At 31.7% G+C, this 57671-nt stretch carries 56 protein-coding genes, 1 tRNA gene and 1 pseudogene (1 of these 58 running past the window's edge); 33 read left to right on the top strand and 25 right to left on the bottom strand.

Translation table 11 applies throughout. From position 1 onward, the window contains the following. From CQA57_RS05050 to groES, 5 genes and pseudogenes are all read right to left on the bottom strand, one after another. Positions 1-430 carry the beginning of a c-type cytochrome gene (locus CQA57_RS05050; protein ID WP_115579141.1) on the bottom strand. The gene continues 479 nt to the left of window position 1, outside the view, so only the first 430 of its 909 coding nucleotides appear in the window; it begins with the start codon at positions 428-430; the stop codon falls past the left edge of the window. Next, positions 427-1662, bottom strand: a complete 1236-nt coding sequence (locus CQA57_RS05045) for a cytochrome b (protein WP_115579140.1) — start codon at positions 1660-1662, stop codon at positions 427-429. Before CQA57_RS05045 ends, CQA57_RS05050 begins: the two co-directional genes overlap by 4 nt. Before the next feature lie 9 nt (positions 1663-1671). Beyond that, the gene (locus CQA57_RS05040; protein ID WP_115579139.1) at positions 1672-2172 is read right to left on the bottom strand and encodes a Rieske 2Fe-2S domain-containing protein; all 501 of its coding nucleotides are present in this window, start codon (positions 2170-2172) and stop codon (positions 1672-1674) included. Between the two features lie 218 nt (positions 2173-2390). Continuing rightward, complete coding sequence (gene groL, locus CQA57_RS05035; protein ID WP_115579138.1) at positions 2391-4034, bottom strand: chaperonin GroEL; 1644 nt, start codon at positions 4032-4034, stop codon at positions 2391-2393. Between the two features lie 33 nt (positions 4035-4067). Then, positions 4068-4337 (bottom strand): annotated as a pseudogene (groES, locus tag CQA57_RS05030) (co-chaperone GroES); the annotation flags it as partial. A 308-nt stretch (positions 4338-4645) separates the two neighbouring features. Here groES and CQA57_RS05025 point away from each other — a divergent pair. The 5 genes from CQA57_RS05025 to CQA57_RS05005 are packed head-to-tail and all read left to right on the top strand — an operon-like array spanning position 4646 to position 8787. Then, positions 4646-4978 (top strand): cupin domain-containing protein, encoded by a 333-nt coding sequence (locus CQA57_RS05025; protein WP_115579136.1) that lies wholly within the window; start codon positions 4646-4648, stop codon positions 4976-4978. 5 nt (positions 4979-4983) lie between these two features. Continuing rightward, entirely contained in the window at positions 4984-5250 is a 267-nt protein-coding gene (locus CQA57_RS05020; RefSeq protein WP_115579135.1) for a hypothetical protein, read from the top strand. A gap of 9 nt (positions 5251-5259) precedes the next feature. Beyond that, positions 5260-6657, top strand: coding sequence for an MBOAT family O-acyltransferase (locus tag CQA57_RS05015; protein ID WP_115579134.1), 1398 nt, complete (start codon positions 5260-5262; stop codon positions 6655-6657). After that, a complete protein-coding gene (locus CQA57_RS05010; RefSeq protein WP_115579133.1) occupies positions 6657-7616 on the top strand; it encodes an SGNH/GDSL hydrolase family protein in 960 nt (319 codons plus the stop codon). The genes CQA57_RS05015 and CQA57_RS05010 overlap by 1 nt, the downstream gene beginning before the upstream one ends. Further along, positions 7609-8787, top strand: coding sequence for a GDSL-type esterase/lipase family protein (locus CQA57_RS05005; protein ID WP_170126826.1), 1179 nt, complete (start codon positions 7609-7611; stop codon positions 8785-8787). Before CQA57_RS05010 ends, CQA57_RS05005 begins: the two co-directional genes overlap by 8 nt. A 9-nt stretch (positions 8788-8796) precedes the next feature. Here the strand turns inward: CQA57_RS05005 and CQA57_RS05000 are convergent. After that, positions 8797-8873, bottom strand: a tRNA-Ile gene (locus CQA57_RS05000). After that, the gene (locus CQA57_RS04995) at positions 8835-10001 is read right to left on the bottom strand and encodes an FtsW/RodA/SpoVE family cell cycle protein (protein ID WP_170126828.1); all 1167 of its coding nucleotides are present in this window, start codon (positions 9999-10001) and stop codon (positions 8835-8837) included. Before CQA57_RS04995 ends, CQA57_RS05000 begins: the two co-directional genes overlap by 39 nt. Positions 10002-10089: 88 nt before the next feature. On the opposite strand from CQA57_RS04995, the gene CQA57_RS04990 reads away from it, so the two are divergent. The 10 genes from CQA57_RS04990 (at position 10090) to CQA57_RS04945 (ending at position 19229) form a co-directional block, all read left to right on the top strand. Further along, entirely contained in the window at positions 10090-11061 is a 972-nt protein-coding gene (locus CQA57_RS04990) for an RluA family pseudouridine synthase (protein WP_407918735.1), read from the top strand. Further along, the gene (locus CQA57_RS04985; protein ID WP_115579130.1) at positions 11018-12256 is read left to right on the top strand and encodes a fibronectin type III domain-containing protein; all 1239 of its coding nucleotides are present in this window, start codon (positions 11018-11020) and stop codon (positions 12254-12256) included. Before CQA57_RS04990 ends, CQA57_RS04985 begins: the two co-directional genes overlap by 44 nt. Continuing rightward, positions 12256-13401, top strand: a complete 1146-nt coding sequence (gene trmB, locus CQA57_RS04980; protein WP_115579129.1) for a tRNA (guanosine(46)-N7)-methyltransferase TrmB — start codon at positions 12256-12258, stop codon at positions 13399-13401. Before CQA57_RS04985 ends, trmB begins: the two co-directional genes overlap by 1 nt. Then, on the top strand, positions 13398-14069 hold the full coding sequence (locus CQA57_RS04975; protein ID WP_115579128.1) for a cell division ATP-binding protein FtsE: 672 nt from the start codon (positions 13398-13400) through the stop codon (positions 14067-14069). The genes trmB and CQA57_RS04975 overlap by 4 nt, the downstream gene beginning before the upstream one ends. Beyond that, complete coding sequence (locus CQA57_RS04970; protein ID WP_115579127.1) at positions 14056-14865, top strand: FtsX-like permease family protein; 810 nt, start codon at positions 14056-14058, stop codon at positions 14863-14865. Before CQA57_RS04975 ends, CQA57_RS04970 begins: the two co-directional genes overlap by 14 nt. Next, entirely contained in the window at positions 14865-16124 is a 1260-nt protein-coding gene (locus CQA57_RS04965; RefSeq protein WP_245941861.1) for a murein hydrolase activator EnvC family protein, read from the top strand. The genes CQA57_RS04970 and CQA57_RS04965 overlap by 1 nt, the downstream gene beginning before the upstream one ends. A 66-nt stretch (positions 16125-16190) precedes the next feature. Beyond that, the gene (locus CQA57_RS04960) at positions 16191-16553 is read left to right on the top strand and encodes a FlaG family protein (RefSeq protein ID WP_115579126.1); all 363 of its coding nucleotides are present in this window, start codon (positions 16191-16193) and stop codon (positions 16551-16553) included. 29 nt (positions 16554-16582) lie between these two features. Beyond that, positions 16583-18628 (top strand): flagellar filament capping protein FliD, encoded by a 2046-nt coding sequence (fliD, locus tag CQA57_RS04955; RefSeq protein WP_115579125.1) that lies wholly within the window; start codon positions 16583-16585, stop codon positions 18626-18628. A 12-nt stretch (positions 18629-18640) separates the two neighbouring features. Further along, the gene (fliS, locus tag CQA57_RS04950; protein WP_115579124.1) at positions 18641-19024 is read left to right on the top strand and encodes a flagellar export chaperone FliS; all 384 of its coding nucleotides are present in this window, start codon (positions 18641-18643) and stop codon (positions 19022-19024) included. Then, the gene (locus CQA57_RS04945; RefSeq protein WP_115579123.1) at positions 19008-19229 is read left to right on the top strand and encodes a hypothetical protein; all 222 of its coding nucleotides are present in this window, start codon (positions 19008-19010) and stop codon (positions 19227-19229) included. Before fliS ends, CQA57_RS04945 begins: the two co-directional genes overlap by 17 nt. On the opposite strand, the gene CQA57_RS04940 is transcribed toward CQA57_RS04945, so the two are convergent. From CQA57_RS04940 to CQA57_RS04900, 9 genes are all read right to left on the bottom strand, one after another. Next, entirely contained in the window at positions 19221-19901 is a 681-nt protein-coding gene (locus CQA57_RS04940; protein ID WP_115579122.1) for a YggS family pyridoxal phosphate-dependent enzyme, read from the bottom strand. The genes CQA57_RS04945 and CQA57_RS04940 overlap by 9 nt on opposite strands. Continuing rightward, entirely contained in the window at positions 19889-21745 is a 1857-nt protein-coding gene (locus tag CQA57_RS04935; protein WP_115579121.1) for a menaquinone biosynthesis decarboxylase, read from the bottom strand. Before CQA57_RS04935 ends, CQA57_RS04940 begins: the two co-directional genes overlap by 13 nt. Further along, positions 21745-22239 carry a hypothetical protein gene (locus tag CQA57_RS04930; protein WP_115579120.1) on the bottom strand — a complete coding sequence of 165 codons (495 nt, stop codon included), beginning with the start codon at positions 22237-22239 and terminating at the stop codon, positions 21745-21747. Before CQA57_RS04930 ends, CQA57_RS04935 begins: the two co-directional genes overlap by 1 nt. Before the next feature lie 57 nt (positions 22240-22296). Next, positions 22297-23124 carry a cysteine ABC transporter substrate-binding protein gene (locus CQA57_RS04925; RefSeq protein WP_115579119.1) on the bottom strand — a complete coding sequence of 276 codons (828 nt, stop codon included), beginning with the start codon at positions 23122-23124 and terminating at the stop codon, positions 22297-22299. A gap of 62 nt (positions 23125-23186) precedes the next feature. After that, complete coding sequence (locus tag CQA57_RS04920) at positions 23187-23921, bottom strand: amino acid ABC transporter ATP-binding protein (RefSeq protein ID WP_115579118.1); 735 nt, start codon at positions 23919-23921, stop codon at positions 23187-23189. Then, entirely contained in the window at positions 23922-24587 is a 666-nt protein-coding gene (locus CQA57_RS04915; RefSeq protein WP_115579117.1) for an ABC transporter permease subunit, read from the bottom strand. It lies immediately after the preceding gene. Next, the gene (locus tag CQA57_RS04910) at positions 24587-25240 is read right to left on the bottom strand and encodes an amino acid ABC transporter permease (protein ID WP_115579145.1); all 654 of its coding nucleotides are present in this window, start codon (positions 25238-25240) and stop codon (positions 24587-24589) included. The genes CQA57_RS04915 and CQA57_RS04910 overlap by 1 nt, the downstream gene beginning before the upstream one ends. Before the next feature lie 4 nt (positions 25241-25244). Continuing rightward, complete coding sequence (gene gdhA / locus CQA57_RS04905) at positions 25245-26597, bottom strand: NADP-specific glutamate dehydrogenase (protein WP_115579116.1); 1353 nt, start codon at positions 26595-26597, stop codon at positions 25245-25247. 49 nt (positions 26598-26646) lie between these two features. Next, the gene (locus tag CQA57_RS04900) at positions 26647-27609 is read right to left on the bottom strand and encodes a hypothetical protein (RefSeq protein WP_147288349.1); all 963 of its coding nucleotides are present in this window, start codon (positions 27607-27609) and stop codon (positions 26647-26649) included. A 268-nt stretch (positions 27610-27877) separates the two neighbouring features. On the opposite strand from CQA57_RS04900, the gene der reads away from it, so the two are divergent. Genes der through CQA57_RS04885 form a run of 3 tightly spaced genes read left to right on the top strand, consistent with a single transcriptional unit; the run spans position 27878 to position 31459 of the window. Then, the gene (gene der, locus CQA57_RS04895; protein ID WP_115579114.1) at positions 27878-29239 is read left to right on the top strand and encodes a ribosome biogenesis GTPase Der; all 1362 of its coding nucleotides are present in this window, start codon (positions 27878-27880) and stop codon (positions 29237-29239) included. A 1-nt stretch (position 29240) separates the two neighbouring features. Continuing rightward, positions 29241-29735 (top strand): lipocalin family protein, encoded by a 495-nt coding sequence (locus CQA57_RS04890; protein ID WP_115579113.1) that lies wholly within the window; start codon positions 29241-29243, stop codon positions 29733-29735. A gap of 2 nt (positions 29736-29737) precedes the next feature. Continuing rightward, complete coding sequence (locus tag CQA57_RS04885) at positions 29738-31459, top strand: ATP-binding protein (protein WP_115579112.1); 1722 nt, start codon at positions 29738-29740, stop codon at positions 31457-31459. Here the strand turns inward: CQA57_RS04885 and CQA57_RS04880 are convergent. From CQA57_RS04880 to gatA, 3 genes are read right to left on the bottom strand one after another with little or no spacing between them, the layout of a single operon-like run. Further along, positions 31442-32152 (bottom strand): MnmC family methyltransferase, encoded by a 711-nt coding sequence (locus CQA57_RS04880; protein ID WP_115579111.1) that lies wholly within the window; start codon positions 32150-32152, stop codon positions 31442-31444. The two genes, CQA57_RS04885 and CQA57_RS04880, sit on opposite strands and share 18 nt — an antisense overlap. Before the next feature lie 13 nt (positions 32153-32165). After that, positions 32166-33611 carry an IMP dehydrogenase gene (gene guaB, locus CQA57_RS04875; RefSeq protein ID WP_115579110.1) on the bottom strand — a complete coding sequence of 482 codons (1446 nt, stop codon included), beginning with the start codon at positions 33609-33611 and terminating at the stop codon, positions 32166-32168. A gap of 9 nt (positions 33612-33620) precedes the next feature. After that, positions 33621-34973: an Asp-tRNA(Asn)/Glu-tRNA(Gln) amidotransferase subunit GatA gene (gene gatA, locus CQA57_RS04870; RefSeq protein WP_115579109.1), complete on the bottom strand. Its 1353-nt coding sequence runs from the start codon at positions 34971-34973 to the stop codon at positions 33621-33623. A gap of 107 nt (positions 34974-35080) precedes the next feature. On the opposite strand from gatA, the gene CQA57_RS04865 reads away from it, so the two are divergent. Further along, a complete protein-coding gene (locus tag CQA57_RS04865; RefSeq protein WP_115579108.1) occupies positions 35081-35404 on the top strand; it encodes a glycosyltransferase family 2 protein in 324 nt (107 codons plus the stop codon). A 127-nt stretch (positions 35405-35531) separates the two neighbouring features. Beyond that, positions 35532-36158 (top strand): hypothetical protein, encoded by a 627-nt coding sequence (locus CQA57_RS04860; protein ID WP_115579107.1) that lies wholly within the window; start codon positions 35532-35534, stop codon positions 36156-36158. On the opposite strand, the gene coaE is transcribed toward CQA57_RS04860, so the two are convergent. The 4 genes from coaE to CQA57_RS04840 are packed head-to-tail and all read right to left on the bottom strand — an operon-like array spanning position 36121 to position 40224. Next, the gene (coaE, locus tag CQA57_RS04855; protein WP_170126825.1) at positions 36121-36744 is read right to left on the bottom strand and encodes a dephospho-CoA kinase; all 624 of its coding nucleotides are present in this window, start codon (positions 36742-36744) and stop codon (positions 36121-36123) included. The genes CQA57_RS04860 and coaE overlap by 38 nt on opposite strands. Next, on the bottom strand, positions 36705-37985 hold the full coding sequence (locus tag CQA57_RS04850; protein WP_115579105.1) for a zinc-binding metallopeptidase family protein: 1281 nt from the start codon (positions 37983-37985) through the stop codon (positions 36705-36707). The genes coaE and CQA57_RS04850 overlap by 40 nt, the downstream gene beginning before the upstream one ends. Further along, complete coding sequence (locus tag CQA57_RS04845; protein WP_170126827.1) at positions 37982-38623, bottom strand: 3-methyladenine DNA glycosylase; 642 nt, start codon at positions 38621-38623, stop codon at positions 37982-37984. Before CQA57_RS04845 ends, CQA57_RS04850 begins: the two co-directional genes overlap by 4 nt. Before the next feature lie 38 nt (positions 38624-38661). Further along, complete coding sequence (locus CQA57_RS04840) at positions 38662-40224, bottom strand: flagellin A (protein ID WP_115579103.1); 1563 nt, start codon at positions 40222-40224, stop codon at positions 38662-38664. Positions 40225-40379: 155 nt separating this feature from the next. Here CQA57_RS04840 and CQA57_RS04835 point away from each other — a divergent pair, with 155 nt between their 5' ends. After that, entirely contained in the window at positions 40380-41165 is a 786-nt protein-coding gene (locus CQA57_RS04835) for an NAD+ synthase (protein ID WP_407918734.1), read from the top strand. Between the two features lie 2 nt (positions 41166-41167). Next, positions 41168-42064 carry a tetraacyldisaccharide 4'-kinase gene (locus CQA57_RS04830; protein WP_115579102.1) on the top strand — a complete coding sequence of 299 codons (897 nt, stop codon included), beginning with the start codon at positions 41168-41170 and terminating at the stop codon, positions 42062-42064. On the opposite strand, the gene CQA57_RS04825 is transcribed toward CQA57_RS04830, so the two are convergent. Further along, complete coding sequence (locus tag CQA57_RS04825; RefSeq protein ID WP_115579101.1) at positions 42061-42894, bottom strand: flagellar hook-basal body protein; 834 nt, start codon at positions 42892-42894, stop codon at positions 42061-42063. The genes CQA57_RS04830 and CQA57_RS04825 overlap by 4 nt on opposite strands. A gap of 140 nt (positions 42895-43034) precedes the next feature. On the opposite strand from CQA57_RS04825, the gene CQA57_RS04820 reads away from it, so the two are divergent. The 10 genes from CQA57_RS04820 to CQA57_RS04775 all read left to right on the top strand — a co-directional run bounded on the left by CQA57_RS04820 (position 43035) and on the right by CQA57_RS04775 (position 53751). Beyond that, positions 43035-44387 carry a potassium transporter TrkG gene (locus CQA57_RS04820; RefSeq protein WP_115579100.1) on the top strand — a complete coding sequence of 451 codons (1353 nt, stop codon included), beginning with the start codon at positions 43035-43037 and terminating at the stop codon, positions 44385-44387. 16 nt (positions 44388-44403) lie between these two features. Then, positions 44404-45093 (top strand): potassium channel family protein, encoded by a 690-nt coding sequence (locus CQA57_RS04815; RefSeq protein WP_115579099.1) that lies wholly within the window; start codon positions 44404-44406, stop codon positions 45091-45093. A 71-nt stretch (positions 45094-45164) separates the two neighbouring features. After that, a complete protein-coding gene (locus tag CQA57_RS04810) occupies positions 45165-45830 on the top strand; it encodes a response regulator transcription factor (protein ID WP_115579098.1) in 666 nt (221 codons plus the stop codon). Next, on the top strand, positions 45821-47041 hold the full coding sequence (locus CQA57_RS04805) for an ATP-binding protein (protein WP_115579097.1): 1221 nt from the start codon (positions 45821-45823) through the stop codon (positions 47039-47041). Before CQA57_RS04810 ends, CQA57_RS04805 begins: the two co-directional genes overlap by 10 nt. A gap of 3 nt (positions 47042-47044) precedes the next feature. Then, positions 47045-49654, top strand: a complete 2610-nt coding sequence (locus CQA57_RS04800) for an HD domain-containing phosphohydrolase (RefSeq protein ID WP_115579096.1) — start codon at positions 47045-47047, stop codon at positions 49652-49654. Positions 49655-49771: 117 nt separating this feature from the next. After that, positions 49772-50026, top strand: coding sequence for a winged helix-turn-helix domain-containing protein (locus CQA57_RS04795; RefSeq protein WP_115579095.1), 255 nt, complete (start codon positions 49772-49774; stop codon positions 50024-50026). 72 nt (positions 50027-50098) lie between these two features. Then, the gene (locus CQA57_RS04790) at positions 50099-51241 is read left to right on the top strand and encodes a bifunctional 2-C-methyl-D-erythritol 4-phosphate cytidylyltransferase/2-C-methyl-D-erythritol 2,4-cyclodiphosphate synthase (protein ID WP_170126824.1); all 1143 of its coding nucleotides are present in this window, start codon (positions 50099-50101) and stop codon (positions 51239-51241) included. Further along, a complete protein-coding gene (locus tag CQA57_RS04785; protein WP_115579093.1) occupies positions 51241-52128 on the top strand; it encodes a response regulator in 888 nt (295 codons plus the stop codon). The genes CQA57_RS04790 and CQA57_RS04785 overlap by 1 nt, the downstream gene beginning before the upstream one ends. Next, positions 52106-53278 carry a sulfate adenylyltransferase gene (locus tag CQA57_RS04780; RefSeq protein WP_245941860.1) on the top strand — a complete coding sequence of 391 codons (1173 nt, stop codon included), beginning with the start codon at positions 52106-52108 and terminating at the stop codon, positions 53276-53278. The genes CQA57_RS04785 and CQA57_RS04780 overlap by 23 nt, the downstream gene beginning before the upstream one ends. A gap of 8 nt (positions 53279-53286) precedes the next feature. After that, on the top strand, positions 53287-53751 hold the full coding sequence (locus tag CQA57_RS04775; protein WP_115579092.1) for a phosphatidylglycerophosphatase A family protein: 465 nt from the start codon (positions 53287-53289) through the stop codon (positions 53749-53751). Here the strand turns inward: CQA57_RS04775 and CQA57_RS04770 are convergent. Next, positions 53748-54536, bottom strand: coding sequence for a hypothetical protein (locus CQA57_RS04770; RefSeq protein WP_115579091.1), 789 nt, complete (start codon positions 54534-54536; stop codon positions 53748-53750). The two genes, CQA57_RS04775 and CQA57_RS04770, sit on opposite strands and share 4 nt — an antisense overlap. A gap of 105 nt (positions 54537-54641) precedes the next feature. On the opposite strand from CQA57_RS04770, the gene CQA57_RS04765 reads away from it, so the two are divergent. Continuing rightward, complete coding sequence (locus tag CQA57_RS04765; RefSeq protein WP_115579090.1) at positions 54642-57329, top strand: RecB-like helicase; 2688 nt, start codon at positions 54642-54644, stop codon at positions 57327-57329. Positions 57330-57671: the final 342 nt, after the last annotated feature.

The following is a 57671-nucleotide window of genomic DNA, read 5'->3' as shown; positions in this document are numbered from 1 at the left end:
TCTTTCCTGCATTGTTTTTCTCGCATTGCTCAGAATCCATACCCTCACAAGATACTTTAAATTTATGACTTACAAGGCTTGCTCTCACAGGATCTTGAATGAAATGCACTAAAAATTTTGCATCAAATACAGCACCAGCATTTGATAAATCTGGTGGAACCACTCCAAATGCAGAAGCTGCCGAAACATCATCCATAGGAGCTTGAATTCCCTGAGAAGTGATACTATGGCAAGAAGCACAATTATCCATTGTCAAATCTTTACCTTTTTTTGCATCTGCTTTTGACATATCCACTGCACTCAAATCTTGAAATGCAAAATCAGCAGGCGCAACCTTTGGGTGCATTATAGAATGTGCCAAAGGTTCAACACCCCAATAAATAATCCCTACAATTACAATAAGAATTGCTAAAATTTTTAGTTCTCTCACTTCACACCTCCTTGTTTTCTCTCCATAATTGTAACAATAGGAAGTGCTATAAACATCAAGAATAAAAATCCAATTGACGCAGCACAACCGATATAAGTATTTATACCTTCTGGTGGTAATTTTCCATAGATAGTAAGAATAATCAAATCAGCAATTAAAGCCCAAAACCAAATCATAAAATTCTTTCTTTTATGTGCTGGAGCTACAACATCACTTCTATCTAACCAAGGTAACATAAAAAATATTACTTGAGCAATACCAAAGGCAATCAATCCTAAATCTGCACTAAAGAAGAAACCTCTAAGCACTTCATAACTCCACAAGAAATACCACTCTGGATAAATATGCAAAGGTGTTTTTAGATTATCCGCAGGATCAAAGTTGATTGGATCCATCGCAAAATCAAAGTGATAGCATACAAGATAGAAAAAGAAAATCATAAATACTGAAACAACAAAGATATCTTTTGACAAGAAAACTGGCCAAAATGGAATAACCTTAGATTCTTTTTTCTTATTTGCTAGATACTTTTCTTGCTCTGCTTCAAAATCTAGCTCCTCTCCTTCCTCATTATTTACATGAGGCACTCTTAAAGAATAAAAGTGAAATGCGATTAAAGCTAAGATAACAACAGGCAAAAGACAAACATGTAACATAAAAAATCTTGTAAGCGTTGCATCTGCAACCACATAATTACCTCTTACCCACTCTACTACATCAGCCCCAATAACTGGAATTCCGCCAAAAAGATTTGTAATTACTGCTGCTGCCCAATAACTCATTTGACCCCAAGGCAACATATATCCACTGAATGCTTCTGCAGAAAATACTACAAAGAGTAACATTCCACCAATCCAAATGACCTCTCTGCCTCTCTTATAAGATCCATAATAAATTGCTACAAACATATGAATATAAATAATCACAAAAATTACACTTGCTGCAACAGCGTGGATATGTCTCCAAAGCCACCCATAAGCAACCTCTTGCATAATAGTGTAATTTACACTATCAAATGCAAGTTTTGCATCTGGCTTGTAATACATCAATAAAAATAATCCTGATATAAATAAAAGTGAAAATAATACAAGCAAAACCACGCCCATTGCCCATAAAAAATTGATATTTTTTGGTATCCAATATCGCGTCATCATTACTTCAATCAGCTTTTTGATTCCCATTCGCTGATCTAACCAATCCATCAACCCATTAGCCTTTTTTATATTTGCCATTTTCTCTCCTTATGCTTTCAACATTGCTTCATATTCTGAGCCACTTTCGCCCAAAACAAGTTTCATACCATCGACTTTAAAAGGTGGTATTTCAAAAGGTGAAGGTGGTGGTGTGCCAGGAACATTGATTCCATCAATATTAAAGCGACCACCATGACAAGGACAGAAAAAATCCTCTTTTTCAGAATCAAAAATAGGAATACAGCCTAAATGTGTGCAAATTTGGATTCCTAAAGTAAATACCGCATCCCCGATTTTAAAATCTCTAGCAGCATTAAACTCTGCATCAGCCTTTTTTCTAATGATATATACAGGCTTACCTCTCCATTCTGTGCTAGAAAAATCACCCTCTTTCATCGAGCTGACATCTACAGTTGTAAAACCTGCAGATACAACACTAGGAAGAGGATCCCATGTTCTTTTCATAGCAACCAAAGATGCTGCTGCACCCACTGCAGTAACACCTCCAAGTGCCATACCTAAAAAGTCTCTTCTTTTTATTTCGGCCATTGCCTTCTCCTTTTTATTAAATACTGATTTTGAAAAACAAAAATCGCATTATTTTACTATATTTTAGGGGTAAAAAATCTTAAATCAAAGTTGCTAAAAATATTTCTAAATAATTTGGGGGTTAAAATAATGAAAGCAATAAAAATTGCAGAGTAGAAAAACCTCTGCAATTTTTGGGTATTTAAAAAAAATTAAAACCAAAAGATGGGGGGGGGGGATTACATCATTCCACCCATACCTCCCATTCCACCCATACCTCCCATATCTGGCATTGCAGGAGCAGCTGGCTTATCTTCTTTAATTTCATTGATTGTAGCTTCTGTTGTTAAAAGTAAGCTTGATACAGAAACTGCATTTTGTAATGCAACTCTTGTAACTTTTAATGGATCAATAATACCTGCTTTAAACATATCTACATATTCTCCATTGCTTGCATTAAAACCAAAAGCATCTTTTTTGTTTTCTACTTCATTTACAACCACACCACTATCAAAACCAGCATTTGCTGCAATTTGTGCTAAAGGTGCTTTGATGGCTCTTTTGATAATATCGTATCCAACAGCCTCATCACCTTCAAGCTTTAGACTTACTTTTTGCGCTGCACGAATAAGCGCTGCACCACCACCAATTACGATACCTTCTTCAACAGCAGCTTTTGTCGCACTTAGGGCATCATCTACACGATCTTTCTTTTCTTTCATTTCAACTTCACTTGCAGCACCTACCTTAATTACAGCAACACCGCCACTAAGTTTTGCTAGTCTTTCTTGCAATTTTTCTCTATCATAATCACTTGTTGTGCTCTCAATTTGTGTGCGGATTTGAGCTACTCTTGCTTTTACATCAGAGCTAGAGCCTTTACCATCAACAATTGTTGTATTATCTTTATCAATCACAATTCTAGCTGCTTGCCCTAAATCCTCAATACTAGCAGATTCTAAAGTCTTACCAACTTCTTCACTGATTACTTCACCACCTGTAAGAATTGCAATATCTTTTAACATTTCTTTTCTTCTATCGCCAAAACCAGGTGCCTTTACTGCTGCTACATTTAAAACACCTCTAAGTTTATTTACCACAAGTGTAGTAAGAGCCTCTCCCTCAATGTCTTCAGCAACAATCAATAGAGGTCTTCCACTTTTCATCGTAGCTTCAAGTAAAGGTAAGATATCTTTCATAGAAGAAATTTTCTTATCTGTTAAAAGAACATAAGCATTTTCAAGTTGAGTTGTCATTTTGTCTGTATTTGTTACAAAATATGGAGAAAGATAGCCTCTATCAAATTGCATACCTTCAACAACGCTTAACTCATCATTGATTCCCTTAGCTTCTTCTACAGTAATTACGCCATCTTTTCCTACTTTTTCCATTGCCTCAGCAATAAGATTTCCAATTTTTTCATCAGAATTTGCAGAAATTGTAGCAACCTGAGCAATATCAGATTTTCCACCTACTTTTTTGCTACCATTTTTAAGCTCTGCAACAATCGCTTCTACAGCTTTATCCATACCTCTTTTTACTTCTACAGGATTTGCACCTGCTGTAATATTTCTTAATCCTTCTTTATAAATGCTATATGCTAAAACTGTAGCTGTAGTCGTTCCATCTCCAGCAGCATCAGCAGTTTTGCTAGCTACTTCTTTTACAAGCTGAGCTCCCATATTTGCAATTGGATCTGCTAACTCAACTTCTTTTGCAACAGAAACACCATCTTTTGTAATAGCTGGAGCACCATAACTTTTTTGAATCAATACATTTCTTCCTCTTGGTCCCATTGTAACTTTAACTGCATCGCTTAGTTGTTTTACACCTTCAAAAAGTTTATTTCTTGCATTATCACTAAATTTAATTTCTTTTGCCATTTTTTACTCCTTTAAAAAAATCTAAGATTATTTACTCATAATTCCCAAAATATCTTCAAAATCCAAAACAATAAATTCTTTATTATCTATTTTTATTTCGCTTCCTTTATATTTGCCAAATACTACTGTATCACCTTCTTTTAGACATTGGCATTCTTCAGAAACCTTACCACCTATAGCTTTTATAACACCCATCAAAGGTTTTTCTTTTGCATTATCTGGAATGATAATCCCTGAGCTTGTTTTTGTTTCTTCTTCAAGTCTTTCTACAAGAACTCTTTTTCCTAGCGGTTTAAAATTCATTTTAAACTCCTTAAATAATTTGAAATTTAGCACTTAAAATTTTAAGTGATAGAATTTTAATTTACTTTGATAAATGAGTCAATACTTTATATTATTAAAATAATAAAATCTTAGTTATATAGACTAAAGTTTTTTTAATAAAATAATTTAGTTTTATCAAATTATAATCCTTACATTACCATAGTAAAACTTTTTAATGCTATAATCTTTGTGATTTTAAAATCTAAGTTTAATTGCAAAATTTTAAAATCACAAATTAAAATTTATCTATATAAAAAACTCTTATTAAATTTAACAAGGAAAATAAAATGCAAATCATTAACTGGAATATTAAACAATTTGAAAAATTTCAAACAAAGGTCTTGCACGAGAATCAAAGTGCTAAGGAAATACAAATCATTATGCCAAAAGATTCTATTATGAAAGAACATCAGGCACCATTTGATATTAGTGTTCAAGTGCTTTGTGGTAAAATTTGGTTCAAAATAAAAGAAGAAGAATTTGAACTCAATGCTTTGGATATGATTACAGTGGATGCTAAAATCGTGCATTCTTTAGGTGCATTTGAGGATAGTATCATCCGCTTAAGTTTAGCTAAAAACGACCAGGCATTAAGACTACAAAATATTTTAAAGAAATAACTAAAATGCAAGAAAGTATTCATCAAGAAACTTTAGAAATTCATCTCAATGGTTTAAGCCTTAAATCTCTTGTATGTGCATTATGTATTCTTTGTTTTAGTTGCATTTTGCTTGGAACAAAGATATTTCTCACTAGTGAGATTTATCGCTCAAGCCGCAATATCAACGTCTTGCAGGCACAATATGATATACTATTAGAAGAAAAACAAAGATTAGAAAAAGAACTTGAAGTTGTAAGATCAAGATATCTTATTACAAACTTGGATGACTAAAATTTTAAGATGAATTTTTTCTCTATTGAATTTACGCTTTTATTTTTGCTCTTTTTGACAATTTATTGGAGTATAAAAGATATTAAATACCAAAATATGGCGATTTTGGTATTTAACTACACTCTTATTTTTATTTTAGGCAATTTTTATGTAGCACTTGTATTGTTGCTTTATAGTATCTGTATTCATTTTTTTGCTTTATGGATTGCAACATCTAAAAAGAGGTTTATTTTGCTTTTGAGCATAGCACTTGCTGTGCTTAATTTATGTTTTTTTAAATACTTTCCAAGTATCAAAAATTTCTTTGAAATCATCTTTAAAGATATTGGATTTAATGATAATCAAATTGAAATTTTAATGCCTCTTGGCATTAGTTTTTATACTTTTGCATCTATCACTTATTTAAAATGGGTCTATGATGGCAGAATTCAAAATAGTGTTTTTAACAAAAATCTACAAAGTTTTGAACATCTCGCCTCCTATCTCTCATTTTTTCCAACCTTTATATCAGGCCCTATTATGCGTGCGGAATACTTCTTTGCGCAATTTGAAAAACCAAGAATATGGCAACCACAAAATACTGGGCTTATTTTTATTCTTCTCTTGTTTGGTATTTTTAAAAAAATCATTATTGCAAACTATGCAGGAATCTATACAACAGAAATCTTTAAAGATCCTTATAGTTTTAATGCTATAGAACTACTCCTTGCTATATATGGCTATTCTCTCCAAATTTATTGTGATTTTAGCGGATATGTCAATTTAGTAAGTGCATTTGCACTAATGATAGGTTTTACCCTACCACCAAATTTCAATATGCCATATACTGCAAAAAACCTTAAAGATTTTTGGAGCAGATGGCATATTAGCCTCTCAACTTTTATTAGAGATTTTATCTATATCCCACTAGGTGGCAATAAAAAAGGATTTTTTTATACTCAAATTTTTGTGCTTATTTCTTTTGGAATTTCTGGAATCTGGCATGGCAATACACTCAATTTTCTAATTTGGGGATTATTGCATGGTTGTGGGATTATTATTGTTAATATCTTGCAACGCCTAAAAATTTCTTTTAGTTTTTTGCCACTACTTTCAAAGCTTATTACTTTTAATTTTGTAACTTTTTGCTGGATTTTCTTCTATTATCCAGACTTATCACAATCTTTAGATTTTATCAAGGCTTTTAAAAGCAATGTTCCCATCAGCCCTGAAAACATCATTTTACTATGTCTTGCATTTGTTATTTTTTTCATCTATCAATTCTCAATCCATCTTGAAAGTTTTTGCATCACTTTGTTTAAAAAAATACCAAATACTATGAAACCACTTTGGCTTGCATTATTACTTATTGTTATTTTTTCCATAATGCCAAGTGGAATACCAAATTTTATCTATGCGGGCTTTTAATGAAACTCTGGAATTTTCTTTCAACTCTTCTTATCACCTTAATACTCACATTACTAGCCTTTAATCAAAGTATATTAAAGTATATAGAACAAACATATCACTGGAGTATCTTGCAAGAAAATGCTTTTTTACAAACAATTGGTTATCCAGCACAGCAGCTTTCATCTTTTGCCGAAAGCCTTTTTCCCAATCCATCTACTCTGCTTTACAATGAACCCAATGAAAATATACCTCAAGACATACAAGAAGAACATCAAGAAATTCCTCGTTTAAGCCTTGAAGATGGTAAACTTATCATACAAGATTATGCAACCTTTTTGTTTATAGGCGATTCTATGATGCAAGGAATTAGCATGTCTCTTGCCTCCAAACTTAAAAAACAAAATATTCAAGTTATTGATATGGCAAAACAAAGCACTGGACTTACTTATCAGAAATTTTTTAATTGGCCAGAGGTTTTAGAAAATACGTTAAATGAAAATTCAAATATTGATGCAATTGTAGTAGTTCTTGGTGCCAATGACCCTTGGAATATTGGAAAAATAAAATTTGCAAGTCTAGAATGGGATAGCATTTATTCTCAAAGGGTGCAAACAATACTTGAACTAGCAAAAGCAAGAAATATTTTTGTTTTTTGGTATGAGGTGCCAATGGTGAGAAACAAACAATTAAATGAAAAAATTAGACACCTTAATCAAATTTATGAAACAGAAAGCTTCTTATACAATGCATTTTTTATTAAGACAAATTTTTTATTTGCACCCAATGATGAATATACTCCAGAAATTGAAAAAGAAGATGGAAAAAAAGTAAGAATTCGATCCAATGATGGAATCCACTTCACTCCAGCTGGTTCAAGATTGCTTTCAAATCTACTCTTGCAAAAAATTGAAGTTATTCACAATGAAACAGAAGAACAAGAGGATAATACAATGCCTCAAGGAAGTAATAATGAATAGGCTTTTTTTATTATTCTTTTTTCCTTTTTTGATTTATTGCAAACAAGTAAGCTTGTTTGAACAAAATTTGGAAAAATATGAAACTAAATATATCAAAATGCTCAAAAAGGCAGAAATTTACAATTTCAACTCTCAAAACCTTGATTTATTGCGACAAAAGATACTTCTAAAAAAAGACTTGCGTATCAAGATATTTGGAGATTCTCATATTGCTGCTGATATTTTTTCTTCAGAACTTAGAAATATTATTTTTAAACCAAATGCCATAGGTTTTGTCTATCCTATTTTCCCAAATTATCACAGAAATATTCTTACTAAAATAGAAAGCAAACATTTTGAAGTGCTCAATTCTTTGAGAAACCCCTATATTAACTATCCGATGGGAGGAGTAATTGCAAGGGCAAAGAATACTCAAGCTCTGATAACTTTAGATTTATTACTTGAAAATAAGAAATTTATCGTGCGTTTTGTAGTCAAAACACCAAATGAACTTGCAACTTTTGAGGTTATAGATTCTAATTATAAAAAAATACATTTAAGCTCAAAAAATCCAGAAACATGGTATTTGAGCAAAGAATATGAACTTCAATTTCCCATAACAATCAAATCACTTATGAGAAATGGTATGCTTGGTGGCTATTTCATCTACAATAAAGAAGATAATAATATTATTGATCATATGGGAATCAATGGTGCAAGGAGTGATTTATGGCTCAAGTGGAATCAAGATATTTTTGATCAAGAGCTCCAAGCAATTCAATATGATCTTGTCATTCTTTCTTATGGTTCAAATGATGCAATTTCTGAAAAATTTGAATATGACACTTTTATGCATAACTACAAGGTGCTTATAAGAAAAATCAGAAAATATAATCCAAATACAACCATATTACTCATAGGGCCACCCACAGTGGTAGCAAAAAATAAGAGTAAAAATTATGAAATAACACCTAATTTTCTACAAGTCAAAAATGCTATTAAAGAATTGGCAAAGAGTGAAAATACTCTCTTTTTTGATTTAGATGAGTTTATTGAAAAGACTGGAAAAAAACAAAAATGGATTGAAGAGAAACTTTCAAAAAAAGATGTTCATTTAACACCTCTTGGATATAGAATCAGCGCAAATGCTGTATATAAGGCTTTGTTAAACACTTTGAAGATAAAAGAATAATTGCATATATGGTGGATCCTGTAGGATTTGAACCTACGACCAATCGGTTATGAGCCGAGTGCTCTGACCAGCTGAGCTAAGGATCCTTTCTTTTTCCGTAAGCTATTAAGTGGGCTTGAATTATACTCAAAATCAAATTTAAAAGCAAGCAAGTTTTCTAAAATGCCAAATAAAATCATAAAAGTAATAAAACTACTACCCCCATAACTCAAAATAGGAAGAGGTATACCAACAATAGGAGCAAAATTTACCGTCATTGCAATATTTACACTCATATAAACAAAAAGCAATATGGCAATTCCACTGGCCACTACTTGCAAAAAATAATCCCTGGAATCCAACAAACAAAATGAAAGAATATGCAAAATTAAAACAATATAAAATGCAAATAATACTAATGCTCCAATAAAACCAAATCTCTCAACATAATAAGAAAAAATAATATCTGTAATAGGGATTGGCAAGAATCCAAATTTTGTTTGCGTGATATTTTCCTCACTTTTACCCAACCATCCAGCAGATCCTATGGCAATCAATGATTGTTGCACTTGATGTGATGGAGTTGTGGCTATAAAATCTTGCACCCTCTTAGCCTGATATTCCCACCTTGTAAGCATATTTGAGGAATATAAAATAGGTGCCAACAAAATAAATAAACCAAGTATCCAAAGAACAATCCTTTTTTGAATACCTACGACAAATAAGATACCATACCCCATCAAAAACATTACAATAGCACTACCTAAATCAGGTTGTTTCGCAACTAGAAAGACAGGCAAAAGAATATAAAAGCTAAATACTGCTAAATCCTTGAGTCCATACCCACCCTTTTGAGGTGGATTATGCACTATAAGATTTGCAAGCATTAAAATCATTGCTACTTTCATTGGCTCACTTGGCTGAAAAGACATTCCAGTTCCAGGTAAGATAATCCATCTTTGTGCCCCTAATCTGACTGCGCCATAAAAATCTATAATAAATAACATTCCTATAAAAAGCCAATAAAATACAGTAATACTACGACTTAGCTTTCTAAATGGAATCAAAAAGAATATAAAAAACAGTATCACGCCAATAGTGATATAAACAAGCTCTCTTAAACCCTTATCACTATCAAAACCATTTACAAGGAAGAATGAAAGTCCAATGATTGGCAATACCAAAAAAACCAAAAGAAAATCAAAATGTGTTAAAATACGCCTATCAATCATTATCATTTCACCAAAATTTTTTAAAAACAAACCGAAATTTTAACACATTTGTTTTTACTTTAAAAAAAATATGGATTCTTAGATGCAACACATAAAACAGATTATTGCGATACAAGAGGATTTCGCAAGAATTGATACCTTTTTATCCAAAGAACTCAATCTGCCAAAAAATCAAATCCTAGGTCTTATTAAACATTCTTTGATTCTTATCAATGATAAGATATGCCATAAAGGTGGGATTCCTATTAAAAAAAATGATCAAATCACTATCTTAAACCCCAAACAACCAATCAAACCACAAAAAGAAACAAAAACACATCTTGATATTGAAATCATTTATGAAGATGATGATATTTTAATATTAAACAAACCTTCCAATTTAGTTGTTCATGGAGCACCTAGTGTAAAAGATGAAACACTAGTAGATTGGTTAAAGGCAAAAAATTTTACACTTTCAAATTTAAGTGGGGAAGAAAGATATGGCATTGTGCATCGACTTGATAAAGATACAACTGGGGGCATCATTATTGCTAAAAATAATATTTCTCACGCAAATCTCTCTATGCAATTGCAATCCAAAACACTTGGAAGATACTATCTTACAATCATAGATTGTCCGATAAAAGATTCTATTATTATTGAATGTCAGCTAGGAAGAAATCCAAGAAATAGGCTTAAAATGACCAAACTAGATCATCAACAATCTGTCACTTCTCGCTATTCAAAAAGTCTTTTTATCCCATTGCTTACCAATGAACAAAAAAATATTCAGTTAATAGCAGTAAAGCTTTTTACAGGTAGGACACATCAAATTAGAGCACATCTAGAAAGCATATCACGCCATATTATTGGGGATCAAACTTATGGATATCATGGAAATTTTAAGGGTAGAATCTTACTTCATGCTTATCTCATCTACCTTATACACCCAACAACCAAAAAAAACTTACTTTTTAAGGCCTCTATTTTTGATGATATGTTAGAATTTCTAGAAACTAATTTTGGTAAGGAAAAAATCAATGAAATACTACAAAAACCTGAATTTTTACTTAATATCTCTTAGTTTTTTTCTCATTCAGGGGTGTGGTATTTTTCAAAATGAGCTCGCAGGTAGAAAAATCGACAGTTCTCTTCCTGTGATTCCTTATGCAAGAACTATTAGTGATGTTACAAGTGTAGGTTTTGAATGGAAAACTCCTAGTAATCTTGAGGATGTAGAAGGCTATGCAATCACCTATAAAGATTCAAAACAAAATACAATTCCCTTAGCCATTGTAAAAAATCCCTATGCAACTCATTACTTTGTATCCAATTTAAAAACACAAACAAACTATACTTTTCATGTTGTTGTTCTTGGAAAACATAAAAATATCTCGCCACAATCTAAAGCTATAGTAGTAAAAACTTCTTTTATTGATGCTGTTGAAAATGTCTTTGCTAGCAATGATCTACCTAAGGAAGTAAAAATATTTTGGAGTCCTCACCCAAATCCAAGTATTAAAAAATACATCATTCAACGCAAAGACAAAAAAGGAGATTTTTTAAATATTGGTGTAGTTCCCCATCGACTATTTGTTGAATTTTTTGACACCAATCTTGAAGATGGACAAAGCTATACCTATAGAATCATCTGCGAAAACTTTGAAGGCACCCCATCTTTACCTAGTCAAATTATCACGGGCAGCACTCGAAAAAAACCCAATGGACTGGCAAATATACAAGCTTCAGATAACCTAAACAAAAGCATATTGCTCACATGGGACATCCCTAGTGATAGTAAATATCCCATAAGTCTTTATAGAATTTATGCCGCCAATGACATTGGTGAAAAATTTAAACAAATTGGAGAAACAAAAAGAAATTTTTTTAAAGAAAAAGGCCTTAAAGATAATCAAATAAGATATTATAAAGTCATTCCTGTAGATAGTGATGGTATTGAAGGTGATTTAAGCATTGGGGCGATTAAAGGTTCTACCCTCCCTCCCCCTCCAACACCAAAGATTACTTCTGCAATTATAAAAAATCAAAGAGCTATTATCAGATGGGAAAAGATTGAAGCATTGCAAGATATATCCTATAAAGTTTGTCGCACAGAAAAAGGAAATAAAAAAACAAGAATTTGTTTTGAAGATATACAAGTCAATGGCTTTATAGACAAAGAAATGCAACCAAATATTCAATACTTCTATGAAGTTTTTAGTATCGATTCAAACAAAATAGAATCTAAACCAACTCCTATTATCAAGCTTGGTTTCTGATGCCTCATTTCATAGCAAAAAAAGAAAATATTAAATTTCCCCTACAAGAAGGGGATTTTATATTTCATAATTACTTCATTGATGAAAAATACCCCTCTCAAGGTTTGATATCAGTAACTCGTGGAAAAGATTTATTCTTTCTAAGAAAAAATAAACACCCTTTAGGTTTTTTGTTTAAGGCAGAAAAAAATACAAGACCTAGTCTTACAGGTCACCTCAAAGATGCACTCTCTATATTAAGCAAACATTGTGAGATTATTTCACACAATCTTTCTAAAAACACTCCAAAACAAACAACCAATTCTCCATTCTTATTAAATCCAGCCGATATCCTGACACAATGCAACCAACCTTTTATGCTAGAAATAGGCTTTGGGTCTGGTAGGCATCTTTTAAATCTTGCTAGAAAAAATCCACAACTTCTATGTCTTGGTATTGAAATTCACACTCCATCAATACAACAAGTTTTAAGGCAAATTGAAATTTTAAATCTAAAAAATCTCTTTATTAGCAATCTTGATGCAAGAATATTGACACAAATACTACCATCAAATCTCTGTGAAAAAATTTTTATACATTTTCCAGTGCCTTGGAATAAAAAACCACATCGAAGAGTTTTAACAAAAGATTTTCTCACACAAGCATTAAGAATCTTAGCCCCAAACAAAACTCTACACCTAAGAACTGATGATGAAATCTATTTTCAAGATGCCCTATCCCTAGCACTAAACACCCATCAATCAAGTTTTAGCATCAATAAAAATATTGCACAAGAAATCATAAGCAAATATGAGGCTAGATGGATAAAACAGCAAAAAAATATTTATGATCTAGAATTTAAATCCTTGCACTTTGATCAAGAAATTTCATCTAACTACGATTTCTCCTTTCCTTATTCTAAAGAATTTAATTTTCCTGAAAGAATTATTGAAAAAGATTTTTTTATTCATCTTAATGCAAGGTTTTTTAGCAAAGATAGTATACTTCTAAGTATTAGTTTTGGTGATTTTAATTGGCCAAATACGAGATTTATTCAAATAGATCATCAAAATCATTTGATAAAGTTTTTAGGACAGCCACCATTGGCAATTCCTGCAAATATTAAAGCACACAAAAGGCTAATAACTTATCTGGAGAATCAATGAAAATAGCTATCAAAGCAAAAGAGTTGTGTTTAGGATATAAAAAAGATGAAATTGTTATCAAAAAAGCAACCTTTACAATAAAACAAAAAGATTTTGTTTTTATATCTGGAGCTAGCGGTAGTGGAAAAAGCACACTTTTAAGATCGTTATATGGGGATTTAGAAATCAGATCTGGGGAACTTGATGTATGTGATACACAAGTGCATTGTGCCAAAAAAAAAGATATTACAAATTTGAGAAAAAAAATAGGGATTGTTTTCCAAGACTACAAACTTATAGAAGAATGGAATGTAGAAAAAAACATTATGCTACCAATGATTATCAATGGTTATAGCAAAACTTTTTGCCAAGAGCAAGTTCAAAAATTACTCACTCATATAAATTTATTACACAAAAGCAATCGCTACCCTCTAGAACTAAGTGGTGGCGAGCAACAAAGAGTTGCAATGGCAAGGGCAATCGCACATCGTCCTGAAATTATTCTAGCAGATGAACCCACAGGAAATCTAGATGACTATTCTAGTGATCTTATCTGGAGCTTATTAAAAAGTGCAAATCAACAACTTGGTATTACAATTGTCGTTGTTACACACAGAATACCCGATCGATTAAATATCAATCATAGAAAACTCAATATACAAGAGGGGGAAGTTTATGAATACTCTTAAAAGACACCTTACCCTAATCATACCTTTGTTAGCACTTCTTTTTAGTTTGCAAAGCATTTTATTTATCAATCGTGCCATAAATATTAAAGAAGATAAATTACTCCAAAATTACTTCATTTTAGTTGCTTCAAAAAAAAGCTTAAATCTTGAAGAGATTAAAAATTACATCAATGAGGCAAAAAGTCTTACCATCATAGATCCTTCCTACCTATTGCAAAAATTTCAAGATTTTAATGATGAGGAAAATCTCAAGATTATCCAAAAAGATTTACCATTTTTTTACTCTATAAAATTACTGCAATATCCTAGTCAAAAAGAACTAGATGCTATTGAAAATAACTTAAAAAATCTAGATTTTATCAGCCATATTGAGACTTTTGCAAAAACACACAATCAAGTTTATAGACTTTTATTTTTTACCAAAAGCAATATTATGATTTTTGCTTCACTGCTTGGAATATTTAGTTTTTTGCTCATGATGCGACAAATACAGGTATGGAGATTTGAACATCAAAAACGTATGCAAATTATGGATTTGCTAGGTGCTTCTTCATGGCTAAAAAACAAGATATTATTTAAACTTGCATTTTTTGATTCCATTATTGCAAGCTGCATTATCACTCTTGGTAGCTTCTACTGCTCTCAAATGCCTCAAACTAAAACAATATTTGAAGATCTTGGAATTCCGGATAACATTTTTAGATTCTCTCAAGATTTCCTTGCATTGGCAGGTTTTGCAATCTGCATTTCTTTATTTTGCGTTTTTGTTGTAATAATCTCAAGAAGGAAGGCTTAGTGAAAGTTTTTCTTCTCATATGTTATTTTTTTTTAATTCTTTGTCATGGAGCAGATCTTAAACAAATCAACAAAGATATTAGCCTTAATCAAAAAAAAATTCTCAAAAAAGAAAATGAAAAAAATCAAATCACCAATCTTTTACAAGATTTAGGCAACAAAATCAACAAAACAAAACAACAAATTGGTGTTTATGACAAAAAGATTGCAAATATTCAAAATATCATTGAAAACAATCAATCCGAAAACACTAATCAAGAAAAACTACTCCAGCAATATCAAAATATTTTACTTACTTTGCAAAAAGATAAACAAAACATAAGAGATAAAATTACGCGTATTTTGATCAATGATGCCTCTTTTATTATTATTCTTAATCATGAAAACCCAATTTCTCCAGATGATATCATTTTGCAAGAGTTTTTTAAACTTCTCAATAAAAACTCTCAGCAAAAAATTCAAATGCTTACACAAGAAGAAAAAAATTTAGAATTCAAAATTACTCAAACACTTGAAAATATCACACAAATCACTCAAAATATCAGCACACAAAAAAATCAAAAAAAATATCTTCAATCTTTATTGCAAGAACAAAAAGAGCTCATTAAGATTATGCAAAAGGATATTAAAAACTATAATGCAAAACTTAATCAAATAGAAAATGAAAGAAAGAGTCTTGATAAAATACTAAGTAATCTAAATATACTTAAACAAAAAACACAAAAAGAAATTGAAGAAGAAAAAAAGAATCAAGAAATTAAACAACAAGCACAACAACAAATACAGCAAACAAACAAAAACAAAACCCAAGAAGTCATTGAAGTAAAACAGGTCGCAAACTCTTATCAAGCCCTATCTATTACAAAATATACAGGAAAGAAAACAATCTCGCCTATAGAGCAATACACTATAGAACAAAAATTTGGCACTTATTTTGATCCTGTTTATAAATTAAAAGTCTTTAATGAATCTGTAGTTATGGTATCCAAAACTCCAAATGCTCCAGTAAAGAGTATTTTTGATGGAAAAATTGTATATGCAAAAGAAGTGCCCATCTTAAAAAAAGTTATAATTATTGAAAACCATGATGGTATTCATACCATTTATTCCCAACTTGATAAAATAGCACCAACCATTAAGCCTGGATTAAGAATTCAAAAGGGTTATATCATTGGTAGAATCAATCAAAAACTTAGTTTTGAAATTACTCAAAAAGACAAACATATTGACCCATTGGAAGTAATTTCTAAAAGTAAATAAAAATAAAATAAAAAATGCCGATACTAAACAAGTGAATCTGTGTTAAAATTTTCAAGGAGGAAAAAGATGATAGATAGCACGCAAACAAATAATTCTATGTTACAAAAACAACTTATAGATTTAGCCTCTAGCGCAGGAAAACCTGTAAATATAGCAAAGCAGCAGGAAGCTGAAAATAACAGAAAAGACAAGCAAGTAGAACATCTCAAACAAGAGTTGATTGAAACAAGCAGAGCGCTTAATCAAGAGATGAAACGTATCAATACAGATATTAACTTTAGTTATAATGATGATATTAGAGGTTTAGTAGTTACAGTAAAAGAAATCGATGGAAATAAGGTCATCAGAGAGATTCCATCAAAAGAAGCTATAGAACTAATGAAAAAAATGCATGATATTGTAGGATTGATTTTTGATAAAAAAGGTTAATTAACTTTATTTTTATGAGGGATAAATAAATGGCAATGGGGCAACTTAGCTCTCTTGGACTTGGGAGCGGTGTATTAAATTACGATGTTATAGAAAAGCTAAAAAAAGCTGATGAAAAAACAATGATTGCGCCCATTGAAAGGAAAATGAAAGAAAATATTGAAAAGCAAAAAGAATTAGTTGAACTCAACACACTTATCTCTGGTTTTAAGTCTCCTATATCTTCCCTTTCTGATTATTCCACATATCTAGGCAGGACAAGTTCAGTATCAAATGATTCTATTAAAGCTAGCGTAAGTGCTGGTGTTCCTATACAAGACATAAAAATAGATGTAGAATCTATTGCACAAGGAGATATCAATGAGGTTGGTATCAAATTTGGCTCACGCGATGATGTCTTTAGCACAAAAGATGTAAAACTAGATTTTTACACCAAAGGAAAGCGTTATGTGCTTGATATCAAAGCAGGAATGACTCTTAATGATGTAGCACAAGCCATAACCGATAAAACAAACGGTGAGGTTATGGGTATTGTAATGAAAACTGGTGGGGAAAAACCTTATCAGCTTATGATTAACTCAAAAGGTACTGGTGAAGCAAGTCGTATCTATTTTGGCTCAACGCTTTCATCAGAACCAATCAAAGAACTCCAAGAACTAAATAATGGTGATTTTACTATAACATTTAAAGACAAAAATCTTAATGAACAAACCATTGATGTTACTCTTGATTCCAAAGATGCCTCTAGTCAAGATAGGATGCAAACCCTAGTGCAAGCCATAAGAAAAGCCATAGAAAATAATCCTGATACAAAAGAATTACTTGATAGTGATATTAACGTTGGATTATCTGAAGACAACACCTCTTTAATTCTTAATGATAGAAGGGGATATAGTATCAAACTTGGCGGGAATAAACTATCCTCTCTTGGATTTAGCACTACAGAAACCAAAGAAGAAGCTCTTTTTAATACAAAGAAACCTGTTCCTAGTGGAAAGATAGATGCTTCTATCACAATTGGCAGTGTGCCACTCAATCTTGCGACAATGACTAATGAAAAAAATACAAGTGAGGATAATGCAAAGATTATTGCAGAGGCTATAGAAAATATCGCTGGAGTGCATGCAAAAACAGATGGAAAAGGAGGTATTAGCATCACATCTGAAATTGGTGAAGTCAAAATTACCTCTGATGATAGTAAGGGTGCTGAATTTTTAAAAGAATTGGGCATTAAAGGTGGATTATTTCAAGATTATACCCGCTTACAAGAAGAAGTTTTTAATTTCAAGAATCTACAACAAGCATCAGATGCAAAAATTAGTTTTAATGGTGCAACAATTACACGCCCAACAAATGAAATCAATGATATTATCAATGGGGTTAATATTACTTTAGTCCATACCACAGAGCCAGGAAATCCTGCTATTATCAGTATAGGTAGGGATACAGAAGCCATTAAGGCTCAAGTGAGAGATTTTGTAAAAACCTACAATGAATTAGTGCCAAAACTTGATGAACTTACGCGATATGACCCTGAAACAAAGATTGCAGGTATTTTTAATGGGGTAAGTGACATTAGAACTATTAGATCTAGTATTAATACACTCTTTTCAAAACCTATTAGTTTTTCTAGCACTGGCAGACCTTATAGTTTGGTTGATTTTGGACTTTCTCTTGATGAAAAAAGTAAAATGTCTCTCAATGAAGCTCAATTAAGCAATATGATCAATCAAGATCCTCAAAAAACTATTGATTCTTTTTATGGTTTTGATAGAAAGAATCTTTTTGGACAAGAGGAACATGTTGATGGTATTTTTGTTCAATTAAACAAATTTATAAAGACACTGACAGATGGCAGTAACGCAAAGCTAAATCTTTATCAAGATTCTTTAACAAGAGATGCAAAAAGTCTTGATAAGGACAAAATCCAAGCAAGCGAGAGACTAAAAACAAGATATGATACCATGGCAAGTCGTTTTGCAGCTTACGATGAACAAATTGCAAAAGCAAACAATTCTTTCAATTCTGTTCAAATGATGATTGATCAAGCAACTGGAAATAATAAGAAAAAATAAGGAGAGGACTATATGAAATACGCAAATGCTTACAATCTTTATCAACAAAATTCTGTCGCTGTAGAATCGCCAGCAAAGCTAATTGAAATGCTTTATGAGGGAATCTTAAGATTTTCTGGATTAGCATCAAGATCAATACAAACAGATGATATCGAAGGAAAAATCTATTACATCAATCGCATTACTGATATTTTTACTGAATTATTAAATATACTTGATTATGAAAAAGGCGGAGAGGTGGCAGTATATCTTACAGGTCTCTATACCCATCAAATCAAGCTTTTAACACAAGCTAATGTTGAAAATAACACAGATAAAATTTCAATAGTAGTTAATGTCACTAAAGGACTCTTAGAAGCTTGGAAAGAAATTCACAATAATGAATTGGCACGATAAGCTAAAAGTAGCCATCTTAAATAATAATACTCAAGAAGTCTATCAACTCATTGTAGATATACCCAAAGAGAATCTAAAAACCATAGAAGATCTTCTAAGTGCTCAAACACTTATATCCCAAGGCATAGAAATGCTAGAAAGAGATAAGCAAGAGTTACAAAAACAGATGCTACAAATTAAGCTTGCACAAAAATTTCTAGAATGAACTCTTAAAAATTTCAGAACCAATTCTCAATAAATTTGCACCATTTGCAATTGCTATCTCATAATCATTACTCATACCCATAGATAATATCTTTGCTTCAGGGTCTTGTAAATCATCGAATAAATCCTTAGTAATCCTAAAAGATTTTTCAACTTTTGTAATATCCAAACTATTGGCTCCCATACACATCAAACCTTCAAGTTTTAAATTTTTACATCCTGTCTTTATTTGATGATAAATTTCTAAACACTCTTGTATCCTTACTCCATTCTTATTTTCCTCACATGCGCTATTTACCTGCAATAGCACTCTCATTTTCTTCTGTCTTAAAGCACATCTTTTGTCTAATTCCTGTGCTAATCTTAAAGAATCAATAGAATGAATCAAAAAAGGATTAAGCTCTAAAAGCATATTAATTTTATTAGTCTGTAGACTACCTATAAAATGCCACTCTAATGGCAAACGAATCAATTCCTCAGATTTTACTTTTAAATCTTGTACTTTGTTTTCTCCAAAGGCTCTCTGCCCACAAGAATACAATTCTGCGATTTTTTGTACTGCACTATATTTAGAAACAGCAATCAACTTAATAACTTGATGACGGCTATACGCAATTCTTGCTCTCTCAATTTTTTGTAAAACATAATCAAGCTTTTGTTTTAAATCAGACATTTCACTTCCTCTTGCGGGGAATTGCAAATATGATAATGATGCAAAAATTTATCATCTATATGCATTAATAATCCCTCTTTTTTCAAATGTTTTAAAACTTCGATATTGCAATCAGTTTCCATTGGCCATTCTCTAAAATATCCATCCTCCCTACCCTTATCTGTCGCATCAATAAAAAGCACCTTACCAACTACTTTAATATCTCTTTTTGCATCAATATTATTTACAATACGCCAAACGAGCATATAAGGATTATTCAAATCATTCTTTTTGCTATCTACAAATACCACAATCGCCAAAGATGACAACAACACCTTAACATCTGCGATTCTCTCCAAAATTCCACCCCTTTGCTTATCAACACCAATAATACAAATTGGAGAATTAGTATCAATATAGTATTGTCTTAATTTCACAACCTCTGGCAATAAAACCCTAATTTGTTGCAACAATTCTTGATCACTTAAAAGCTCAAAATCTCTCTTAACTTGACAACCCGTAGCATCAATACCCAACTTACCTCCGAAGGCAAAATCCGGAGAAGCATGATCTAAAGCATCACAAACACCTTCGCTTATAATTATATTATCAACATCAAAACGATTCAATAAATAAAACATCAACTCCTCAGTTTTATAAAAATCTGGTGCATTAGAATCCAAAAATATCGCATGCTTAACAAAACTCATCTGTCCAATGCCCCAAAAATTATGCATAATTTGTTTAGCATGTGCAGGATATCTAGTATCAATTTTTGCAAAAATTAAATTATGAAATACGCCATTTTCTGGCATATATATATCAAGCAATCCATGAGCAGTTTTCTGCAACACTGGTAAAAAGACTCTCTCGGTAAAATACCCCATATATTTATCCTCAATTGGAGGCTTTCCAACAACAGTTGCAGGATAGATGGGATTTCTTTTATGTGTAATAGCACTTACCTCTAAAACAGGATAATGCTCCACAGGAGTATAAAAACCCGTATGATCACCAAATGGACCTTCTGGTTTTAATACATTTGGATCTACCCATCCTTCAATAACAATATCTGCATCATATGGAACATATAAAGAATTAGTAATACACTTTTTAACGTAAGCTCTTTTATTTTTAATAAAACCATAGAGCATTAACTCATAAATACCATAAGGCAATGGCGCTTGACCACACCATGTATAAAGAGGATCTCCTCCAAGCGCTATGCTAACGGGCATTTTTTTATTGGCTTTTTGATATTCGTGGAAAAAATGTTGTGAATCTTTATGTATTTGCCAATGTAATCCTAAATGATTTTTATCAAACACCTGCAAACGATACATACCTAAGTTTTTCTTCGTCCCATCTAAACTCTGTGTATAAATCTGCCCCATTGTAATAAAAGGTCCAGCATCGTGTTCCCAAGTTGTTAATATTGGAAGTTCATACAAATTAACTCTATCACCAGTTTTAATAACTTGCTCTGATGGAATAAGCCATTTCTTTTTTTTGGGAAAAACATGTCTTAGAGAAAAAAAATCTTTCAATATTCTTTTAAAATCAAGAAAATTTTTTGGAGGCTTTAACTCCAAAAATCGCAATATTCTCTCTTGTATAACCTCTATTGGATTTTGAATAATAAGTTCAACTCTTTTTTTAGAACCAAAAATATTCATCAAAACAGGAATATCAAATTTTTTGTTATTTTTTTTATCAATAGGATTTGTAAATAATAAAGCTTTTCCACCATTTGGCTTTTTGGATTCCAAATAAGCCAAATGTGGTATCTCTAAATAAATATCTAAGGGGGTTTCTACAACACAAATTTCATTATGTTGTTTAAATATTTCAATAAGTCTGTGCATTAAAAAGCAAGACCTATAGTCAATCCTATTCGATTCATTGTCAGACGACTACCGCCTGCAATTTTTGGAGCTTGATATACACCATCTATGCCAATTGTTAAAAATGGTATTAATGGCACATCCATTTTTATACCATAGTTAAAGGCTGCAGTATCATCCAAATTTACGCTATAAAAAGTAGACCAACTACCACCAACATAAAGTGTTAATGGCAATACTGGAACCTCAAACCCAAGCAATCCCCCAGCTTGTAAATTATCATAATTACCACTGCGCTTTTGATACATAACATCATATTTTACTTGAGGCGCAATTACGACTCTAGAAACACCAAGCCACACCCTTGCATAACCACCATAAGTAAAAGTAGTATTTGTTGTATCCTGATAACTAATATTACCACCAAATTCTGGAGTAATCTGATAATTACCAATACCAAAACCAAATAGAGTACTTGCACCTAACATAAAAGTCATCGCAACTTTTTTTAACATATTCCAATTCTCCTTTTTATTGTGATAGAAAATATCTAATAATTATACACCTTTTTTCTATTTTTGAAAAATAACAGTCTCTGGCTTAATTCCCTCTCCATATATAGGTTTCAACACAACATCATAAGCTTCTTGCATAAAGCCCTCATCTGTTAGTTTTTCAATTTCTTGATTTAACCATAACAACAACTCCTTATTTCCTTTTTTTACTGCAGGAGCAATTACATCATTATTACCAATAGCACTAATACCCACAGCAAACGGAGGATTTTGCTTAGCCCAAGCAAAAAGTAGAGTATTATCATGTGCCAATGCTATGCCTCTTTGAGATTTTAAAGCCAAGAAAGCATCTGTATTTTGTTCATATTTTAAAAGTGTAATTTCTGGATAATTTTTTGAAAAATAAAAATCTGCCGTTGTTCCCTTATCTACTATCAATTTCTTACCCTTTAATTGCTCTATATTGGTAATTCTTCCATCTTTTGAAACAATCCCTAAGGCCACTTTCATATAAGGCTTAGCAAAATCCACTACCTCTTCACGCTCTTTAGTTTGGGTGAAATTTGCCATAATAATATCTACCTTATTGGATTTTAAAAACTCTACCCTTGCAGCCGCCTCAACTGCAATAAATTCAACCAAAGATTCATCACCCAATAAATCTTTAGCTATCCTCTTTGCAATATAAACATCAAATCCATCAAATTTTCCTTGAGCATTGATATAACTAAAAGGTGGTTTATCGCTAAAAACTCCTATGCGCACGACACCTCTATGTTTGATTGCACTTATAGAATCCATATTTGCTTCTTTTTTACTATCACCACAACCAACAATCAATAAACTAAAAAGTAATATAAACCAAATCAACATTTTTTTAAACATTTTTATTCCTTTATTTTAATCCTTATGCATTTTTTGCACATTAAAGATACTAACAAAAAAAACTAAAAATTAAAAATATTTAAAAATTTTTGTGCTCTTTGCGTTTTTGGTTGAGAAAAAAATACCTTTGGTTCAGATTCCTCAAGTATCTTACCATGATCAAAAAAAACTATTCTATCTGCAATTAAACTTGCAAATTTCATCTCATGTGTCACTATTACCATAGTCATCCCCTCTCTTGCAAGCTCCAATACAATATCCAAAACTTCCTTAACCATTTCAGGATCAAGGGATGCAGTAATTTCATCTAATAATAAAATTTCTGGATTTGTGCAAAGTGCTCTTGCTATAGCTACACGCTGTTTTTGTCCTCCACTTAAAGATGCAGGCATTGCTTCAACCTTATCGCTTAATCCCATACGATTTAATAAAAACAATGCTTCTTCTTTTGCTTCAGTCTTATTGCGTTTTTGAACCTTTAGAGGTGCCAATAATACATTATCTAAAACATTCATATGAGGAAATAACTCATAATTTTGAAATACCATTCCAATTTTTTGTCTTACTTTATGCCAATCATTATTCAAATTAATTGATTTACCATGTAGAAATATCTCCCCATTTTGTATATTTTCCAACCCATTTAAACATCTCAAAAAAGTACTTTTTCCACATCCACTAGGTCCCAAAATAACAACCACTTCACCTTTTTTTATCTTAAGGCTAATAGAATCTAAAACCAAATGTTCTTTTTGATAAAACTTTACTAAATCTTTTACTTCTAAAATAACTGACATCTAATGCTTCCTATAATCTAGTTTTCTTTCCACAAAGGAACTAAGAAGAGATAAAAAATAACAAATAAAAAAATAAATAAAAAATATCAGTCCATAAATCCAAAAACTAATATTAGGATAAACTAAATTGCCTGTTTCAATAATCTGTTGTCCAGTTTTAAGTAAATCCATCACCCCAATCAGTGAAACAAGCGCAGTAGTTTTTATCATTCTAGTAAATAAGTTAATAAAAGCAGGAATTAGTTGCAATCCTGCTTGAGGAATAATAATAAACACTTGTATTTGAAAAGTGTTTAATCCCAATGCTTTTGCACTCTGAATTTGATGCATTGGAATAGCAGTTATTGCACCTCTACTTAAATCACCAGCCTCCACTATTCCCCATATACTAAAAACAATCAAACAAGATGTTAAAGCACTTAATTCAAAAAAAAATCCTAATCCAAAATATACTAAAAATAACCACACGATAATAGGAATAATCCTGACTGCTTCCAAAAAAATACGGCATAAAATTTTTATATAAAAATTTTTACTTGTCATCAAAAACCCAAATAAAAAACCTCCGGGTATAGAGATTATTATTGGAATCAATGCGATATATAATGTGTAATACAATCCCAATATCAATCGCTGGAAAATACTAGAATCTGATAAAAAATCCACTACATCTTCCCTTGTTTATACTTTTTTTCAAGCCATGAAAAATACAAAGAAAGCGGCAATAAGACAATAAGATAAGCCATTACAAGCATAAATAATGTCTCTGAAGTTTTATAATAAGCACCTATTAAATCCTTTGTAACAAAGACAAGATCTGCAAGAGCAATTGCACTCACAACAGAAGTCTCTTTAAGTAAAAAGATAATATTTGCACCTAAAGATGGCATTGATATACCCAAGGATTGAGGAAGTATGATATATCTCATAATCTGCAATTTATTAAAACCTAAACTCATTGCGCTTTCTATTTGTGTTTTTGTTACAGACAAAAATCCCAATCTAAAACTCTCTGCCATATAGCTACCCCCCAGAAATATCACACCAATAATAGCACAATGGAAGGCATCAATGTTAAAACCAACTTGCCCTAAACCAAAATATAAAAAAAATAAATGAATTAACAATGGGGTATTTCTAGAAAACTCTATGTATATTTTTGCAATGATTGCCAATAAAGGAATCTTATAATACAAAACAATATTAACCAAAAAGCCCAAAATCATGGCTCCAAAAATACCAAGAAAAGATATTTTTAAAGTCAAAATCAAAGCTTTAGCGAAAATAGGAATGCTGTGTATAATAAAATTCCAATCCATCAAACTATACAATTCCTTGTTCAATCATTGCATCAGCAACCTTTCTAAAGCCTGCAATATTAGCACCCATTACCAAATTTGTAGGATCCTTAAACTCCGTGGCAGTCTGTGACACATTAAGGAATATATTTTCCATAATTTGATGCAATCGCTTATCTACCATCTCAAAATCCCACTTTGTCATACTAGCATTTTGAGACATCTCTAAACCACTTACAGCAACACCTCCGGCATTTGCCGCCTTAGCAGGTCCATAACAAATTTTTGCTTGCAAAAATAATTCAGTTGCTTGCAAAGTTGAAGGCATATTTGCCCCTTCACTTACACATTTACAACCATTAGCAAGAAGATTCTTAGCATCATTTAAATTTAACTCATTTTGAGTAGCACTAGGAAAAGCAGCAAAACAAGGAATTTCCCACACTGCATGGATTCCATCTTTATAATCTTTGATTGAAACATATTTAGCACTAGTCTTTTCTCTTGCATATGCACTCAAATCTTCCCTTCTTTTTTCTTTTATCTCTTTAAGTAGTGCTAAATCAATCCCATCTTTATCATAAATCATTCCCTTAGAATCACTCACTGTTACTGGTATTGCACCTAGATGATAAAGTTTTTCTACAGTATAAATTGCAACATTTCCACTTCCAGAAACTGTGCAAATTTTTCCCTCCAAACTCTCTCCTCTAGCTTTCAGCATTTCCTCTGCAAAATAAACAGAACCATAACCTGTAGCTTCTGTCCTTGCCAAACTACCTCCCCAATTTAACCCCTTACCTGTCAAAACTCCATCAAAACGATTGGTTAGTTTTTTATATTGACCAAATAAATAGCCTATTTCCCTACCTCCAACTCCTATATCCCCTGCTGGAACATCTGTATGGTCTCCAATATATCTAAAAAGCTCATTCATAAAAGCTTGACAAAAACGCATAATTTCAGCATCACTTTTCCCCTTAGGATCAAAGTCGCTGCCACCCTTGCCACCACCCATAGCCAAAGTAGTCAAAGAGTTCTTAAAAACTTGTTCAAAACCCAAAAATTTAATAATTCCCTGATTAACACTTGGATGGAATCTCAACCCCCCTTTATATGGCCCTATTGCATTATTAAATTCGATTCTATATCCACGATTTACTTGTATTTTGCCACAATCATCCATCCAAGTTACGCGAAAATGTATTTCTCTATCAGGAATAATCAAACGCTCCAAAATGGCTTTTTTACTATATTTATCTTCTTGCTCCAAAAGAGGCTGTAAAGTCTTTATTACCTCTTCTACAGCCTGATGAAACTCGCATTGCTCTGGATTTTCTTTTTTTACTCTATCTATAATTGTTTGAACATATTCCATCTAGACTCCTTTTATTTTTAGTATGAAATGCAAAACATTCTAGCAAAAATTATTTTGGGCAGTCTAAAAAAAGAGTGAAATTTGAAGTATTTCTCAATTCTCTTTTAATATCAAGATCCATAATAACTTCTTTATTCTGATTTAATGTCGCATTTAGCTCTTTTTTAATAATAATCCTACAACTTGATATATCAAACGAATTTGGAGTATCTTGCATTACTATCTTATAAGTATCAAAATCAATTTTTTCTAATGGGAACTTGGTGCGATTTAAGATTGTATTTTTTTTACTAGTTTTTTGAAAGAATTTATACTCTTGTATCTTTCCATCTTGACTTACAATTTGTGTGAAATTATCATTCACGCCAAAAGTTTGAACCTGATTTTTTTCATTATAGGTTTTACCACTAACAAATGCTTCTAAATCAAGTGATAAAATCTTAATTGCATAATAATCTTTTTGTTTTTCTAATGAAAAATCATCCTCATCTAAATCAAAAAAATCTTCTTGTGTAAAGACAATCTCTTTACCCTTCTCTTTTGCCTCTTGTTTGCTTATGGTTTCTTCAAGCTGAATTTTTGGCGAAGCTTTTGAATGCTGAGTATCTTCCTTTTTTTCTGTATTTTGGCTTTTTATATCATCTCTTTCTATTTTTTCCTCTTCTTCAAAAGCTTTTAATTCTTCTTCAAGTTTTTTATTTTGTTCTGCTTTTTCATCTTCTTTCTTCTTTTGGGTTATCTTAGCATTAGATGTTTCTTCATTTTGTTTATACTCTACCACCTCTTCTTGAATACTAGAATCTTCAGACAAATCTTCTGACTTCTCATCTTTATTTGTAATTTTTTCTTTTTGCTCTTCTTTATCTTCCTTAACACCATTTTCCTGACTTTGCACTATTGGCACTTCTATTTTTTCTTCATTATTTGAAGGCAAATTCAAATCATCTAAATTTAGATCATCAAAGGCACTGATAAACATAAATGACATTAAGAAAAATAACAGATTTTTCAAAATTACTTCTCCGCAGTATTTAAAATCTTAATTTTTTAAGAATCCATTAACAAATCATAGATTTAAAAAATTAAGTATAATTATAACAAATCTACAAAATATAAGTATATTGAGAAACTAAAGTCTAAGAATATCTTGACATTAAAGTTATCATATTTTAGAATCTTTAATAAAAATAAAGTTAAAAATCTATAGTTTTAAATTTTTAAGAATTTTGTTTTGACTTAAAAATCAAACAAAGTATCAAAAAATATTCAGGCATTATCTAATGAAAAAAATAGCAATTCTAGGGAAACCAAATGTTGGTAAAAGTTCACTATTCAATAGACTAGCAAAAGAAAGAATAGCGATTACTTCAGATATATCAGGGACTACTCGTGATGTCAATAAAAAAATTATTCAACTCGAAGAACATCCTATTCAAATACTAGATACTGGTGGTATTGATGAAAGCACAGAGCTTTTTAGTAAAGTAAAGAATCTTGCCTTTAAAACTGCACAGGAAGCTGATTTAATTTTATATCTCGTTGATGGAAAGCATCTGCCTGATGATGAGGATAGAAAACTTTTTTATGCTCTACAAAAAATTCAAAATAATTGTTTTTTAGTCATCAATAAAATCGATAATGACAAAGAAAAACAAAATGCCTATGAGTTTGATAGTTTTGGTGCACACGATAGTTTTTTTATTTCTGTGAGCCACAATCGAGGAATCAATTTTCTTATCCAATCCATTTTGTATCATCTTGGCTTGCACAATACAAAAAATCTTCAACAAGAAAGCTTAGAAGAGCTTTTAGAAAATATGCCTGAAGTATCTCCTACTGAGGTGCAAGAAGAAATTATTCATGTGGGGATTATAGGAAGGGTAAATGTTGGAAAAAGCTCTTTACTCAATGCTTTAATCGGAGAAGAAAGAAGTGTGGTGAGTGCTATAGAAGGCACAACCATTGATCCTGTAGATGAAATCATTGAATTTCAAAATAAAAAAATTTGCTTTGTTGACACTGCGGGCTTACGCAGAAGAAGCAAAATTAAAGGCATTGAAAAATTTGCTCTTGATCGCACAAATAAAATCCTAGAAAAAAGCCATATTGCACTTTTGGTATTAGATGTTAGCACAACTTTTGTAGAGCTTGATGAAAAAATCAGCTCTCTAGTAGATAAACACTCTCTAGGAGTTATTATTGTTCTTAACAAATGGGATATCAAAATCAAAGAATATAAAGAGATTATTACGGAATTAAAGCGTAAATTTAAGTTTTTAGAATATGCACCAATACTTACGGTTAGTGCCTTAAATAAGCGTCATATAACTGATTTAAAGCAAAAAATTCTTGAGGTTTATCAAAACTTTAGCTATAGAATCCCAACAAGCACTCTTAATAACACCATTTTAGAAGCCACAAAAAAACATCCTCTGCCTAGCGATCATGGCAAAATTGTTCGCATCTACTATGCTACACAATATGACACAAATCCCCCACAAATTTCCCTTGTGATGAATAGACCAAAATCTCTACATTTTAGCTATAAACGCTATCTTGTAAATTATTTGCGAGATCATTTTAATTTTGAGGGGACACCTATTATTCTTACCCCAAAAGACAAAAAAAGCATAAAGGAGTGAAATGGAACTTATAGGGAGTATAGAAATTGAAAAATATGCTGGGGAATGGATTGAAATAGCAAGAAAACCTTTTTATTTTCAACGCAATTGCTCTGCCTCAGTTGCACAATATTTAGACATCGAATATAAAGATGGAAAACCCATAAAATTTAAAGTAAAAAATTCTTGCATACAAAAAAACAATAAAATCTCACAAGCGCAAGGCAAGGCAAAAATTCTCTCCAGTGATAATAGATCCTTAAATATTAGTTTTAGTTTTTTTACAGATTTTTCCAAAAAAATCAATTATCAAATTTTATATTTAGATAGCAATTATTCTCAAGCAATTGTAGGCTCTCCTGATAAAAAATATCTTTGGGTTTTAAGTCGAGACTTTATAGAAAAAAACAAAATCGATGCTTTGGTAGAAATTGCCAAAGAAAGAGGTTATGATGTTTCTGATCTTATTTTCAATAACACAAACCTCATATCGCAACACACCAATTTAAAGCAATAGCAATGTTATTTTTGGATGATTTTTTAAATCAAAAAGATATCACTTCAACAAAGATTTTTCCACATTTAAAATGCAATATAGATGAAGCAAAAATTTTACGCTTTATGCTTGAGGGGTATTTAGACAATAATAAAAGCTTTGAAGTATCTATGCTTTTAAAACACCTTTTTAATACCAAAACTATAAAAGAAACATTGCAATTTCTCCCTAAAATCAAAGCACTTTTAGAGCTTGGTTGGATTATGGAAGATAGTTTTCGGCCTGTCAAACAAATAAGCTTATTGGAAATTTTATACTTTGAAATCTCTCTTGCCCCGATATTTTTTAAATTACTAGAAGAAGGATCTCTAGAGATTGAAATGCCAGAAATCACGCCTTATCAAGACCATTTAGAATTTCTCAAAGATCAATTTTTAAGAATCTCTCTTTTACAAAAACTTGTATATGAAAAAAACAATGCCTTTTTTCTCTCAAAAACAAAATTCAATCTAAAAAGCATTCAAGACAAAATACTTTCTCGTCTAAAAATTACAACAATTGAAATTCCAGCATATAAAATTATCCAAGAAAATCAGCTAAATTCTGAGGAAGAAATTATATTTTTTACTCTACTGAAAGAAGAGTATTCTGGAGGTAGTGAAAGTTTTAGAGATATGAATACGCTTATTGAACTTATTAGCACAGATGAATATGATCGCATCAAAAATCGCTCACTCCTTGATGAAAAAAGCACACTTATTCAAAAAAAGATTCTAGATTATGATGAACTACTCAATCCATTTGGGGGAATTTCTAGAACTTTTTATATCCATGAGGATGTTTTACAAAAGATTCTTTATCCAAAAATTACAAAGCAACAACAAAAAATCTCTTTACAAAGTATTGTAAAAGAACAAGATTTTTTTGAAATCCTAGAACCCAAAACTCCCCTGGAAGAGATTATTCTAACACCATCAACCACTCAGACTCTACAAACATTATTAAAGCAGATTGACCCAAAAGTGTCAGATTTATTAAAAAAATGGGGTATTAAAGATAAAAAAGGAATTGATGCAAAAATTATTTTATATGGACCATCTGGCACAGGAAAAACACTTACTGCTATGGGAATTGCAAAAAGTCTAAAGAAACATGTATTAAGCTTAGATTGCTCAAAAATCCTCTCCATGTATATTGGGGAATCTGAAAAAAATGTCAGAAAAATTTTTGATAATTATAATGAAATTACAAAAAACCTAAAAAATCCCCCTATATTGCTCTTGGATGAAGCTGATCAATTTTTAAGCCTTCGTGCAACTAGTGGAAATAGTGCTGAAAAAATGCATAATCAAATGCAAAATATATTTTTAGAACAAATTGAGAAATTTAATGGAATCTTAATTGCTACTACAAACTTACTTGATACCATAGATAGCGCCTTTTCTAGAAGATTTAATTATAAAATAGAACTTAAAAAACCCTCACAAGAGCAAAGATTCCTTCTATGGAAAAAACACTTGCCAAAAAATGCAAAATTTAAATCCCATAGTATTGAAACCTTAGCTCAAAAATTATCAAGCTATAATTTAAGTGGTGGCCAAATAGCTATAATCACAAAAAATACTGCTTATCAAGTTGCTATTAAAACAAATCCTATTTTTGAAGAAAAAGATTTTATTGACAATATTCAAAAAGAAATTAAATCTGTTTTTGGGGAAGATAAGAATCTAGGATTCCAAATATAAATCTGGATGCTTTAAAATCAAATTTTTAGTGAGAATTGTGCTTTTTCTGCAAAAATAATTTTGATATTTATAAACCCTAAAACCAACACTTTTTGCTACCTCATAAACATCCTTATGAGTTACATAGGTTGTAACCATACCATTTGGCACAAGAATTCTGTATAAGGTAGCAAAAAAATCTCTTTCCCAAAATTTTGGTGTTGATTTTAATGAAAATGCATCGTGATAGATAATATCAATACTTAAATCTTCTAATTCATCTAAAAATAAAAATGCATCTTTTATAACCACTTTGAGTGTCGTATTTGTATCCAATGAAACTTGTTTTTGACTTTTTAAATATGCGATATTCTCTCTAATTTGTAAATAATCCCATTCTCTTGGATAGTCAATACACTGAATTTTTTCAAAGATACTATCATCAATTTCTGGTGATAGTATCTCCAACTTTCCATCATAAGAGCGTGTTTTATAAGCCCATGCACTTGCAAAAGAATTGTATCCCAAGCCAAAACAAATATCTAAGATTCTTATCTTGGCTTGTTGCAATACATCACCAAATAACAAAGGAGGGAGAATATGCTTATGCATTGTTTCTGTAAATGCACCATCCTTTAGGCTGTGATAGCACTCTTTAAAAAGACTACTATAATAAGTCTGACTACCATCAGCACTTTGAATTTTTCTATCCACTTGCCTTTTTTAATCAACCATGATAATTTGGAGCTTCTTTTGTGATATCCACATCATGCACATGAGATTCTCTCAAACCAGCAGCAGTAATTTCGACAAATTCTGCATTTTTCCATAGCGTAGGAATATCCTTACTACCCAAATATCCCATTGAAGACCTTAAACCTCCAACTAATTGATGGATAACATCTGCAATTTTTCCACGATAAGGCACTCTTCCTTCAATTCCCTCTGGAACAAGCTTATCTTGAGCTGTCCCCTCTTGAAAATATCTATCTGAACTTCCTTTGGTCATTGCACCTATACTACCCATTCCGCGATAACTTTTGTATTGTCTCCCTTGATAAAGCACTAAATCTCCTGGAGATTCCTCTGTCCCTGCAAGCAAACTTCCAATCATTACACTTGATGCACCAACAGCTAAAGCCTTTGCAACATCACCTGAATACTTAATCCCTCCATCTGCAATGACTGGCACATCATACTTTGATGCCACACCTACACATCCATCAATTGCTGAAATTTGTGGCATTCCTACGCCAGCTACAATCCTTGTGGTGCAAATGCTACCTGGACCAATACCTACCTTGATAGCATCTGCCCCTGCATTAATCAAATCTTGTGTTGCCTTTGGTGTTACTACATTTCCAACAATAATATCAATTTTCAATTCTTTTTTTATAGCCTCCAAGGTTCTTATCACATTAACAGAATGTCCATGCGCACTATCCAATACTAAAACATCAGCACCAGCCTCACATAAGGCCCTTGCTCTATCCATTTGCCCTACTCCGATTGCTCCACCAACTCTAAGTCGTCCAAATTCATCTTTATTTGCATTAGGATATGCGATACGCTTTTGAATATCTTTGATTGTAATCAATCCTTTTAATACCTGATTTTCATCCACAATAGGAAGTTTTTCTATGCGATGTTGATGCATAATTTCTCTAGCTGTTTGCAAATCTGTTCCAACACAAGCTGTTATCAAAGGGGCTTTTGTCATAACATCCCCGACTTTCTTACTAAGATCTGTCTCAAAACGCACATCACGATTAGTCAAAATTCCAATCAAAACCCCATGAGAATCTACTACAGGAACTCCTGAAATTTTATAATTATCTGTAATCACTTTAGCCTCTGCAAGACTTTTATCTGCGTGGATAAAAATAGGATCTACAATCACCCCATTCTCTGATTTCTTCACCTTTTTTATCTCTTTTACTTGTGAATCAATATCCATATTTTTATGAATAATTCCTATCCCCCCAAGTCTTGCCATTGCAATCGCACTTCTATATTCTGTAACCGTATCCATAGCAGCAGATATAAATGGAATATTCAAGGCAATATTTTTTGTAAGTTTTGATTGCAAATTTACTTCTTTTGGCAAAATTTCTGAATATGCTGGCACCAATAAAATATCTTCAAAAGTCAAAGCCTTTTGTATTAAACGCATCTCTACCTCCTAAAATTCTAGTTTCAATTCTTGCTCTAGAACAAAACCGATATCCAAAACACTTTGTTCATCAAAAGATTTTGCAATAAACTGCATACCTATTGGCATATTTTCACTGCTTTTGCCTGTTGGCAAAGATAAAGCAGGCAATCCTGCAAGATTTACACCAATTGTATAAATATCACTTAGATACATTTCTAATGGAGAATGCGTGCTACCAAATTTTGGAGCTATGCTTGGGGCTACTGGAGAAAAAATCACATCACAATCGCTTAGGATATCTTCATATTGATTTTTTATCAATTGTCTAACCTTTTGTGCCTTTAGATAATAAGCATCATAATAGCCACTACTTAATACAAAGCTTCCAAGCAATATTCTACGTCTTACCTCATCACCAAAGCCCTGCGTTCTAGTTTGGATATACAAATCCTTAAGATTTTCAACCTCTTTAGCACGATTACCATATCTTACGCCATCAAATCTCGCAAGATTAGAGCTTGCTTCAGCCGTGCAGATAATATAGTAAGTTGCAATATGAAAGCTCATATCTAGCATACTTTTTTCTACTATTTCATGTCCCATAGATTCTAAAGTTTTGATATTTTCATAATAGATTTTTTGAACATCTTCACTTGCATCTTTTACTATATCTTTCAAAATAGCAATTCTCATCTTTCTGTTAGGATTTAGATTTTCAAATGTTGCCTTTTGCTCTATCGTTGCACTTGTAGAATCTTTAGCATCATTCCCCTTAATAGCATCAAACAAAATTGCACAATCTTGAATATTTTGAGTAATAGGTCCAATTTGATCAAGACTTGAACTATATGCCACAAGCCCATAACGACTGACACTCCCATAAGTTGGCTTAAGACCGACACAACCACAATATGCTGCAGGTTGTCTTATGGAGCCTCCTGTATCACTCCCAAGAGCTGCTATTGCCAACCCTCCAGCAACAGCAGCAGCACTACCACCAGAGCTTCCTCCAGGAACCCTAGTTAGATCTTTAGGATTTTTTGTAATCCCATAAACACTTGATTCTGTCGTGCTACCCATAGCAAATTCATCCATATTTGCCCTACCAAAACCACACATATTATTTTGGTGTAATTTTTCTATAACACTTGCATTATATGGAGCTATATATCCTTTCAAAATATTACTTGCACAAGTAATTTCCCATCCTTTTACATTGATATTATCCTTGATAAGTATTGGAACCCCATCGCTTTGTGAAGACTGTATATCACCAACATAAGCATTCAATTCACTCACAGCAACTTGTTTTTGTATCTGCTTTTTTATTTCCAAAAGCTCTTCTTTTGGTAATTGCAAGGCTTCTTTAAGAGTAATCATCATTCTTCCTTAAAATATAAAAAAATTTTTTAATTATAAGATTTTAATGCTTATAGCTTTATTTAATTTGATAAAATTTTTACAAAATTAAATTTAAGGATTAAAAGGTGTCATATCATCAACCACAAGTATCTTGCATCATCCCTATTTATAATGTCCAAGATTATCTCAAAGATTGTATTGAAAGCTGCATTCAACAAACTTACAAAAATCTTGAAATTATTCTAGTAAATGATGGTAGCACAGATAATTCCTTAGAAATTGCAAAGCAGTATCTAAAATATCCACAAGTCACTCTGATCGATTTAAAAAAGAATTTTGGAGTTAGTATTGCTAGAAATTGCGGAATTGACTTTGTTTTAAATAAAGAAAAGTTAATTACAGAGGCTATGGGGGGGGGGGCATCCCCGTATAGATTCTATTTATCATAACACCACATTATCAAAAAGCGACTTTCTTATTTTTATTGATAATGATGATCTTTTTTCCTCAAGCAATTGTCTTGAAATTTTTGTACAAAAAGCCATATATACAAATGCTGAGATTACCTATGGCATCATGTCTACCATTGATGAAAAAGGAAATCTCCTAGAGCTAGGAAAAAAATCTCCCTTATTTAAAAATCAGGATTTTATGAATTGTAAAGATTTTCTTGCCTCTATCAAGCATTATTATCTTGCTTTTGCTCCAAATGTCTTAATAAAAACTAATTTGCTTATTCATATACGCTTTCCAGAATTTATCATCAATGAAGATTTATATTTTGCTTTTGAGTGTTTTTTAAATGCTTCTAATATTGCTAGCGTAGATTCTCCAACATATCTTTATCGCCAAAGAGCAGGATCCATATCACATGCCCAATCTTTTCATCAACACAAATTACCCCTACTTGCAAAAAGCTATCTATATAATGCTAATTACTTATTACAACTTCTTAAAAAATATCCTAATGAAAGTTTTACACACTTAATTGATAGATGTTTAAGATACAACGCCTCCCCAGCAATTACTTTTTGTATTCTCTCAAATACAAGCAAAAAAAGTGATCTAAAAATACTACTACCCTATGCAAACTCCAAAGCTAAGCTTTGTTTTTATTTTCCATTTATTTTTAAAGCCCTGAGATCTGCTAAGCTAAAATTAAAATCTATTCAATCTTATTTTTCTTCAAAAATAACTCAATAGCATTTTGCAAATGCTCTAAATTTTTTGAATTATCAATAACCTCATCGCTTAGAGCTTTTTTTGATTCTAAAGACATTTGAGAATCAATCCTTTGCAATGCCTTTTCCTTACTCAAATTATTGCGTTTGCACAAACGCTCAATTTGCAACTCTTTTGAACAATAAATCAAAAGTATCCATTTTGTATTATAAACCTTGCGTCCTCCAACCTCAAAAAATAAAGGAATATCCAAAAAATAATATTTATTCATCTTCTCCAAGCTTAAAGCCTTTTGCAAGATTATTTTCTCAATTTCAGGATGCATAATCTCTTCTAATTTTTTTCTTTTTTCTGCACTTTTAAAAACAATTTCTCCAAGTTTCATTCTGTCTATTTTTTGAGCACAAAAAGCCTCTGGAAACACTTTTTTAATTTTTTCTTGTTGTATTTCAAGCACTTGATGTGCAATACAATCAGCATCAATAATCTCAAAACCCTTTTGTGCTAAAATCCTTGCAACGCTACTTTTTCCACTAGCAATACCTCCGGTTAGCACGATTCCATACTCTAACACAATTCCCTCACAACACAAGATAAAACTTTGCAAAATTCCTCTAAACTTACTAAATCAAGTCTTTCTTTTTTGGAATGTGGATTGAAAATACTGGGTCCTAAAGACACAATCTCCAAATCCTCTAAACCCATAAGCAATAATCTCTCCTTTAAGATTCCACATTCAAGTCCAGCATGAATGGTTTCTACTATACTTGCACGATATGCAAAAGATTTTTTTATAATATCTAACAATACCCCTCCTTGCTCCTCTTCCCAAGGTGGATAAAACTCCTCTACAACACTATCCTTCCCATATAAAATATAAGAATCCTGCTCCCTTTTAAGGCTTTTTTCTAACAATTCCTTATAATTTGCCCTTCCCATTAAAATGACTTCAAATGCATCTTGAAGCTGGGTAATCTTTGCTAAATTAAGCGACTGGATTACTTGATTTTGATGGTTTTTATTTTGCACCCCTATGTTTAAACCTAAAATGTATTGTTCTAATTGATTTTTTTCATAACAAAAAGGTAAATCATCTATTGGCAAAATCTCAAAAGATTCATCACTTGACAAAATAGTATTTGTCTTGATTTGCATTTTTAAATTTATAGGAATTGAGTTTGAAAACTCTCCTGCATTAAGGCTAAAAATACCATAATCTTTATCTTTTAGCTTTAAAAATATATCTTGGATTGGATTTTTAGGATTATGAGCAATATCCAAACCACTATGTCCCCCTTTATACCCCCTAGATTGAATCTGATAAGAATAAGAATATGATGCTTTATTTAATTTTAATAAAAACTTATTTTTTAAAACATATCCTCCAGCACAACCTACAACAATGCTTCCAAAAAACTCCGAATCTAAATTTAAAAGATTTTTAGATTCTATACGCAATTTCAAATCCCTTGCACCCAAAAGACCAATTTCTTCATCATTTGTAAAAAGACACTCAAGATTTTCTTCCTGCTCTAAAAACATCAAACTCAGCGCAATACCTATACCATTATCAGCACCAAGACTAGAATCTTTTGCCATTAAAAAATTATCTTTTTTGATTAAATTAAGCGCAGCTACATCTCCAGCTAAAACCATATCATAATGTGCCTGAAGACATAATTTTGGCTTTCCTTTTTTAAGATAAATATTACCCGCAGTATCAGTTTTTATTTCACAAGCAAGATTTTTTGCAAAATCACAAATATATTTTTTTAATCTTTCAGTATCTCCACTTGGATGCGGTATTGCACTTATTTGATTAAAGATTTCTAAACAACGCTTTATCATAGTTGCATTTTTCTTTTACTAAACTCCACAATTTTCCCATGAAATCGTGCAAAAACCATACTTAAATCCTCATATTCGTATGAGAGTTTTTGAATATTTTCTCTAATTCCACACTCACACCACTCTCTTAAGTCTTCATAATGCTCAAACTCAAACCCAATACTTGCAACAAGTTTTTGCGTATATTTATCTACTACCATAACATCCCTATTGCAAGCATAATTTAAAATACTATCCGCACTCTCAAAACCAATCCCTTTTTGGTTTAAAAGCCATTCTCTTGATACTTCACCCACAAAGGTATCAAAATCTCCAAAATCTTGCAAAATATTTTGTGCTAATTGTAATAATCTTTTTGATTTTTGATTATAAAAACCACTTGCCACAATGCAAGAAGCAATAAGCCCAATATCAGCAGTTGCAAAATTTTGCAAACTTTGATTATTATTTTCTAGAAGCAATAAATTTGATTTTAAATTATCTAAAGATTTTACGACATTTTCCCACTTAGTATTTTGAGTAAGTATAGCACCAATTACAACCTCAAAACTATGTGAATTTGGCCACCAATATCTCGGGGAGTTATCAAGAAGTTTTTTTTGTTTAAGTTTTATAAAAAGTTCATAACTATCAGTAATTTGCATTATTTAGACTCCCCAAAAAGGGGAAAATAAACTTAGCTTAAAAGTCTAAGGATATTTTGTTGCACAGCATTTGCTTGACTCATTGCATAGCTTCCAGATTGAGCAAGGATACTGTATTTGTTAAAGTCAGCAGATTCTGCAGCGAAATCAACATCTCTAATACCACTTTCAGCAGCTTTAACATTCACTTGTGTTACAGTGATGTTATTTACTGTGCTAGTCATTTGATTTTGAACAGAACCTAAATCTGCACGAATCTTATCAAGCATTTTTTGAGCAGATTCTGCAATATCCATAACAATCATCGCGCCTCTAAGAGTAGTTACACCAGCACCAAGACTAGTATTTCCACTAGCAATTACTGCATTATAGTTTGCACCAGCAGCAGATTTTACAGAAGCATCAAAACCACCCATAACATCTCTAAGGTTTACAGTTGCTGTTGCTACTTTTCCAGCACCAAAACCAATTGCAGAATAACCACCTGTCGTAGAATCAGCAGCAGAAACAACTACAATATCTCTTGCATCAAGTCTGCTTAATGACAATCTACCATAATTCACAGAACCATCAGTGCCAGTAATATCCTGACCACCATTAACTGTTGTAATTGCAGCTATAGAAGCCTGGCCTCCAGCACTCTGTGTTTGTTGTGGTGCATCTGCCTTAATCACAATACCTCTACCATCAAGACTTCTAAGATTTAAACGACCATTTGAATCTGTATAAGCCTCAACACCAGTATCTGAAGTTACAGAGTTGATTGCTTGAATCAAACGACCATCTGTATCACCTCTTTTGATATCTACAACATTACCAATGATTACACCATTGATTGTAAGGTTATTTAATGAACCAGAAGCAATCTCAGCATCAGAAGTCGTAATAACATTTGCTTGAGCTCTAATACCAGTTTTGCTGCTATTTTTATTGATGATTTCAGCCAAAGCACCAATACCAGTTCCAGCAGAAGTAGAAATTTTTACACTCTCTAACTTCACATCAGCATTTCCATTAACTTGTTTGAAAGTCAAAGAAACTTCACCAGAAGCAGTAATCAAAGAACCTGTATTGATTTTAACTTGACCAATCTTATCAGATGTTGTAGCACCAATAGATGCCTTAATACTTTGGTTTGAATAAGCACCAACTTGGAATTCTTTATTAGTCCATTGACCAGAAAGCAATGCTTGACCGTTATAAGATGTTGTATTACCAATATTATCCAAACCTTGAATAAGTCTAATAATGTCTGATTGGATAGCCTTTCTTGATTCTGTAGATTGACCATCTTGTGCAGCTTGTGTAGCTTTTACTTTAATAGTATCAAGAATCTTTAATTGCTCATCCATAGCCTTATCAGCAATTTGGATAATCCCCATACCTTCATTTGTATTGCTAATAGCTTGACCTAAAGCATTTGCTTGAGAACGCAAAGTGTCTGCAATTGTCATACCAGAAGCATCATCTGCTGCCTTGTTGATTCTAAGACCTGAACTTAATTTCTCAAGTGAATTCTTTAATTTAGATTGTGTCAAAGCTGACTGTGCATGCGCATTCATCGCATTAATGTTTGTATTGACTTGAAAAGCCATTTGTTACTCCTTTAATGTTATAAATCCAAAAGCGTCCTTGCATTTTGGTCAAAAACTAAATCGTTGTTTTTATTTTTTTCTTTAATCTTTTTTCTTATTTTCTTGATATTTTTTTGATAAAATTCGCCAAAACTTGCAAGGATGGTATCTTGAGCATCCCATTAAATCAAAAAATCACCACAAAAGATCTTGAAAAAATTCTTACTTTTATCTCCAATTCTCTTAAACAAAAAGGGTTTCAAAAGGTTATATTTGGCCTTAGTGGTGGGATTGATAGTGCTGTTGTAGCTCTCTTGTGTCAAAAAATTCTCAAAGAAAATATACTTGCTATATGTATGCCCTCAAAAAATTCAAACTTATCAAATTTTCTTGATGCAAAACATTTGTGTGAAGAATTTAACATACCTTATGAAATACATTCTATTGCACCTTATGAGGAAATTTTTATGCAAGAAAATCCTGATGCATTACGACTGGGAAATTTTTATGCAAGAATTCGCATGACGCTTCTTTATGACCTCTCTCAAAAATACAATGCAATTGTAATTGGCACTTCTAATAAAAGTGAACTTATGCTTGGATATGGAACCATCTTTGGTGATCTTGCTTGTGCACTCAATCCCATCGCACCATTTTTTAAAACGCAAATTTTTCAAATTGCTAAACTTCTAAATATACCATCAAACATTATTCAAAAAGCCCCTAGCGCAGATTTATATCCCAATCAGAGTGATGAAGCGGAGCTAGGCTATAGCTATGCACTTATTGATCCTTTATTAGAATATATTACTAATACATACCCTTCTTTAGAACTTTTACCAACAGATTCTTTAGATAATTTCACGCAACAAGGTTTTGATTTAAAAATGACACAAGCCATCATCACAAGAATCAAGAAAAATCTTTTTAAAAGTCAAGCTCCATTACTTTTTGAGGTCTAACAATGCGTTTTATTGATAGTTTTTTTTACAAACCAAATTTTATGCAAAAAATCTTAGCATTACTGCTTTTACCTCTTAGTTTCCTCTATCTCATTGCATCTATTATAAGAAGAAAATTATCCCCATTTAAAGACTTTAATATTCCTATTATAAGCATTGGAAATCTTGTTGCTGGAGGAAGTGGAAAAACTCCATTTATTATAGAGAGTGCAAAAATTTTTGATGACATTGCAATTATTTCTAGAGGATATAAACGAAAATCAAAGGGTCTTGTAATTGTAAGCCAAAAAGGGGAGATTCTAGTTTCTCAAGAAAATGCTGGAGATGAGGCATATCTTATTGCAAAAAAACTTCCTAAGGCTACTGTTATTGTATGTAAAAATCGCTCTTTGGCTATTGAAAAAGCTAAAAAACTTGGATGTAAAATTATTTTTTTAGACGATGGCTTCAGATTTAATTTCAAAAAGCTTAATATCTTACTAAAACCTCAATTGCAACCCTATTTTAATTTCTGTATCCCCAGTGGAATCTATAGGGAAAATCCTTATCTATACAAAACTGCTGATTTACTGATACAAGAGGGGACTGATTATACACGCGAGGTAAAAGTTTTAGAGCCAACAGAAAGAATGCTTCTTGTAACCGCCATTGCAAATCCATCAAGACTTGATCAATTTCTACCAGATATTGTTGGTAAAATCACACTTCCTGATCATAGTAATTTTGATTTAGATTTTCTTAAAGAAAAAATGCAAGAACACAATGCAACCTCTCTTCTTGTTACTCAAAAAGATGCAGTAAAGATGCAAAATTTTCAATTACCTCTAAGCATTCTTGACTTAAAACTAAATATTAAACCTCAAATTATCAAAGCAATACAAAACTACATTGCAAACTAAGCACGCACTGCAAGCTTAGTAATCGCATCTGTATTTAACTCATCCATATGTGTTTTTAATACTTTTGAATACATATCTACAAGCCTGTTAGTCTCAATCAAATTTGTCATTTCTATAACTGCATTTACATTGCTTTTTTCTAAAAAACTTTGTTGCAGGGCTTGTGTATTTGCCAAGTTTAAACGATCGTTTATTTTATCTTGAGGATAACTATAGAGATTTTTTCCTTCTTTTTTAAGATATTTTGGATTTATAAAACCTACTATTGCAATAGCGTTGAGAGCCTCACTATTACCAACTTCCTCATTATCAGTATTTCTTACATAGACATTTCCATTCTTATCCACTTCAATCTCACTACCAGCAGGAAGAGCAATTCCCTCTCCATTTTCTAACCCCACTCTACTTAAGACCTGAAATCCATCTTTTGTGCTTAGCATTCCATCATCTCCGACTACAAATGAACCATCTCTTGTATAAAAGATTCCATTTGGTGTTTTTATGGCAAAAAATAAATTCTCCTTAGTCAATGCAAAATCTAAAGCATTTTGTGTCTCCATCATAGCACCAAGCCCGCTATCGCTATAAGATTCTGAAATAATAGGCACACGATCCAATGCCCTATTAACAAATTTTGCAGCTTCTTTAGTGTGGTTTTTTAAAGGCAATTGATGCTGATAGGATTCATGCAGACGCATATAATCTCCAATAATCACATCATCTCTCTTAAAAGCATTAGTATTGAGATTAGCAAGATTATTTGAAATCATATCAAGACGATTAAACTGTGTTACCATACCACCTACGGCATTATAATAACCATTTTGCATATTCCATCCTTAGAAAATAAACTTATAAAGAGCAAGCAAAATATATTCCAAAGTTTAGATATAGCACTTACTGATTTTTATGCTATGATTGCGATTTTTCTAACTATGAAAGTTCTAAAACTAAGGAAAAACAAAGTACTATGAATTTAAAAAGTATTAAGTTTTTGCTACTCTCTTATATTGGCATTGCCCTTATTGCAGCAATGTTTCTATCTCTGCCTTTTGCACATACAACAGAACTTTCTTTCATTGATGCTTTTTTTACTTCCATTTCTGCATTAGCATGCACAGGACTTATCATCAAAGATACAGCTCTAGATTTTACGCCAATAGGTCATGGGATTTTGCTTTTTTTGATTCAGCTTGGTGGTTTTGGCTATATGACAATGCTAGGGCTTATCTACGTTTTATTAAGAAAAAGATTAGGAAGTGCAGAAAAAAATATGCTAAAAGAAGCACTTAATTACTCAAGTTATGACAATCTTATGGAATTTATTAAAAAGATTCTCATCTATGTTTTGATTATCGAATCTATTGGTGCTTTATTTTTAAGTCTAGATTTTTGTATGCGTTTTGGATTAAAAGATGGATTATGGTATGGTATTTTCCATGCTGTCGCAGCCTTTAATAATGCTGGCTTTTCAATTTTTCCTGATAGTTTAATGGATTTTAGAACTGATATTTTAGTCAATATTGTTGTATGCACTCTTGTAATTCTTGGAGGATTGGGATATATATGTTTAGTAGAATTACATTTTTTTGCAAAATATAAGATGTATCCACAAAAAAAACAAAAAATGTTTCATTTTTCTCTTCATTTTAAAATTGTATTTCATGTAACCTTAACACTTATTTTGCTTGGTGCTATTATCATTCTTATTTTGGAATGGAATAATCCAGAAACTTTTGGTAGCTTTGGTTTCTTTGAAAAGATTATAACCGCACTTTTTACTTCAATAAATTACCGCTCTGCTGGATTTGTCACTTATGATATTTCCAATCTTAAAGATTCCACACTCTTTTTCTCTGCTATTTTTATGCTAATTGGGGGGGCTCCAGGAGGAACTGCTACAGGGATTAAGGTCACAACAGTTGCTGTTTTATTTGCCTTTTGTCGCTCCATCTTAAACAATAGCCAACCAAGTTTATTTAATCGCTCTATCCTGCAAGATACCGTCCAAAAAGCATTGATGATTTTCCTAATTTCTAGTTTTTACTTTATCCTTATTTCACTTTTGCTCGCTCTTGTAGAGGCAAATTTGGATTTTTTCCCGCTTGTTTTTGAGGTAAATGCAGCCTTTTCAAATGTGGGCATTTCAACAGGAGATGGAGGTATTTTATCGCTAAGTGCAAATTTCAATGAGGCTGGGAAAATGCTTATTATTGTGGCGATGATTTTAGGGAAAATCGGAGTTATGGTATTTACTCTAGCTTTATTTGGAAAATCTAAGGTTAGCAGGATTCAATACCCTACAGAAAAAGTAATCTTATAAATAAAAGGAGTAAAGCTTGGTAAAAAAAACTTTTGGAGTAATTGGTCTTGGTAAGTTTGGTTCATATATCACAAGAAGTCTAGTAGATCAAGGTGAAAGCGTCATTGTCTGCGATAATTCACAAGAAAATTTTAGGGATTTTAGAGAGGATGTAGAAAATCTCTATATGCTAGATTCTACAGACATTGTCGCATTAAAAGAAGCGGGTATCAGTGAGCTTGATGTAGTAATTGTAAGTATTGGAGAAAATATTGAAGCTTCCATCTTAACAGTTATGGCATTAAAAGAGCTAGGCAATAAAATGATTATTGCAAAAGCCACAAGCAAAACTCATGGGCAAATCCTCTCAAAAATTGGAGCAGATAAAGTGATTTACCCAGAAAGAGAAGCAGCAAATAGACTATTTGTAGAACTCATTGCTTCAAAAGTTGATGTAAATGTAATTAGTGAAAATCTCAAAATGTGTAAAGTTTTGGCTAGTGATATTTTTGGAAAAAGAACCATTGGAGAAATTCAAGAATCTAGTATTAAAAAAGATGAAAGTGGCAATATTATTCAAGAAATCAAAATTGTTGCTGTTAAAAGAAATGAAAACTGGTTGATGGATTTTAGTCTAGAACTTGAGGTTTTTAATGAAGATTTTATTGTTTTCCTTGGCAATGAAAAGGCCATAGATTTTTATGTAAAAAAATTTGAGAATCTTTAAGCACAAAACCCACTTTTTACTTTATGGTAAAATACTCATTGGATAAAAGCTATAAATAAAGAGGTGAATAAATGGCAAAACTATTGCTAGTAGAAGATGATTTGGAGATGCAAGGACTAATTGTAACATATCTACGACAAGCTGGTTTTGAAGTAGTTGCAACAGCTTCTCCTATAGAATCATTGGAGATTTTAACCCAACAAAAAAATATTGATCTTATTATTCTTGATCTTACTCTACCAGAAATGGATGGTTTTGAACTTTGCAAAAGAATTAGAACTTTTTCTAGCACTCCTATTATCATCTCTACTGCTAGAGGTGATATCTACAATAAAATACAAGGGTTTGAGCAAGGAGCAGATGACTATCTTGCAAAACCCTATGAGCCAGTCGAACTTATTGCCAGAATCAATGCAATGCTAAGAAGATTTAAACCAAAAGAGATGGTTTTTGACAATCTCTCAATCAATGTTTCAAAGCGAGAAGCTTTGATTAATGGCAAAAATATTGATCTGACAAATACAGAGTTTGATATCCTTATTTTTCTTATAGAAAATCGCCTGCATCCAGTATCAAGGGAAGCAATTGCACACTCCATCAACGCTATACACGAAGAAAGCTCTCTTAGAAGTATTGATACGCATGTTAGAAATCTAAGGGCTAAGCTTGGAGATTCTGCAAAAGAACCAAAATTCATCCAATCTGTTTGGGCCATAGGATATAAATTTTGTTTATAAAAAGCATAAAAGTTCAGGTCATACTTGCCTTTCTATTTGCAAGTATTTTTCTTTTTGTAATTGCAATGAAAGTAAATAGGCTTGTTTTAGATAGACAAAGCGAATATCTCAAAGATGAAACTTTTTTGTTTATTGATACCATTATGCCAAGCTATGAAAATGGAGATATGCAATCCATTCAAGCTTTTGCAGAAAAATTCAACTATCAAATTGTCCCACAAGTTCCAGAAAAAATTGATGTCATTTATCACAAAGAAAATAAAGATATAAAAGTTAAAATCTTTGAAAATAAAAGATATACAGGAGCCCTAATCTACTATCATAACAACAGTCTTATTGTCATCAAAAATAACTACCTAAGTTTTTGGGATAAATATGGTTTGCAATTATTTATCTTGCCTGTATTTCTCATTTTAACACTTTTGGTAGGCATCTTTTTTTCTGCGCTCAATACACTTAGCAAAATACGAGATGGTGTCGAAGAGGTTGCACGTGGGAATCATGACTTTGAAATACAAAATGATAGACAAGATGAAATAGGTGATTTAGTAGAAACTTTCAAAAAAGCTAAAGATATTATTGCAAAAATTCTAAAAGGTAGAGAGCTTATTTTAAGAAGCTTAGGACATGAATTAAAAACACCTCTTGCAAAAATGAAACTTTTCTTAGCACTCAAAGAGCCAAAAAATGAAGATGATATCAAAATGCAAAAGTATGTCAATGAGTTACAAAAAATATCCGAAAATATTCTAGAGCTTGAGCGTATAAATAGTGGGAATCTAATATTAGAGCAAAACAATTTCTTGAGTGAAACACTCTTACTAGAAGCACTCAATGGCTTTGAAGATGAACAAGAAAAAATCATCTTTAATATAAAAGAAAATTACCTTATTAAAAATGATTTAAGATTGCTTGTTGTTGTGATAAAGAATCTTATTGATAATGGATTAAAATATGCAGCAGATGGTAAAATTTATATCGAATGTTACAAGCACTTATTGACATTTAAAAATAAAGGTGAGCCATTAAAATACGATATTAGTTATTATCTCGAACCTTTTTATAGAGATGATAGACATCATGCTATTTTAGGACATGGGCTTGGCTTATCCATTATTAGTGAAATTATTAAAATTTTAAAATTAAGTTTTGAATATAAATATCAAGATGGTTATCATCACTTTATAGTCAATCTTCAATCAAAGGAGTAGTAAATGAGAATTGTAAATATTATCTTTGATGACTTTATACAACTAAAACAAGATTTAGAGAAAAACAAAATCACTAAACAAACTCAAGAAAAATACTTTATACAAATTTTTATGGGAATCATTGACAAAGAAATTGCTCAAGACTTGGTAAATTTCTTTAATAAAGAGCTTCATTGCGAAGTTTTATTAACACAAAGTGCTAAAGAAAATATTTCACACACAAAAATTCTTAACTCAAAAATTCTCATTAGTGTTAGTTGTTTTGAACATTCTAATATAAAATCCACATACTGCCCTGCCACACTAAATGCAAATCAAGTATCCAAACAAATACAACAAATTGTTACGCCAAAAACAAAACTTTTAATTCTTTTTGTTGCTTGTGGTAGCTTTGATCATGAAGATATTCTTGGAACCCTAAGAAGAGATATGCCCCATGTCATAATATGCGGTGGTAGATCTTGGCTTTATTCAGGACACACTGGATTAGTTGGGGATAAAGATGGTATTTACTTGGAGGGCTTAGTTTGTGCAAGCATTGATTCTGATGTTTTATATGTGCAAAATAATTATATTTTTGGTTGGGAAAAAATTGGTCTAAGTATGACAATTACCAAATCACAAAATAATATTGTTGAAGAAATTAATCACCAAAAAGCACTAGATATTTACAAAAAATACCTCGGCACTCATATTTTTAAGAACCTTGAAGCAAGCAACTATACCCTCCCTCTTGTTTATTATAAAGATGGCATTCCCTTAGCAAGAGTAATATATAAAATTCTAGAAGATGGTAGATTGGTTTTTAATGATGCTTTACCTGAGGGCACAAAAGTAAATTTTGCCTTTGGCTTGCTAGAAAATATCCAAAAAGAAACAATGGAAGTTAGAGCAAAAATTCCATCAAATACACAAGGAATCTATTTTTATTCTTGTGTTGCCCGTATGATGTTTCTTGGCAAAAACAATCTCTCAGATTTACTCCATAGTTTTGATAACATTCCTTCTGCTGGTTTTTTCACCTCAGGCGAAGCTTATTGCTCAAAAGATCAAGGTATGTTTTTAGGACTTACTAATACCTTTGTCTCTCTTGTAGAAGAAAAACCAGAATTTTCAAATGAGACACTGCAATCTACAAAAGAGATAAAACTTGATGCAAGATCTCTCACTGTTGATACAATGTCCCATCTAATGAGAGCTACAAATCAAGAAATTCTCCAACTTGCAAATAAATTTGAAGCCTATCAGCAATTAGTTGATGGGACAATGTTACATATTTTTACTGATGAAAATTTAAATATTCTCTACACCAATGAAAAAATGAGTGAAAAATCTCTCTATACGCAAGAAGAACTCCTTGGCAAAAATTGTCTTGAATTTTTAGACGAAGAGCAAAAAAATCAAGTTATTAGCGATATTCTCCCTGTCCTTTATGAAAAAAGAGAATGGGTAGGAAAACTTAGACAAACAAAAAAAGATGGAACTGCCTACTATGTAAAACTTGCTGTTAAAGCCATCTTAAATGAAAAGGGTGAGGTGACAAACTATGTTATCGGCGAACTTGATGACACTGAAGATGAATTAGAGCTTATTTCATTAAGAAATGACACCCATTTGCTTAAAAAATCTATTGAAACAAAACGCTACCTATTAGAACAATATAATAATATCATTGACAAAAATCAAAGTTTATTCCGTTTAGATCTAAACAAAAACTTCACTTATGCCAATGAAATTTTCCTTAAAATTACAGGATTAAAACTTGAAAATATTATAGGTAGAAATGTTTATGAATTTATCCAAGAGGATGAAAAATGGCAATTTGAAAATGTCCAAAAAGATTTAATGCAAAAGGGTAGCTATCATGGCATACTAGAATACACACGACCTGATGGCAAAAAAGTCTATGTCAAAAGTGCTGGCTACTTTATCAAAGATCCCAATGAGATTCCTATCGAGATTATGGCAGTAGGATTTGACATCACCCAAATCATCGAAAATATCAAAGAAATTGAAACCATTCAAAAAGATGTAATCTATGCAATGGGAACTATATGTGAAGGCAAAAGCAGAGAAACGGGTAATCACATCATAAGAGTAGCAGAATACTCTGCTCTACTTGCAAAACTCTATGGTTGTTCAAAAGAAGAACAAGAACTTTTACGCATTGCATCGCCAATGCATGACATTGGAAAAGTTGGTATTGCTGATTCTATCCTCAATAAACCCGGAAAACTTACTCCTGAAGAGTTTGAAATTATGAAAACCCACACAACAATTGGACAAGACATCTTTAAAAACTCTGATAGACTTATCTTAAGAACTGCTGGGGACATTGCAGGAACACACCATGAATGGTGGAATGGTAGCGGATACCCTAACCAATTAAGTGGTGAGGATATTCCACTTTTTGGCAGAATCACCACCATTGCTGATGTTTTTGATGCACTCAGTAATGATAGATGCTATAAAAAAGCATGGCCCCTCCCTGATGTATTAGAACATATCAAATCCTTAAGAGGAAAACAATTCCAACCAGAACTTGTGGATTTATTTTTAGACAATATTGATCAATTTTTAGAAATTAGTAAAAAATATCAAGATGTAGTATGAAAATCTACTTGAACTTTTGGATAAAAAAGGATACATGCAATTACCTTGGTAGAGGAAAAATACAATTATTGAAATATATTCATGAGACAGGCTCTCTATCTCAAGCAGCAAAAAAAAATGAAAATGAGTTATAAGGCGGCTTGGGATGATATCCAAAATATCAATCAACACTCTCCTACAATAGTTGTGCAGACTGCCACAGGTGGAAAAAATGGTGGCGGGAGTAAAATAAGTGATTATGGAAAGGAACTTATAGAAACTTTTGATCTCTTGCAAGGTTTTATTCATAATCTTGAAGACAATCTAAAAAATTTTGAAAACCTCACAGATTTAAGAGAAAATATACAAACTTTACAAAAAAAACTCTCATAATTCCTCTTTTAAGAATTTCCATATCCATCAAAAAACTGTATAATTTTGTAACATTTTTTAATAAGGATGGGAATGCAAACTTTATGTTTAGTTTTAATGGCTGCTGGCTCTTCAACGCGTTTTAACCAAACTCTACCTCCAAACAAACAAATCAAAAAGCAGTGGTTAAGAATCCACGATACACCACTTTGGCAAAAAGTTTTATTAAATCTCAAAAAAATTTATCCCTTTGATGAAATTATTATTGGTGCAAACTGCTCTGAAGTTACTTATATGCAAAAATTTTGTACAGATGAAATAGTTGTTGCTGGTGGAGAGAGTCGTGCACAAACATTACGCAATATCCTAAAGCAAGTAAAAAGTGATTTTGTTTTTGTCACGGATGTGGCACGATGCAATCTTGATTTAGAAGTTTGCAAAAATCTTTTAGAATCTTATAAAGATTATGATTGCACTGCTCCTTACTTAGATTGTGTAGATACAATATTAGACAAAGAATATCCACTTAATCGCTCTGATATCAAGCTTATTCAAACTCCACAAATATCAAATACCCAAAAGCTAAGAGATGCTCTAAATAAAAAAGATTATACAGATGAAAGCACAGCAATGCTTGATAATAAATATAAGGTTTGTTTTTTGCAAGGAAGTCACAAAATGCAAAAACTCACTACTCCAAAGGATTTATTTTTATTAGATTCCCTCCCACCTGCAAGCAATCATACTTTTTTTGGCAGCGGAATAGACATCCATCAATTCAAACAAAACAAACCAATGAAACTTGGTGGATTGGAAATCACAAAAAATTTTGGATTTAAAGCTCATAGCGATGGTGATGTTTTACTACATGCAATTATTGATGCACTACTAGGTGCTGTGGGTGGTGGGGATATAGGAGAATGGTTTCCTGATACAAGTGATGAGTTTAAAAATGCAGATTCTACGGCTCTACTTGAGAAAATCCGCTCTTTTATCACTAGTGTAGGCTATGAGATTTTGCATCTTGATATTAGCATTCTTGCCCAAATACCAAAAATCAATCCCCATAAAGAAGCCTTAGCGCAAAATCTCTCTAAACTCTTATATCTACCAAAAAATCACATCAATATCAAAGCCACCACTGCAGAAAAAATGGGATTTATCGGCAGAGAAGAGGGAATATGCGTTATTGCTAATGCAACTTTAAAATTTTTAGATTGGAAGGAGTTTATTTAATGAGGGTTTTAATTATTGAAAATGAAACATATTTAGCACAAAGCATTGCATCAAAACTCAATAGTTTTGGATACATTTGCAACATTATTCCAGCAATTGAACACAATGGCACACTAGACTATGAAGTCATTTTATTATCTTCAAGTGCTTGTGGTGATCATTATGAAAATTTCATTCAGAAAAATTCAAAATCCATTATCATTATGCTAGTTTCCTACATCAGTGATGACACTATCTCAAAACCCTTAAGAAGCGGTGCTAGCGACTATATCTTAAAACCTTTTATGATTGATGAATTACTAAGAAAGATAGAGCATTACAAATACCATAAAGAAATTTTAGAAAAAATAAATTTCTACAACTCATATTTTAATTTTGTTCAAAGAGAATTAAATACCCCATCACTCCCTCAATACCAACCTCCTTTTATTATCAAAAGCAACTCTCAGCGTAGTGCCGATATCTATGCAATGAAATACGCAAGAGATAAAAACATCAATTTTATTATCTTGAGTTTTAGAGATCAAGAATGGAAAAATATTCTTAAAAATCCCCCGCAAAAAGAAAAGTATTACTACATCACCAATCTAGAGGAACTTAAAAAAAATGAAATGAAAATTCTTTTAGAAAGTATTTCAAAATACAATTTTATCCTCTCAATTATTTCTGATGATGCCATCAATTTTTCCCAAATTGTAGATATTACACATATTGTAAATAATCAGGATTTAGGTGGGGAGATATTATCCATAAAAGAATATGAACAAGCTATTATTACAAAGTTTGGAGAAAGATACCCAGATGTTGAGCTTGCAAGAAAACTTGGAATTAGCAGAAAAAGTCTGTGGGAAAAAAGGAAAAAATATGGGATTAGCAAGAAAAAATAAACAACTCTATATTGATAAAGAAGCATTAAGCGCACTCACCTTGATGCAAGAAGGATTGCTCTATCCTGTAGTATCCTTAATGAATCAAGAAGAAATGCAAGAAATTAGTCAAACAGGAATGTATAAAAATTGCTCTTATCCGTGCCCCCTACTCTTAAGCCCTAGTGGAAAAAAAAATCAAGAAGTTTTGCTCAGCTCTAAAAAAAATGAAATTATTGATTTAGTATGCGATAAAAAAATCATAGGAAATATTTGCGTTGATGATATCTTTCCTATCAATCCACAACAAAGACTTTTACAAATAGGCGCAGTTTTAGAAGAAAAAAACTATATTGCAAAGCGCATAGGAGAATATGCTGTAACTGGCAAACTTGAGCTAAATGAATACCCGCTTACTTCCTATAAAAACTTCTTAGAAGAGAAAAAAAAATCACTTCATGCAAAAAAAATTACAGGCATTATTTTCAATGCTAATCCTATACACAGAGTGCATGAAAAGATACTTAGAGATGAGTTAAATCACTCTGATTTGATTGTAATCTTTTTATTAAGACATCATAGGGAAGATTTTTTAGATTTTACTCTGCGCAAAAAAAGCTTAGAGCTTGTTTTAAATAACTTTTTTGCAAAAGAAAAAATTTGCATCATTCCGCTAGATTCTACATATCTCTTTGCAGGTCATAATAAAATTATCCTCTATGCCCTCATAGCAAAAAATTATGGTTGCACAAAAATTGTTTTAGGACAAAAAACCTCAGGGTTATCACTTTATTACAATAAGCAAACAAGACATTCTATTTTAGATTCTCTTAAAGGCATTGATATACAAATCAGTCTTTTAGATGAATATGTATATTGCACAAAATGCCAATGCCTGCTCAATATCAAAAGTTGCCCTCATGGCAAACATCATCATATTACCTATGATTCTAATGCTCTTTTGCATTTCTTTAAACTAGGTATTATTCCGCCCACAATCTTAATGCGCAAAGAAGTATCTGCTCTTATTCTCAAAACACTTTTACCTCAAAGAGAAGAAATAATGAAGCCTATTTATTATAATATTTTGCCTTCTGATGGAATCTTCTCAGAAGATATACAAGAGGATTTTTACACCAAACTCACAGAGCTTTATAAAATCAAAAATTAGGAGCAAGAATGCAAAACTTATTTCTTACACTTTTTTTTAGTGGAAAATCTCCAAAAGCACCAGGAACGATAGGCAGTATCGTAGCGCTAATCTTAGGAATTCCTTTTGTGCTTTATTCAAGCGAAACTATTATTTTATTAGCCATTCTCATTGGAATAATTGCGATAAAACAAATTGATATCTATGAAGCAAAATATCAAATACATGATCCTAAAGAAATTGTGATTGATGAACTTGTAGGTATGTGGCTTGCAATGGGAATTGGTGCTTGCATTGGTGGTTTTGATATTCAAGTTGCTATTTTATCTTTCATTTTTTTTAGGATTTTTGACATTACAAAACCATCTATCATAGGAAAGATTGATAAAAAAGTAAAAGGCGGACTTGGCGTTGTAGCTGATGATGCGCTAGCAGGTATTTTTGCAGGATTTAGCACCTTGATAGTGCTAAAAATCCTAGATTTTTTTCTTTAGAAGATTACAGAGATAAATACACTGATTCTGTGATAAGGAATGCTATAAATAGGTCTTCCTGTTTCATTGGTAATACTATGTTTATCTAAATTTTCTCTAATTGCAGCATCATCAAACACTGTTTGAGGTACTCCTCTATTTGTCAGACTTCCTCCAGTATAACGAAAACCAAGATTTACAATATTGCTAACCTTATATCCAAGACCCCCACCATAAATCACACCATCATATTGTGTTTTTATCGTAGGGAAATCTCCTCTTTGAGTTGATGGGTAAGTATCTTTCATGAAAAGCCAAGTATATCCACCAAATCCTAGGAAATAAAATCCTTTATATTCAAACCCAAGCATCAAAGGAAGTTGTACACCAGCACCAACAATTCCTTCAAATTGTGTTCTTTCCAAATAAGCATGTGTATCTAAAATATTTGACTTAGATCCTCTCATAGGTTGCAAGAAAATTGGCGCAGTAATTTCTGTTCCAAACATCATATTCATACCACCAAGAACAGATTCTATACTTCTGAGATAAAGACTATATCCTACATCTACAGAGAGATACTCTGCTTTTCCCAAGAAAGTATAAGAAGAGCCCACAGCACCCTCATTGAAGAAAAACCATCTTCTTGCAGTGCCTGTTCCAGTAGTTCCATCAACGATAGAACCTTTTGTAAAAGTACCTAATTGCCTAGAGCTAGAACTAGAGCTTCTTGTTGTTGTTGGAGCAGCAAAAGAAAACTCTAATAATAACAATAATGCTAAAAAACCATAAATTATCTTTTTCATTTTTTCTCCTTTTTTATGATTTTGTGTGTAAAATTATACACAAAACTCAAACCCCAAATCGACAAAAAATGAGACATATTAACCAAAAATTAGGATTTATTTTTTATGCAACAACACCAATTACTAACCCTTAAAGCCTCAGCTGGTAGTGGTAAAACTTTTGCGCTCACTTTACGCTATCTAAGCCTGCTTTTTTATGGAGCAAAAGCTAGCGAGATCTTAGCGCTCACATTTACAAAAAAAGCTGCTGGGGAGATGCAAGAGAGAATTACAAAAGCATTAGAAGAAATTGCCAAAGAAAAAGAAAAAAGTATTTATTTTATAAAACTACAAGAACAATACCACCTAAACAAAGAATCTCTCCTTTCTCAAACCCAAAAAATCTATGAGGATTTTCTCTCAAGTACTCCAAAAATTACAACCATTGATGCATTTTTTAATTCCATAGTAAAAAAATTTTGTTGGTATGTTGGATTGAGTAATCATTATGAGATTAAGGCCCAAGATACTGAAAAAATCGATGAAACTTTTTTAAATCTCCTCTCACAAACAACTTATGAGGCATTGCTAAGATTCTATACAATGCAAAAAAGAAATTCTTTTGATTTTTTAAATATAATGAGCAATTACGACTTTGATTTAAAAAAACAGGAAGTATCATTTGTAATTATCAAAGATATTTTACAGCTCGCACAAAGTATTAAAGAAGATATCCTAAAACACCCTCAAGCTTCAGATAGGGCAAAAAATGCTATCAAAACAACAAGTATTCAAGAATTATTAGAGAATCCAAAGTGGCTTATTGATGGTGATGAATATCTCTATTTCAAAAAACTCAAACTCAACCATCAAGCAAATTTTGATTCTCTAAAAGAAAAAATAAAAATTTATTTTGATATACAAGAAAAATATATCTTAAATATTATTGCAGATTTTGTCCCACTTTATAAAAAAGCAAGATTCCTTGTAAATCAAAAAAATTTTAGTCTTGACTTTTCAGACATCACGCTAAAGGCCTATGAGATTTTAACCCAACAAATCCATAAGGATTTTTTTTACTTTCGCCTTGATGACAAAATCAGCCATATTCTTATCGATGAATTCCAAGATACCAATCAAATACAATATCAAATACTCTTACCACTAATTGAAGAAATTAAATCTGGTGAAGGCAGGATAGAGCAACGCAGTCTATTTTTTGTAGGCGATAGCAAACAAAGTATTTATGGCTTTAGAGGAAGCGATAGCACAATATTTGACATTGTTAGCCAATATACTCAAGATGAAAACCTTACACATAACTATCGTAGTCAATCTCGCATTATAGATTTTAACAATCAAACCTTCCAATCTATTTTTCAAAATTATATCCCTCAGCTATGCCCAAAAGAGGATAAAGAAGGCTATATTAGAATCTATGAACCCTTAGAAAATATTTCTGAAATGCAAGAAATGGTATTGCATTCTATTGAGCTTTTGTTACAAAAAAATATCAATCCCAATGACATTGCAATTTTATGTTATAAAAACGATGACTTAGAAGATTTAAAAAGCTTTTTAAGCTCACGCCTCAAGCATATCACTTTTATCACAGAAACCAATCTCAAACTTACCAAGAGAAAACAACCACAAATCCTCATACAATGCTTGCTTTATACAAAAAGCAACAATCCTCTTTATAAAAAAAATATCACTAAGCTTTTAGGACTGGATTATGAAAGCGAGCTAGAAATCCCTGCTTTTGAAACAAATCTCACCTTGTGCGCATATATCTATAAGCTAATGCAACACTTTAAAATATGCGATATATTCGCACAGCAATTTCTAGAAGCTAGTTTTTTATACGATGACCTAGAAACTTTCCTAGAAGAAATCGAAAAAATACAACTGGATCCTATTAAAGAAAATATCAATGGCATTACTCTAATGACTATCCATAAATCCAAGGGATTGGAATTTGACCACATTATTATCTGCGATCGTTTTGGCAAAAAAGCACCAAATATCCAACCCTTTATTTTTGATACAAATAAAATCTGGTATAGACAATCCAAAAGAGAATTCTTTGATTCTACCTTTGATAGAATCTTGCAAAAAGAAAAAAATCGCTTAGCACAGGAAGAAAAAAATGTCTTATATGTAGCCTTTACGCGTGCAAAAAAATCACTTTTTGTCATTCAAAAAAATAAAGACAGTGCATTTGAAATATTAAACTTACAACCTTCAGAGATTGGAAACCTGCAACCATCTACCTCAAATACATCATACAACACAAGCCTTATACTTCCTTTTGAGCAAAAAGATTATGGAAAGCAAGAAGGATTTCTTGTTCAAAAAGAAATTACTAATCACCAAGATATTCTTTTTGGAGAAGCTATGCACTTTGCCCTAGAATATACCTTTGGATTTTGCTTCACTCAAAAAGCCCTCAGAGAAAAACTCTTGAATCTCTATGGTTTTTCATTAGAAACAGCAAGTATTGAAACTATTTTATCAAGGATAGAAAATCTCAAACAAGAAGAAACATTTTTACAAATCTTACAATCAAAAAAAAGCTATTGCGAAATAGCATTCTTACAAGAACTACATTTATATCGCATTGATATGCTATTAAAAGGGGATAAAGAAATTATTATTTTAGATTATAAAAGTGGTGCTCAAAAAATAGAACATCAAACTCAAGTGCAACAATATTTAAATTTTGCTAAAAACTTTTTTTATGACAAAACAATAAAAGGTTATCTTGTCTATCTATGGGATAAAGTCCATATTCAAGAAGTAAATTTAATTTAAAATCTCCACTCTTTCCCTCTCCAACCACCACTTAAACTAAGGAGTTTTGTTATAAAACTTTAAGATTTGATTTTAAGATTAAAGAGTTTTATTATTTCTCTTTTATCTTTAAAGCTTAAAGTATTGTTTTATTTCTTTTTGTTTTAGTTTGTTTAAAACAAAAAAATTATAAAGTGAAAAGTAAAAAATAAAATAAAAAATATAAAAATGTTTAAGTGGTGGCAGGAGAAGGAAAAATCTTTGTTTGTTTTCTTCTTCTGCTTAGTTTTAATTAAAAATACTTTTTAATACTTTTAATTAATACTTTTAATTTCTTTTTTAATTATTATTCTTCATACTTCT

This window comes from Helicobacter anseris (assembly GCF_003364335.1).
Taxonomy (GTDB): domain Bacteria; phylum Campylobacterota; class Campylobacteria; order Campylobacterales; family Helicobacteraceae; genus Helicobacter_H; species Helicobacter_H anseris.
The sequence above is the reverse complement of the archived record's forward strand: the minus strand, read 5'-3'. Positions and strand labels throughout refer to the sequence as shown.

Bases quoted from the DNA above. Each gene is read 5' to 3' on its own strand.
- der (WP_115579114.1), top strand. From the start codon at position 27,878: ATGAAAAAAATAGCAATTCTAGGGAAACCAAATGTTGGTAAAAGTTCA.
- fliD (WP_115579125.1), top strand. From the start codon at position 16,583: ATGGCAATGGGGCAACTTAGCTCTCTTGGACTTGGGAGCGGTGTATTA.
- CQA57_RS04940 (WP_115579122.1), bottom strand. From the start codon at position 19,901: ATGTCTGATTTAAAACAAAAGCTTGATTATGTTTTACAAAAAATTGAG.
- CQA57_RS04820 (WP_115579100.1), top strand. From the start codon at position 43,035: ATGAATTTAAAAAGTATTAAGTTTTTGCTACTCTCTTATATTGGCATT.
- CQA57_RS04885 (WP_115579112.1), top strand. From the start codon at position 29,738: ATGTTATTTTTGGATGATTTTTTAAATCAAAAAGATATCACTTCAACA.
- CQA57_RS04770 (WP_115579091.1), bottom strand. From the start codon at position 54,536: ATGAAAAAGATAATTTATGGTTTTTTAGCATTATTGTTATTATTAGAG.
- CQA57_RS04785 (WP_115579093.1), top strand. From the start codon at position 51,241: ATGAGGGTTTTAATTATTGAAAATGAAACATATTTAGCACAAAGCATT.
- CQA57_RS05045 (WP_115579140.1), bottom strand. From the start codon at position 1,662: ATGGCAAATATAAAAAAGGCTAATGGGTTGATGGATTGGTTAGATCAG.
- guaB (WP_115579110.1), bottom strand. From the start codon at position 33,611: ATGCGTTTAATACAAAAGGCTTTGACTTTTGAAGATATTTTATTGGTG.
- CQA57_RS04790 (WP_170126824.1), top strand. From the start codon at position 50,099: ATGCAAACTTTATGTTTAGTTTTAATGGCTGCTGGCTCTTCAACGCGT.
- CQA57_RS04960 (WP_115579126.1), top strand. From the start codon at position 16,191: ATGATAGATAGCACGCAAACAAATAATTCTATGTTACAAAAACAACTT.
- CQA57_RS04800 (WP_115579096.1), top strand. From the start codon at position 47,045: ATGAGAATTGTAAATATTATCTTTGATGACTTTATACAACTAAAACAA.
- CQA57_RS04780 (WP_245941860.1), top strand. From the start codon at position 52,106: ATGGGATTAGCAAGAAAAAATAAACAACTCTATATTGATAAAGAAGCA.
- CQA57_RS05020 (WP_115579135.1), top strand. From the start codon at position 4,984: ATGCAAGAAAGTATTCATCAAGAAACTTTAGAAATTCATCTCAATGGT.
- gatA (WP_115579109.1), bottom strand. From the start codon at position 34,973: ATGATTACTCTTAAAGAAGCCTTGCAATTACCAAAAGAAGAGCTTTTG.
- CQA57_RS05040 (WP_115579139.1), bottom strand. From the start codon at position 2,172: ATGGCCGAAATAAAAAGAAGAGACTTTTTAGGTATGGCACTTGGAGGT.
- CQA57_RS04910 (WP_115579145.1), bottom strand. From the start codon at position 25,240: ATGGATTGGAATTTTATTATACACAGCATTCCTATTTTCGCTAAAGCT.
- CQA57_RS04890 (WP_115579113.1), top strand. From the start codon at position 29,241: ATGGAACTTATAGGGAGTATAGAAATTGAAAAATATGCTGGGGAATGG.
- CQA57_RS04970 (WP_115579127.1), top strand. From the start codon at position 14,056: ATGAATACTCTTAAAAGACACCTTACCCTAATCATACCTTTGTTAGCA.
- gdhA (WP_115579116.1), bottom strand. From the start codon at position 26,597: ATGGAATATGTTCAAACAATTATAGATAGAGTAAAAAAAGAAAATCCA.
- CQA57_RS04795 (WP_115579095.1), top strand. From the start codon at position 49,772: ATGAAAATGAGTTATAAGGCGGCTTGGGATGATATCCAAAATATCAAT.
- CQA57_RS04850 (WP_115579105.1), bottom strand. From the start codon at position 37,985: ATGATAAAGCGTTGTTTAGAAATCTTTAATCAAATAAGTGCAATACCG.
- CQA57_RS04830 (WP_115579102.1), top strand. From the start codon at position 41,168: ATGCGTTTTATTGATAGTTTTTTTTACAAACCAAATTTTATGCAAAAA.
- CQA57_RS04930 (WP_115579120.1), bottom strand. From the start codon at position 22,239: ATGTTAAAAAAAGTTGCGATGACTTTTATGTTAGGTGCAAGTACTCTA.
- CQA57_RS05015 (WP_115579134.1), top strand. From the start codon at position 5,260: ATGAATTTTTTCTCTATTGAATTTACGCTTTTATTTTTGCTCTTTTTG.
- CQA57_RS04975 (WP_115579128.1), top strand. From the start codon at position 13,398: ATGAAAATAGCTATCAAAGCAAAAGAGTTGTGTTTAGGATATAAAAAA.
- CQA57_RS05010 (WP_115579133.1), top strand. From the start codon at position 6,657: ATGAAACTCTGGAATTTTCTTTCAACTCTTCTTATCACCTTAATACTC.
- CQA57_RS04935 (WP_115579121.1), bottom strand. From the start codon at position 21,745: ATGCACAGACTTATTGAAATATTTAAACAACATAATGAAATTTGTGTT.
- CQA57_RS04925 (WP_115579119.1), bottom strand. From the start codon at position 23,124: ATGTTTAAAAAAATGTTGATTTGGTTTATATTACTTTTTAGTTTATTG.
- CQA57_RS05025 (WP_115579136.1), top strand. From the start codon at position 4,646: ATGCAAATCATTAACTGGAATATTAAACAATTTGAAAAATTTCAAACA.
- CQA57_RS04775 (WP_115579092.1), top strand. From the start codon at position 53,287: ATGCAAAACTTATTTCTTACACTTTTTTTTAGTGGAAAATCTCCAAAA.
- CQA57_RS05005 (WP_170126826.1), top strand. From the start codon at position 7,609: ATGAATAGGCTTTTTTTATTATTCTTTTTTCCTTTTTTGATTTATTGC.
- groL (WP_115579138.1), bottom strand. From the start codon at position 4,034: ATGGCAAAAGAAATTAAATTTAGTGATAATGCAAGAAATAAACTTTTT.
- CQA57_RS04765 (WP_115579090.1), top strand. From the start codon at position 54,642: ATGCAACAACACCAATTACTAACCCTTAAAGCCTCAGCTGGTAGTGGT.
- CQA57_RS04860 (WP_115579107.1), top strand. From the start codon at position 35,532: ATGTCTACCATTGATGAAAAAGGAAATCTCCTAGAGCTAGGAAAAAAA.
- CQA57_RS04985 (WP_115579130.1), top strand. From the start codon at position 11,018: ATGAAATACTACAAAAACCTGAATTTTTACTTAATATCTCTTAGTTTT.
- trmB (WP_115579129.1), top strand. From the start codon at position 12,256: ATGCCTCATTTCATAGCAAAAAAAGAAAATATTAAATTTCCCCTACAA.
- CQA57_RS04810 (WP_115579098.1), top strand. From the start codon at position 45,165: ATGGCAAAACTATTGCTAGTAGAAGATGATTTGGAGATGCAAGGACTA.
- CQA57_RS04920 (WP_115579118.1), bottom strand. From the start codon at position 23,921: ATGTCAGTTATTTTAGAAGTAAAAGATTTAGTAAAGTTTTATCAAAAA.
- CQA57_RS04825 (WP_115579101.1), bottom strand. From the start codon at position 42,894: ATGCAAAATGGTTATTATAATGCCGTAGGTGGTATGGTAACACAGTTT.
- CQA57_RS04945 (WP_115579123.1), top strand. From the start codon at position 19,008: ATGAATTGGCACGATAAGCTAAAAGTAGCCATCTTAAATAATAATACT.
- CQA57_RS04840 (WP_115579103.1), bottom strand. From the start codon at position 40,224: ATGGCTTTTCAAGTCAATACAAACATTAATGCGATGAATGCGCATGCA.
- fliS (WP_115579124.1), top strand. From the start codon at position 18,641: ATGAAATACGCAAATGCTTACAATCTTTATCAACAAAATTCTGTCGCT.